Annotated in this window: 45 protein-coding genes, 1 rRNA gene and 7 pseudogenes (1 of these 53 running past the window's edge); 22 read left to right on the top strand and 31 right to left on the bottom strand. The window is 31.1% G+C overall.

The window, feature by feature from the left end; all coding sequences use genetic code 11:
* The 27 genes and pseudogenes from ANHYDRO_RS08655 to rpmH all read right to left on the bottom strand — a co-directional run.
* On the bottom strand, nucleotides 1-2,321 hold the 5' portion of the coding sequence (locus ANHYDRO_RS08655) for an FMN-binding protein (protein ID WP_004815807.1). 2,620 nt of this gene lie to the left of the window's left edge; only the first 2,321 of its 4,941 coding nucleotides appear in the window; the start codon lies at nucleotides 2,319-2,321; its stop codon lies off the left edge, out of view.
* Between the two features lie 599 nt (nucleotides 2,322-2,920).
* On the bottom strand, nucleotides 2,921-3,979 hold the full coding sequence (locus tag ANHYDRO_RS08650) for a ribonucleotide-diphosphate reductase subunit beta (RefSeq protein ID WP_004815803.1): 1,059 nt from the start codon (nucleotides 3,977-3,979) through the stop codon (nucleotides 2,921-2,923).
* 356 nt (nucleotides 3,980-4,335) lie between these two features.
* Nucleotides 4,336-6,852, bottom strand: a pseudogene (locus ANHYDRO_RS08645) (ribonucleoside-diphosphate reductase subunit alpha); the annotation flags it as partial.
* A gap of 417 nt (nucleotides 6,853-7,269) precedes the next feature.
* Nucleotides 7,270-7,764: an RDD family protein gene (locus ANHYDRO_RS08640; protein ID WP_004815800.1), complete on the bottom strand. Its 495-nt coding sequence runs from the start codon at nucleotides 7,762-7,764 to the stop codon at nucleotides 7,270-7,272.
* 8 nt (nucleotides 7,765-7,772) lie between these two features.
* Entirely contained in the window at nucleotides 7,773-8,774 is a 1,002-nt protein-coding gene (gene sppA, locus ANHYDRO_RS08635; protein WP_004815799.1) for a signal peptide peptidase SppA, read from the bottom strand.
* Between the two features lie 264 nt (nucleotides 8,775-9,038).
* The gene (ftsH, locus tag ANHYDRO_RS08630) at nucleotides 9,039-11,072 is read right to left on the bottom strand and encodes an ATP-dependent zinc metalloprotease FtsH (RefSeq protein WP_004815796.1); all 2,034 of its coding nucleotides are present in this window, start codon (nucleotides 11,070-11,072) and stop codon (nucleotides 9,039-9,041) included.
* Nucleotides 11,073-11,540, bottom strand: a complete 468-nt coding sequence (locus ANHYDRO_RS08625; protein ID WP_004816362.1) for a MarR family winged helix-turn-helix transcriptional regulator — start codon at nucleotides 11,538-11,540, stop codon at nucleotides 11,073-11,075.
* Between the two features lie 173 nt (nucleotides 11,541-11,713).
* Entirely contained in the window at nucleotides 11,714-12,553 is an 840-nt protein-coding gene (locus tag ANHYDRO_RS08620) for an NAD(P)/FAD-dependent oxidoreductase (RefSeq protein ID WP_004815790.1), read from the bottom strand.
* The gene (locus ANHYDRO_RS08615; RefSeq protein ID WP_004816358.1) at nucleotides 12,553-12,855 is read right to left on the bottom strand and encodes a thioredoxin family protein; all 303 of its coding nucleotides are present in this window, start codon (nucleotides 12,853-12,855) and stop codon (nucleotides 12,553-12,555) included. Before ANHYDRO_RS08615 ends, ANHYDRO_RS08620 begins: the two co-directional genes overlap by 1 nt.
* A 31-nt stretch (nucleotides 12,856-12,886) precedes the next feature.
* Complete coding sequence (locus ANHYDRO_RS08610) at nucleotides 12,887-13,483, bottom strand: P-II family nitrogen regulator (RefSeq protein ID WP_004815786.1); 597 nt, start codon at nucleotides 13,481-13,483, stop codon at nucleotides 12,887-12,889.
* Nucleotides 13,483-14,004, bottom strand: coding sequence for a DUF1538 domain-containing protein (locus tag ANHYDRO_RS10945; protein WP_004815784.1), 522 nt, complete (start codon nucleotides 14,002-14,004; stop codon nucleotides 13,483-13,485). The genes ANHYDRO_RS08610 and ANHYDRO_RS10945 overlap by 1 nt, the downstream gene beginning before the upstream one ends.
* Nucleotides 14,005-14,033: 29 nt before the next feature.
* Nucleotides 14,034-14,210, bottom strand: a complete 177-nt coding sequence (locus ANHYDRO_RS10940; protein WP_004815781.1) for a hypothetical protein — start codon at nucleotides 14,208-14,210, stop codon at nucleotides 14,034-14,036.
* A gap of 72 nt (nucleotides 14,211-14,282) precedes the next feature.
* A pseudogene (locus ANHYDRO_RS10935) lies at nucleotides 14,283-14,828 on the bottom strand (DUF1538 family protein).
* A gap of 142 nt (nucleotides 14,829-14,970) precedes the next feature.
* The gene (gene pta / locus ANHYDRO_RS08600; RefSeq protein WP_004815775.1) at nucleotides 14,971-15,957 is read right to left on the bottom strand and encodes a phosphate acetyltransferase; all 987 of its coding nucleotides are present in this window, start codon (nucleotides 15,955-15,957) and stop codon (nucleotides 14,971-14,973) included.
* 65 nt (nucleotides 15,958-16,022) lie between these two features.
* Entirely contained in the window at nucleotides 16,023-16,493 is a 471-nt protein-coding gene (locus ANHYDRO_RS08595; protein WP_004815773.1) for a DUF4446 family protein, read from the bottom strand.
* Nucleotides 16,478-17,087, bottom strand: a pseudogene (locus ANHYDRO_RS08590) (cyclodeaminase/cyclohydrolase family protein). Before ANHYDRO_RS08590 ends, ANHYDRO_RS08595 begins: the two are co-directional and overlap by 16 nt.
* Nucleotides 17,074-17,910: a ParB/RepB/Spo0J family partition protein gene (locus ANHYDRO_RS08585; RefSeq protein ID WP_004815767.1), complete on the bottom strand. Its 837-nt coding sequence runs from the start codon at nucleotides 17,908-17,910 to the stop codon at nucleotides 17,074-17,076. Before ANHYDRO_RS08585 ends, ANHYDRO_RS08590 begins: the two are co-directional and overlap by 14 nt.
* A 2-nt stretch (nucleotides 17,911-17,912) precedes the next feature.
* On the bottom strand, nucleotides 17,913-18,938 hold the full coding sequence (locus ANHYDRO_RS08580; RefSeq protein ID WP_004815765.1) for an AAA family ATPase: 1,026 nt from the start codon (nucleotides 18,936-18,938) through the stop codon (nucleotides 17,913-17,915).
* Nucleotides 18,916-20,123, bottom strand: a pseudogene (locus tag ANHYDRO_RS08575) (CinA family nicotinamide mononucleotide deamidase-related protein). The gene ANHYDRO_RS08580 and the pseudogene ANHYDRO_RS08575 overlap by 23 nt, the downstream one beginning before the upstream one ends.
* 51 nt (nucleotides 20,124-20,174) lie before the next feature.
* On the bottom strand, nucleotides 20,175-20,804 hold the full coding sequence (gene rsmG / locus ANHYDRO_RS08570) for a 16S rRNA (guanine(527)-N(7))-methyltransferase RsmG (RefSeq protein WP_004815759.1): 630 nt from the start codon (nucleotides 20,802-20,804) through the stop codon (nucleotides 20,175-20,177).
* The gene (gene mnmG, locus ANHYDRO_RS08565) at nucleotides 20,797-22,698 is read right to left on the bottom strand and encodes a tRNA uridine-5-carboxymethylaminomethyl(34) synthesis enzyme MnmG (protein ID WP_004815757.1); all 1,902 of its coding nucleotides are present in this window, start codon (nucleotides 22,696-22,698) and stop codon (nucleotides 20,797-20,799) included. Before mnmG ends, rsmG begins: the two co-directional genes overlap by 8 nt.
* Complete coding sequence (gene mnmE / locus ANHYDRO_RS08560) at nucleotides 22,685-24,049, bottom strand: tRNA uridine-5-carboxymethylaminomethyl(34) synthesis GTPase MnmE (protein ID WP_004815755.1); 1,365 nt, start codon at nucleotides 24,047-24,049, stop codon at nucleotides 22,685-22,687. The genes mnmG and mnmE overlap by 14 nt, the downstream gene beginning before the upstream one ends.
* A gap of 104 nt (nucleotides 24,050-24,153) precedes the next feature.
* Nucleotides 24,154-24,999: an RNA-binding cell elongation regulator Jag/EloR gene (gene jag / locus ANHYDRO_RS08555; RefSeq protein WP_004815752.1), complete on the bottom strand. Its 846-nt coding sequence runs from the start codon at nucleotides 24,997-24,999 to the stop codon at nucleotides 24,154-24,156.
* Nucleotides 24,965-25,723: a YidC/Oxa1 family membrane protein insertase gene (locus tag ANHYDRO_RS08550; protein ID WP_004815751.1), complete on the bottom strand. Its 759-nt coding sequence runs from the start codon at nucleotides 25,721-25,723 to the stop codon at nucleotides 24,965-24,967. Before ANHYDRO_RS08550 ends, jag begins: the two co-directional genes overlap by 35 nt.
* Before the next feature lie 43 nt (nucleotides 25,724-25,766).
* A complete protein-coding gene (yidD, locus tag ANHYDRO_RS08545) occupies nucleotides 25,767-25,979 on the bottom strand; it encodes a membrane protein insertion efficiency factor YidD (protein WP_004815749.1) in 213 nt (70 codons plus the stop codon).
* A complete protein-coding gene (rnpA, locus tag ANHYDRO_RS08540) occupies nucleotides 25,969-26,319 on the bottom strand; it encodes a ribonuclease P protein component (RefSeq protein ID WP_004815747.1) in 351 nt (116 codons plus the stop codon). The genes yidD and rnpA overlap by 11 nt, the downstream gene beginning before the upstream one ends.
* A gap of 51 nt (nucleotides 26,320-26,370) precedes the next feature.
* Nucleotides 26,371-26,505 (bottom strand): 50S ribosomal protein L34, encoded by a 135-nt coding sequence (rpmH, locus tag ANHYDRO_RS08535; RefSeq protein ID WP_004815746.1) that lies wholly within the window; start codon nucleotides 26,503-26,505, stop codon nucleotides 26,371-26,373.
* Between the two features lie 763 nt (nucleotides 26,506-27,268).
* Here rpmH and dnaA point away from each other — a divergent pair.
* From dnaA to ANHYDRO_RS08490, 9 genes are all read left to right on the top strand, one after another.
* Nucleotides 27,269-28,645 carry a chromosomal replication initiator protein DnaA gene (dnaA, locus tag ANHYDRO_RS08530; RefSeq protein ID WP_039914521.1) on the top strand — a complete coding sequence of 459 codons (1,377 nt, stop codon included), beginning with the start codon at nucleotides 27,269-27,271 and terminating at the stop codon, nucleotides 28,643-28,645.
* Between the two features lie 232 nt (nucleotides 28,646-28,877).
* Nucleotides 28,878-29,990, top strand: coding sequence for a DNA polymerase III subunit beta (gene dnaN, locus ANHYDRO_RS08525; RefSeq protein ID WP_039914514.1), 1,113 nt, complete (start codon nucleotides 28,878-28,880; stop codon nucleotides 29,988-29,990).
* 8 nt (nucleotides 29,991-29,998) lie between these two features.
* Nucleotides 29,999-30,208 carry an RNA-binding S4 domain-containing protein gene (locus tag ANHYDRO_RS08520; RefSeq protein ID WP_004815739.1) on the top strand — a complete coding sequence of 70 codons (210 nt, stop codon included), beginning with the start codon at nucleotides 29,999-30,001 and terminating at the stop codon, nucleotides 30,206-30,208.
* Nucleotides 30,208-31,281 (top strand): DNA replication/repair protein RecF, encoded by a 1,074-nt coding sequence (gene recF / locus ANHYDRO_RS08515; RefSeq protein ID WP_004815737.1) that lies wholly within the window; start codon nucleotides 30,208-30,210, stop codon nucleotides 31,279-31,281. Before ANHYDRO_RS08520 ends, recF begins: the two co-directional genes overlap by 1 nt.
* Nucleotides 31,282-31,295: 14 nt before the next feature.
* Nucleotides 31,296-33,200 (top strand): DNA topoisomerase (ATP-hydrolyzing) subunit B, encoded by a 1,905-nt coding sequence (gyrB, locus tag ANHYDRO_RS08510; RefSeq protein ID WP_004815734.1) that lies wholly within the window; start codon nucleotides 31,296-31,298, stop codon nucleotides 33,198-33,200.
* An 8-nt stretch (nucleotides 33,201-33,208) separates the two neighbouring features.
* Entirely contained in the window at nucleotides 33,209-35,650 is a 2,442-nt protein-coding gene (gene gyrA, locus ANHYDRO_RS08505) for a DNA gyrase subunit A (RefSeq protein WP_004815733.1), read from the top strand.
* A gap of 1 nt (nucleotide 35,651) precedes the next feature.
* Nucleotides 35,652-35,960, top strand: coding sequence for an STAS domain-containing protein (locus tag ANHYDRO_RS08500; RefSeq protein WP_039914510.1), 309 nt, complete (start codon nucleotides 35,652-35,654; stop codon nucleotides 35,958-35,960).
* The gene (locus ANHYDRO_RS08495; protein WP_004815729.1) at nucleotides 35,960-36,292 is read left to right on the top strand and encodes an ATP-binding protein; all 333 of its coding nucleotides are present in this window, start codon (nucleotides 35,960-35,962) and stop codon (nucleotides 36,290-36,292) included. Before ANHYDRO_RS08500 ends, ANHYDRO_RS08495 begins: the two co-directional genes overlap by 1 nt.
* A 2-nt stretch (nucleotides 36,293-36,294) precedes the next feature.
* Nucleotides 36,295-37,065, top strand: a complete 771-nt coding sequence (locus ANHYDRO_RS08490; protein ID WP_004815726.1) for a SigB/SigF/SigG family RNA polymerase sigma factor — start codon at nucleotides 36,295-36,297, stop codon at nucleotides 37,063-37,065.
* Nucleotides 37,066-37,609: 544 nt separating this feature from the next.
* Here the strand turns inward: ANHYDRO_RS08490 and ANHYDRO_RS08485 are convergent.
* Nucleotides 37,610-38,587 (bottom strand): hypothetical protein, encoded by a 978-nt coding sequence (locus ANHYDRO_RS08485; RefSeq protein ID WP_004815723.1) that lies wholly within the window; start codon nucleotides 38,585-38,587, stop codon nucleotides 37,610-37,612.
* Between the two features lie 365 nt (nucleotides 38,588-38,952).
* On the opposite strand from ANHYDRO_RS08485, the gene ANHYDRO_RS08480 reads away from it, so the two are divergent.
* The 8 genes and pseudogenes from ANHYDRO_RS08480 to ANHYDRO_RS08445 all read left to right on the top strand — a co-directional run bounded on the left by ANHYDRO_RS08480 (nucleotide 38,953) and on the right by ANHYDRO_RS08445 (nucleotide 48,899).
* Nucleotides 38,953-41,079, top strand: coding sequence for an ABC transporter substrate-binding protein (locus ANHYDRO_RS08480; protein WP_004815720.1), 2,127 nt, complete (start codon nucleotides 38,953-38,955; stop codon nucleotides 41,077-41,079).
* A 1,380-nt stretch (nucleotides 41,080-42,459) separates the two neighbouring features.
* Nucleotides 42,460-43,422: an ABC transporter permease gene (locus tag ANHYDRO_RS08475; RefSeq protein ID WP_039914508.1), complete on the top strand. Its 963-nt coding sequence runs from the start codon at nucleotides 42,460-42,462 to the stop codon at nucleotides 43,420-43,422.
* A gap of 1 nt (nucleotide 43,423) precedes the next feature.
* Complete coding sequence (locus tag ANHYDRO_RS08470) at nucleotides 43,424-45,370, top strand: ABC transporter permease subunit (protein WP_004815713.1); 1,947 nt, start codon at nucleotides 43,424-43,426, stop codon at nucleotides 45,368-45,370.
* Between the two features lie 8 nt (nucleotides 45,371-45,378).
* Entirely contained in the window at nucleotides 45,379-46,383 is a 1,005-nt protein-coding gene (locus ANHYDRO_RS08465; RefSeq protein WP_004815710.1) for an ABC transporter ATP-binding protein, read from the top strand.
* Nucleotides 46,370-47,985: pseudogene (locus ANHYDRO_RS08460) on the top strand (oligopeptide/dipeptide ABC transporter ATP-binding protein). The gene ANHYDRO_RS08465 and the pseudogene ANHYDRO_RS08460 overlap by 14 nt, the downstream one beginning before the upstream one ends.
* Nucleotides 47,982-48,170, top strand: coding sequence for a hypothetical protein (locus tag ANHYDRO_RS08455; protein ID WP_004815704.1), 189 nt, complete (start codon nucleotides 47,982-47,984; stop codon nucleotides 48,168-48,170). Before ANHYDRO_RS08460 ends, ANHYDRO_RS08455 begins: the two are co-directional and overlap by 4 nt.
* A 57-nt stretch (nucleotides 48,171-48,227) precedes the next feature.
* Nucleotides 48,228-48,473 (top strand): glutaredoxin family protein, encoded by a 246-nt coding sequence (locus tag ANHYDRO_RS08450; RefSeq protein ID WP_004815703.1) that lies wholly within the window; start codon nucleotides 48,228-48,230, stop codon nucleotides 48,471-48,473.
* 48 nt (nucleotides 48,474-48,521) lie between these two features.
* Nucleotides 48,522-48,899 carry a hypothetical protein gene (locus ANHYDRO_RS08445; RefSeq protein WP_004815700.1) on the top strand — a complete coding sequence of 126 codons (378 nt, stop codon included), beginning with the start codon at nucleotides 48,522-48,524 and terminating at the stop codon, nucleotides 48,897-48,899.
* 632 nt (nucleotides 48,900-49,531) lie between these two features.
* Here ANHYDRO_RS08445 and ANHYDRO_RS08440 read toward each other — a convergent pair.
* Nucleotides 49,532-50,056, bottom strand: a complete 525-nt coding sequence (locus ANHYDRO_RS08440; protein ID WP_004815699.1) for a TM2 domain-containing protein — start codon at nucleotides 50,054-50,056, stop codon at nucleotides 49,532-49,534.
* 136 nt (nucleotides 50,057-50,192) lie between these two features.
* Between ANHYDRO_RS08440 and ANHYDRO_RS08435 the strand changes: the two genes are divergently transcribed.
* Complete coding sequence (locus ANHYDRO_RS08435) at nucleotides 50,193-50,696, top strand: helix-turn-helix domain-containing protein (protein WP_039914505.1); 504 nt, start codon at nucleotides 50,193-50,195, stop codon at nucleotides 50,694-50,696.
* Between the two features lie 70 nt (nucleotides 50,697-50,766).
* On the opposite strand, the gene ahpF is transcribed toward ANHYDRO_RS08435, so the two are convergent.
* Nucleotides 50,767-52,293 (bottom strand): alkyl hydroperoxide reductase subunit F, encoded by a 1,527-nt coding sequence (gene ahpF / locus ANHYDRO_RS08430; protein ID WP_004815694.1) that lies wholly within the window; start codon nucleotides 52,291-52,293, stop codon nucleotides 50,767-50,769.
* Nucleotides 52,293-52,862, bottom strand: coding sequence for an alkyl hydroperoxide reductase subunit C (ahpC, locus tag ANHYDRO_RS08425; protein WP_004817227.1), 570 nt, complete (start codon nucleotides 52,860-52,862; stop codon nucleotides 52,293-52,295). The genes ahpF and ahpC overlap by 1 nt, the downstream gene beginning before the upstream one ends.
* Before the next feature lie 333 nt (nucleotides 52,863-53,195).
* Here ahpC and ANHYDRO_RS08420 point away from each other — a divergent pair.
* The 4 genes and pseudogenes from ANHYDRO_RS08420 to ANHYDRO_RS08405 all read left to right on the top strand — a co-directional run.
* Nucleotides 53,196-54,297: pseudogene (locus tag ANHYDRO_RS08420) on the top strand (glycerate kinase).
* A 24-nt stretch (nucleotides 54,298-54,321) separates the two neighbouring features.
* A complete protein-coding gene (locus ANHYDRO_RS08415; RefSeq protein ID WP_004815685.1) occupies nucleotides 54,322-54,987 on the top strand; it encodes a rhomboid family intramembrane serine protease in 666 nt (221 codons plus the stop codon).
* Between the two features lie 14 nt (nucleotides 54,988-55,001).
* A pseudogene (gene pepF, locus ANHYDRO_RS08410) lies at nucleotides 55,002-56,785 on the top strand (oligoendopeptidase F).
* Nucleotides 56,786-57,233: 448 nt separating this feature from the next.
* Nucleotides 57,234-57,671, top strand: a 16S ribosomal RNA gene (locus ANHYDRO_RS08405); the annotation flags it as partial.

Here is a 57,671-nt window from a genome sequence, read left to right as displayed (position 1 = left end):
TATTTCTTTAGGTCATTTCCGTTTTCAATTGTTTTTCCATCTGAATCTTTTATGCTAATTCCATTAGCTTGGAAATCTTTCCATCCTAATTCTTTTGAACTTCCATCTTTTTTTGTAATTTTTACTTTAAGCTCAGAAAAATCAACCCCTTCGCCCTTGTTTACTTCTATATTCTTATTTTTAGGTGAAATTATTGAAATTTCTTTTACATCAGTATTTGTTTTGTAATCATTTGAGGATTTTTCTGCCGCTTCTCTTGTTGCTGCTGAAATTCCACTTGCACTTACAGTTGCTCCTGAAATGCTATCAAATAAGTCTTTTGAACCATAACGATTTGACATGTATGCTTTTACAGTTCTTGAAAGTAAAGTTAGGTCTGATTCTGAATTATCACCTCTAAATCCTTTTAAATGATTTAGATATTCTTTTCCAAATAAGTCAGCTACTTTCTCCTTAGGATTTTTGCTATTTCTAATTATTTCAAAATATTCTCTGTAAAGTCCCATTTTTGCAATATTTAACCTAGCTTCTTTTCCTTTTAGGAAAGAAAGTATTTTTTCTGCTTTTTTTCTAAATGGTCCCATATCGTCGCCATATTCCGAATTTAATCCTACTTTTATCTCTGAAATTTCTCCATTTTCAACTCTTATATATGTTTTTGTCTTTTTAGTATTAATATAACCTATTCCCCATCCTGTATATTCTCCATCTTTGAGTGGTTGGTTGTTGTAATATTTTTTGAGTGCATCATCTATATTTTCTTCAGGTTTTTTACCTGGTTTTTCTTCTGGTTTTTTGCCAGGATTTTCACCCGGTTTTACATCTGGTTTTTTATCAGGGATTGATGGGATTGTTTCCCCTCCAGCTTTTGATACTGCATCGTTTACTGCATTTATTATTCCCCCACTTGAAAATGTTGCACCAGATACTGTATCTACACTCTTTCCTGGTTTTCCTAATATTTTTTCTATTACGGATTTTGCCTTGGCAAAGTATGTGTCATCTTCTTGGTGGGATAGGATTTCTACTCTTGTTATTGAAGCTTTTGATATGGTTACTCTAACTTTTATTGGACCATTGAAGCCTTCTGATATTCCTTCGTAGATACCATCTTTTAATTTCTTATTACTATTACCTATTCCTATAGACTTTCCTATCTTTTGATTTTTATTTGATTTTTTATTCTTTGAAGGACTAGGTTTTGTTTGTTTTACTTTTTGATTTTTTGATCCAGCTTTTGCTATTGCATTGTTTACTGCATCAATTATTCCCCTACTTGAGTAGGTTGCACCAGATACTGTATCTACGCTTTTTCCTGGTTTTCCTAATATTCTTGATAAAACACTTCTTGCACGATTAAAGTATGGGTTATCATCACTGTAAGATAGGATTTCTATATTTTTTATCAATCCATTTGATATGGTAACTCTTACATTTATAGGTCCATTGTATCCTTGGCCTGATCCTGTATATACTCCATCTTTAAGGTCCTCATTTCCTATTGTAACGCTTCCTGCAAGATTACCTCTCCTATTATTTGCATTTGATGAATTGTTTACTGCTTGCACCTTGGCTTGTTGTTTTGAACCAGCTTTTTGGATTGCATCAGCTACTGCCATTTTTAGTGCATTTGATGACACAGTCGCTCCTGAAACTGAATCTACATTTACACTTCCAGTACTTAAAATTTGATTTATAACTGCATAAGCTCTTCTAAAATATTGTGGAGTTTCATTTTGAGAAATAACATCTATTGCACTTATCTTTCCATTTTTTATAGTTACTTTTACAGTTAATATTCCACCATAACCATTTGCACTGCCAAGATATTCACCATCTTTTAATCCCTCAACTTTTTTTCTGTCTTTCTTTTTAGTTTTTACTTTTATTTTTTCCTTAGATCCAGCTTTTTGTAGGGCTTTTGCTACAGCATCTTTTATTGCATTTGATGATATTGTAGCTCCTGAAACCGAATCTACATTTACGCTTCCTTTTCTTAAAATCTCATCTATTACTGCTAGGGCTTTTTTAAAATATTCTTCTGTTTCATTGTGGGATATTATTTTAATATCAGTTAATTTCCCATTTTCAATGCTTATCCTAACAGTTAATAAGCCACCATAGCCTTCTGAACTTGCCTCATATTGTCCATCTTTTAAATCTTTTGAAATTCTAACCTTACTATGTAGAATCTTTTGTTCTTTAACTGCACTGAGCCTTTGATTTTTTTCAAAAGCAAATATTGACGACTTTATCATTACTACAGATGCCAAGCTTACGATAAATAAGGTCAAGGCTTTTTTTAAAAATGTATTTTTCATCTTTCCTCTTTATAAAGTATATTTAGGTTATAAAGTTACCTAGGCCTTTGATTTTTTAAGATAAAAAATCTTAAATATTATTTTGACTACAAAGTCTTATTTTAAAAATTCATCTAAAATATTCGATTTTTATGTCTGATATTGGTGAAAATAACCATAGCTTTTCTATATTTACTGCATTTTTACAAAATAAGAAAAGTCAACTTGATATTATGTTTGTTTTTCTTAAATTTTTTGTACTAGCAATGATTTATCAAATAAATACAATAATTCTCATATAAATCGATTTTATTAATTTAATGCTCTAGTTATTTTTTCCAAAATCAACTAATATTTTTTTCTATCCTCTCCCTTCTAAAATTATTACTTTTCATAAAGTACTTTACAAAAAAACGGGTATCTCGATATCGATTATCACTATCGCTTTTTATTATACAAAATTGTATAAAAAAAAACAATAAGTATCATCATGTTTTTGAAAGATGTAATTTTTTTTACAATTTATTTTTCTATAGGTATTTAAAATAAAAAAACTGACCCTTATAAGTTAGTTTTTAATCTAACTTATAAGGGTCAGTTCCTTTTTAAAATTTTATATTTTATAAATCATCCTCAATAACTGAAGATTTAGAATAAGCTGAAACTTTTCCTTCAAAGAAGTCTGTTTTTACTTGATTTGGATCTGAATATTCGCTTACCCATTTCATTGATTGAGGCTCTTCTTCATAACCTTCATAAATTTTTCCAAGTCCTAGTCCTTTTGCCCTTAGATTTCCCAAATATTTTATATAATCTTCAATCATTTGTGAATTTAAGCCTTGGATTTCATCTCCAATGGCATATTTTCCCCAGGCAATTTCTTGTTCTACTCCTTCTTTTAATAAGGATAGGTAAAATTCTTTTAATTCATCAGTAAATAAATCTGGTCTTTCTTCTTTTAAATCATTTATCATTGACCTAAATAACCACAAGTGGGTATTTTCATCCCTATTAATATATCTAATTTCTTGGACAGTTCCTGGCATTTTTCCATTTCTTCCAAGATTGTAGAAAAATGAAAATCCTGAATAGAAATAAATTCCTTCTAGGATATAATTTGCAATCAAAACTCTCATCAAATTAAATTCACTATCATCTTTTATAAATTCATTGTATTGGTCACCAATAAATTTATTTCTTTTTAAAAGATGTTCATCTTCCTTCCACAAATACAAAATTCTTGTTCTCTCATCAGGAGAGCAAATTGTATCTAGTATGTAGGAATAGGATTGGGAGTGAATTGCCTCTTGGTAGGTTTGGATTGCAAGGCAAAGATTTATCTCATTTGCTGTTATATAGGTTTGAAGATTTGGCAAATTTGCTGTTTGGATTGAATCAAGATAGGTTAAAAATGACAAAATCCTATCATAGGCCTTTTTTTCAGCCTTAGATAAATTTCTATAATCTTTAATATCTTGGTTTAAATTAATTTCTTCTGGAATCCAGAAATTGTTCATGGCTTGACGGTACCAATCATTTGTCCATGTGTATTTTACATTGTTAAAGTCATTAAGGTTGGTTGTATTTCCATTTATAATTCTTCTTTTAGAAAGGTCAATATCCCCTTCTTCATTAAAAATTCCTCTTTTAGAAACTTCTTCCTTATATTTTTTTTCCATGTTTTCTCCTTTATTAAAATAAGTCCTAATTCTTATTTACCCAATTTTTTCTATAAAATCCTAATACTAAATTGAAAGAAGCGAAGCTTCTTACAAAATTAGCCCGCGCAGCGGTCGGTTGCAGGGGGTTAATAAAGTAAGGGCTTGGGGATATAATTATTGAAATTGTGCCAGTGGTACAATTTCAATAATTATACCGTGGACTTTATTCGTAGTTTTAATTCTAAATTGAATTTTGATTTAAGATTTTTTTAATTTTAAAAAGTAAGTTAGCGTAGTAAAAGGGGAGAATCGAAACTCCCCCTTTCTTCCCCCAAATCCGAAGTAATTAATTTTATATTATTTAAAAAATAAATTTATGACGCACATGAATCACAATCTTCAACTTCTAGAGATTTTCCTCTTACATAATATAGGGATTTTACTCCAGCTTCCCATGCTGTTAGGTAGATATTTAAAATTTGTCTCATTGTGTATTCTGTTGTTATATAAACATTTACTGATTGGGCTTGGTCTATGTGTCTTTGTCTTACTCCACATGCTCTCATTGAAATATTTTGGTCAATATTGTAGGCATTTTCGTATAGCCAGAAAGTTTTTGTATTTAGTCCTGGGGCAACTCTTGGCACTATTGCTCCTTTTTTTTCTTCTAGGAAATATTTGTTCATTATTGGGTCAACTCCTGCAGATGTTCCTGAAATTATTGAGGTTGATCCTGTTGGAGCAATTGCCAATAAATATCCGTTTCTAAGTCCATTTTTGTGAACTTGGTCTTTTAATTTTTCCCATCTTTGACTTTCATATCCTCTTTGTTTGAAATAATTGCCATTATCCCAATCACTTCCTTCAAAACAAGAATATGATCCTTTTTCTTTGGCTATTTCATTTGATGCCTTGATGGCAAAATAATTTATATCTTCATAAACCCTATCTACAAATTCAAGATGGGCTTCTTCTTCTGACCATTTTATGTCATTTTTAACTAGCATATGATGATAACCACTTGTTCCAAGACCTATTGCCCTGTATTTTTTATTAGTTACTTTTGCATAAGGAGTTGGGTAGTAATTTAAGTCTATTACATTATCAAGAGCCCTTACTATTGTTGATACCACTTCTTCCAATTCTTCCTTGTCATTTACATCAATATTTCCAAGAGTTAGGCTTGCGAGATTACATTCTACAAAATCTCCAGGTTTGGTTGTATTTACAATTACTGTTTCCCCATCAACAGTTTTGATTTCTTCGCTTACTGTCTCTGATGGGCTCATGTTTTGGGCAATTTCTGTACAAAGATTTGAGGAATAGATAATTCCCTTGTGCTTGTTTGGATTTGCCCTGTTTACTGCATCTCTATTAAATACAAAAGGTGTTCCTGTTTCTGTCCATGATTTTATCAAAAGTCTAATCAAATCTTTGATTGCAATTACTCTTTTTGAAATTTCTTTGTCTTTTACAAGCTTATGGTAAAATTCTTCAAATTCTTCCCCATAGGTATCTTCTATTGATTTGCCATATTTTACCAAAACTTCGTGAGGATCAAACATGTACCAATCTCCACCAATATTATCCCTACATTCTTTCCAGAAAAGATCTGGAACACAAACTGCTGGGAAAATATCGTGGGCCTTCATCCTGTCATCACCGTTATTTGTTCTTAGGGATAAAAATTCTGGCATATCCTTGTGCCAAATATCCAAATAACAAGCCACAGCCCCTTGTCTAACCCCTAATTGGTCAACGGCAACTGCAGTGTCATTGGCAAGTTTTATCCACCTTATAACTCCACCTGCTACATTTTTTATTCCCCTAATATCAGAACCTTGGGCCCTAACTTTTCCAAAATAAAGTCCCATTCCACCTCCGTGTTTTGAAACTTGGGCAAAGTTTGTAATTGAACGGTAGATTCCTTTTAAGGTATCTGGAACTGTATCTATAAAACATGAAGAAAGTTGGTTGAAAGGCTTTCTGGCATTGGTCATGGTTGGAGTTGCCATGGTTGCCTTTAATTGGGATAAGATATCATATAATTTTTTTGCAAAAGATACCCTATCTTTTTCGCCAATGGCAAGGTGCATTGAAATTCCCATAAACATTTCTTGGACACTTTCAATGTATTCACCTTCAAAAGTTTTTATTAAATATCTTTTTGCAACTAAATCAAGACCTGAATAGGTAAAAAGCTTATTTCTTTCTTCTTTTAAATAAGCTCCCAACTCCTCTAAATCTTTGTTAGTATAAGATTCTAAAATATATGCTCCATAAAGACCAACTGAAGTTAGATATTGGATTTTTGACCTAAAATCAACAATTTCATATTTTTCTTCGCTAAGGCTAATTTTTAAATTTATAAGATGAATCATAAATCTTGCAGCAATAAATTCCCAATCTGGAGCTTCCTTACTTGTAAGCTCACTTGCAGCCTTGATAAGGGCGTTTAACAAGGCCTCCTTGGTCATATTTGCCTTGGTAAATGATTCAAATTTCAAATATAAGGATTCTATTGGGTATCTTTGATTATCATATTCTTCATTAATATCCTTAATTATTGAAAGGGTATAGTCATCATCAATATAGGATTCAAAATCTGTTAAGACCTTCCTATCCATATTGTGTTTTGCCCTATAAAGAATATAAGATTTTACTTCCTTGTAATAATTATTTTCAATTAATTCAAGCTCAACCAAGTCTTGAATTTCCTCAACTGTAACCACGTGGTCTTTGGGATATCTTTCCTTGATTGTATTTTCTATATTTAGAGAAATTTTATCCAAATTTTCTTCACTAATTACAGAATCTACTGACCTAAAAGATTTAAAGATTGCACGATTTATCTTTTCTCTTTCAAAGTCAACAACTTTTCCATCTCTTTTTTAACTTCCATGTTCACCCCTAAATATTGTTATTTTTATATCTAATACACTATATATTGTGTTTACTCCAAATTTTCTACCTAACAATCATACCACAAGATCTGACCTTTAAAAAGTATAAAATACTTATAATTTTTAAAAATATAATAAAATTTTAAAAACTTCCACAAAAAAAGATATATCTTGAAAAATCAAAATATATCTCAGGTATTGACAGTATGCAAATCCTCATGCTAAGAATATCATACGTAAAAAATTGTATTGATTTCAAATTTAAAAATTCGTTAAAAATCGCACTGTATGAGAGCTTTGCTCGAGTTTGCGATTTTAGAATTTTGAAATTTAGAAATCGACAATTTTGGGAGTTCGATATTCGTGCTTGAGGATTTATATAAACATAATATTCTTAATTCTTATTTAATTTTCAAAAAGATAATCTACTACATCATCTTTTATTACTACAGTATCCACCAGCATATCTGCCAAGGATTGTTTGTTTGGGCTAAATCCTACTATTAAATACAAGATTTTTATGAAATTTTGAATGTATCTTGCAAAAACTTCCCTAACTAAGCAATCAAAAAATGATAATTTTTCATCACTAAGGGATATGACCCTAATTCCTACAGCCATTTTTCCTAAAGTTTGGCCATTATTCAAATAAGTTAGGATGAAAAAGTACAACAGGCAAATTCCCGTTTCTATAAAAGGATTTAATTCTATATTCATAAAGGTTAAATCCGGGCTTATTTGAAAAATTTTCAAAATAATATTTGAAAAAGAATAGGCAACTATTGAATCTATAGTAAAGGCCACAAGTCTTAAGAAAAATCCTGCATAGGCAAATTTAGGTATGGATATTGTTTTTTGATTATTTAAAGTATTATTTTCAATTACTTCCATATTTTCCATTTTATCACCTATTTTCCATAATAATACATTGGTAGTGGGGAATCTTTTTCCATTAACTCTTTTATGATTGAAAGGTCTGATGAAGAATTTTTATTTAAAAGATTTTCTGCTTTAGAAAAAAATCTAGAAAATGAAGCCATATCATCATCATATTGGTAGACTTCTGGATTATTTAATTTGAAATCTTTTTTCATATCTTCTATAGCTAGGTCTAAATCACCAATCTTATCTACAAGACCATTGTTTTTGGCTTGAGCTCCATCATAAACCCTACCATCTGCAAGTTTTCTAACCTCATCTTCCTTCATAGACCTACCTTGGGATACAATTTTTACAAACCTATCAAAGGAAGAATTTATGAGGTCTTGGAAATATTTTTTTTGCTCATCTGTCATATCTTTGCCAACAGATCCTGCATCTTTCATCTTTCCAGTTGTAATATTTTGTTGTTTAATTCCATATTTTTCAAAAAGACCTTGGAAGGATGTTGATGACATAATTACACCAATTGATCCTGTAAGGGTTTCGTTTGAGGCGTAAATCCTATCAGTTGGGGCAGAAATATAGTATCCACCACTTGCTGCCATGGTTTTCATAACAGTAAATACCGGGATTTTTTTATCCTTTTGAATTTTTTTGATTTTATTGGCAATTTGCTCAGAATTATAAACAGCTCCACCTGGGGAATTTACTTGCATAATAAGTCCCTTAACAGAATCATCATCATATACATCGTCAAGTTGGTCCATAAAGTCATCATAAACTTGTCCGTCTCCAATTGCTCCCTCATAAGATAAAACAGCTATTTTGTTTTTGCTATCTCCCTTTTCAAGAGTCTTTTTATTTGCAGTTGCAGAAAAAGGATTGAATTGGTTAAAATATTGGTTTTTCAATTCCTCACTTTTTTTCTCAGCTTGCTTTTCACCCCTATTTGATACAATAGTAGATGCCACAAACAAAAGTAGGGCAATAGCAACAGCTATCCATCTTTTGCTCTTGTTTTTTTTCATATATACTCCTTTAAATTTTTTTCTTTCAATATTTATACTATATTATTCTAAATTTAAAGATTCAAGGAAAAGTTTTGATTTTTCCCAACAATTGAGTACAATGAAAAGGCAAGACAATTATCGTTAACACTAGAGAAATTGTTTTTGTATAGTCTCTTAATTGAGGCTATTTACATAGAGGATTTTTACCAAAAAGCTTAAATGTGCAGGTGAAAATCCATTTTTTTATTATAAAAAAAAAGCCCCGAGGGGCTTTTAATTTTACTAATCTTCTTTTTTATCTTTATCATCTTTCTCATCTGATCCTAGGGCTATTACATGGTCAGGTTCATTTTCCTTTAATGTATCTTCCAATTCTTTTTTCAAATCATCGGTTGAGTTTTCACTAGAATCTTGGTCTTTTTTATCATGATTTTCTTCTAATTTTTTATCAGAATTAACTTCTTCATTTTCTACAGGTTTTTTATTTAATATATTCATAAATTGCTCGCCTGTAATTGTTTCTTCTTTTAAAAGGAAGTCTGAAATTTCATGAAGTTTATCAAGATTATCTTTTAGAATTTCTATAGCTCTCATGTGAGCTTGAGCTATGATTTTTCCTACCTTTTGGTCAATCTTATCTCCAGTTCCATTTGAAACTATCATAGACCTTTGACCACCAAGGTATCTTCCTTGGATTTGTTCAAGTTGCATAAAGTCAAAGTCTTCATCCATACCATAAATTGTTACCATATTTCTTGCTATGGCTGTAGCCTTTTCTATATCGTTACTTGCTCCGGTTGTTTTTGCATTAAAGATTAACTCTTCAGCACTTCTTCCACCTGCCAAGGTTACAATTTCATCAAACAATTCTTGCTTGGTCATGATAAATTTCTCATCCTTATCGACAGTCATTGTATAACCCAAAGCTCCACCAGTTCTTGGTACTATAGTGATTTTTGTTACTGGAGTTTTTTGTGTTTGAATAGCTGCAACTAAAGCGTGTCCTACTTCGTGGTAGGCTATAATTTTCTTTTGATCATCTGAAATAACTGCATTTTTCTTTTGAGCTCCTGCTATAACTGTTTCTATAGATTCTTCAAGGTCAATTTGGGTTAGCCTATTACGTCCTTCCCTAACAGCTCTTAGAGCACCTTCGTTTACAATATTTGCAAGATCAGCTCCAGAGGTTCCTGCAGTTCTTTTTGCTATTTCTTCATAGTCAATGTCATTTTCACGCTTAATTTTTTTGGCATGAACTTTTAATATGTCTTCACGACCCTTTAAATCAGGTAGTTCTACTTGAACTCTTCTGTCAAATCTTCCTGGTCTTGTTAAAGCTGGGTCCAGGATTTCAGGTCTGTTGGTTGCAGATAATAAAACTACTCCTTCAGTCGCATCAAATCCGTCCATTTCATTTAACAATTGGTTTAGGGTTTGCTCACGTTCATCATTTCCAGAATATCCAGAAACATCACGTTTTTTACCAATGGCATCTATCTCATCTATAAATACTATACAAGGAGCCTTTTCCTTTGCTTGTTTGAAAAGATCACGAACCTTACTTGCTCCCATTCCTACAAACATTTCAACAAATTCAGAACCTGAAATTGAGAAAAATGGAACATTAGCCTCACCTGCAACTGCTTTTGCAAGTAAAGTTTTACCTGTTCCTGGAGGACCTACAAGTAAGACACCCTTTGGTAAAACAGCACCAATTTCCTTATATTTTTGAGGTCCATGAAGAAAATCTACAACCTCATTTAAACTATCTTTTGCCTCTTCTTGGCCTGCAACATCAGCAAAAGTTTTTCCAGTTTTGTTTTCCATATAAATTTTGGCATTTGACTTTCCAAAATTCATAAAGTCTCCACCACCACGGCCTCCCATGGTTTTTGATAGGGACCTGTTTGCCATATAAAAAATTAAAAGCAAAAATAAAAGTGGAAGTATACTTGTGACAAAAAGTGTAAGCCATGGGCTCATTTTTGTTTCAACTTCCTTAGTAAAGGTTAAATTTTTGTGTTTTTTACTAGCTTCTAATAATCTTTCAGTAAGGTCAGTATCTGGCCACAAGCCTGTAATAAATTTTTGCTTATCTCCATCAACTACAGCTGTGAAAGTATAGTTGTAATCATCTTTTGTAACTTCCCTAACTTGTCCATTATCAATCATGGAAACAAATTGAGAATATGTTATCTCTTTTGGTTTTCCTTCTGCCCTAATTGGTTGTAATATTTGTTGGATAACCAAAAAGGCGACTATGGCAATTATCCAATAGTAGACTAGAGGTCTCTTGCCCTTTTTTATTGATGGCATCTATAAACCACTCCTAACAATATATTCATCTAATAAATTATCTAATGAACCTAATTCATCTATTATAGTTTTCAAATTAGCATTTATATTTTTCTCATCAACTTCTGGTTTGATTTTATCAAAATATTTGCTAACCTTGCTTGCTGCATCTAATCCTTTATCTGTTAATTTTACATTAACAACTCTTTCATCTTCATCAGACCTGTTTCTATCAACAAAGCCTTGTTTTTCTAATTTTTTACAAATATTAGAAATATTTCCCCCATTTACACCTATGGATTTTCCAAGATTTCCAATAGAAACTGCATCCTTTGATGCTGAAAGGGTCATAATCATCTTAAGTTGAAGGGTTGTTACACCCAATTCTTGAGCTGTTTCTTGTAAAAGTAAATCTATCTTATGTGATATCTCTCTAATCATTGAAAATATAGAGTTATTGAATTCAAAAAAATCTATGTGTCTTGTCATTTAAGCCTCCTACAATTTATTCTACTTAAATATTATTCTACATATATTAGAACAAATTTCAAGTAAAAATAAAGAATATTTTTGATAATTAATTTTAATTATGTATTAATTGTGTTTTTCAAAAAATTAATGCCATACCCTAAAGTATGACATTTTATGTTTCACGTGAAACATTATTTATAACTTGCTGCATTTAAGCCAGCAATTTGTCCTTGGCCAACTGCCTTGTTGATTTGATAAGGTCTTCCAACTATATCACCACAAGCAAATAAGCCCTTTATATTTGTTTGCATATTTGAATCAACTTTTATATGGCCATTTTCAATTTTTACTGAAGGAGCTAGGCTTTGTGGTTTTGAAGAATTTTTTATAACAAAAAATCCATCAGCCTCAATTTTTTCCCCATCTTCTAAAATTAAAGAAGATGCCTTCATATCTCCAATAAATTCTTTAGGTTTTTTATTTATAATTTTAATACCTTGGTCAAGCTTTATATCTTTATTTTTTGGATTTATAAAGATAGTCTCTTTAGCAAGCTTATTTATAAAGTTTGCCTCATCTATTGCCTCATCATTTAAGCCTACTAGGACAACTTTCTTTCCTTTATATAGACTTGCATCACAGGTTGCGCAGTAAGAAATTCCCTTGGCAAAAAATTTATCCTCACCTTCTATGGATTTTCCCATATCAACTCCTGAAGCTAGGATACAAGTTTTTGATGTAAGCATTTTATCTCCAAGATCTACTGAAAAATAATCACCCAAGGCATAAACTGCCTTGATTTTTTTATCCATTATTTCTACTGGATACTCCTTTATATGGTCTATAAATCTTTGGTATAAATCCTTACCTTCCAAGTCCTTAAAGCCCAAATAATTTTTTATTGAGGGACTTTTTTCAATGGCCTTTGATTTTTTTCCTATTATTAAAACTTTTTTCTTTCTTATACTTGCATTAAGACCTGCAGCTATTCCTGCAGGTCCAAATCCAACAACTATTAAGTCGTAATCCATTATTTAAGCTTTTCTACTTCTTCAAGAATAACTTCTTTAGCTTGGAAACCCACTAGGGTATTTTTTAATACTCCACCCTTAAATAACATCAATGATGGGACTGCATTTACATTATATCTTCCTGCAAGTTCTGGACTTTGGTCAACATCTACAGAATATATTTCTAATTTATCTTCCATTTGTTCAAGAACTGGCTTTTGCATCTTACAAGGTCCACACCAAGTTGCTGAAAAATCTACCAAAACTATTCCATCATTTTCTAAAACATGTGTATCAAATTCGCTTGTATTTATCTCTTTCATAATATCCTCCATTTTTTATAATTATACCGTCTTAATTTTGCTCAACAAGTCCACGAACGTCTGAAACTGGCAAGGAGAAAAGTATTCCTTGAGAATTTTCTTCCAGATTCATAGCCTCATAAATGGAGCTTTTAACTTTTTCAGATATTTCTTTTTTGATTAACATTATGACAATATCTTTTTCAGGTTCAATTGTCATATTTAAAAATACTGATTTTTTTTGAATACCTGATCCTCTTCCATGGACAACAGTAGCTCCCCTTGCCCCTTCTTTTTGGGATATTTCTATAACCTTATCTGCATTTTCTTTGTTAACTATTACATACAAAGCTTCATATTCCATATTAACTTCTCCTTTTAAGTCTAGTGGTGTTGTAAACATTATAGATGTATTTTTCTTATCGAATTTTTCTTTTAACTTATCTAACAAGTCCTTTACCAATTCATCATTTACAAGGGCTGATACTATTTCTTTTTTTTCTTTGTTAATTCCCAAAGCTTCCAAAATATGATCATTGGCAGAGCCTTCTGCCAAAAGGCAAGAAATTGACTTAGCACCGTGTTTTTCTAATTTGTCCATAAACTTAGATCCTTTTGATCTTGATGTTATTATTCTTAAATATTTCATTATCCTTCTATGGCCTCCTTATAAAAAGATCCCATTATCATTATTGTTATTACTGGCATTAAAGCCACAAAGGCTATTACTCCAAATCCATCTGCTACATTTCCTGCAACACCTTGACAAAAGGCAAGGATAAAGGTTGCTGTCATTGGGCCTGATGCAACTCCTCCCGAATCAAAGGCAATTCCTACAAAAAGTTGGGGAACATTTCTTGATACGATTAGGGCAAGCAAAAATCCTGGTACTATTAGCATCCATAATTTAAACCCTTCAATTTTTATCCTAAACATAGCAAGCATTACTGCAAAGGCAACTCCAAGTGAAAGGGCCTTCATTATTGAAGACTTATGAATTGATCCTCCTGTAACTTCTTCTACCTGCTCTGATAATACAAAAACTGCAGGCTCTGCCAAAACAACCAAAAGTCCTAAGATAAATCCTATTAATGGAACAAGTTTAAAATCTGCATAATTTTCTCCCATTACTCTTGCAAGTTCCATGAATCCACCTTCAACGCTTGCCAAAAATATTATAAGGCCTAGGTAGGTGTAGATTAGACCAAGATGTATATTTTTTTTATTTTAATTTTAAAAACTAATTTATCCATTACAAAAAATACCAAGCTTATTGGAACTATTGCAAAGGTCGCTGATTTAAAGCCTGAATATATGGCTGACGTATGAGCCACTTCTTCTATCAAGACATTTGATGAATCTATTGAAAGGCTCATCAACAATCCTGCAAGGATTGGTCCTGCTGATGCAATGCCTACAAGGCCAAAGGAGTTTTCTTCCCCCTTACTTTATCCTTTTAACTTACTTACACCAAGGCCTAGAGCTATAATAAAGGGAGTGGTCATTGCCCCTGTTGTAGCCCCTGATGCATCAAAGGCTATAGCATGACCTAGATCATTTGTTATAAGCATGAGGATAAAAATTACCCCATAAACTACCATCATAAGGATTGAAAGTTTAATTTCTTTAAATATCCTGTAAAGACCAATTGATATCATTACTCCAACACCTGCAGATATTACTGCTACTATCAAAAATGATTTTAATCCAACTGCACTTCTTACTTGGTTTGCTAAAATTAAAAGGTCAGGTTCTGCAACTGAAATTATAAATCCAATAAATATTCCAAATATTACTACCTTTTAAATATTTTCAGATTTTGCTATAAAATCTCCCATAAAAGATCCTATTTTTGATATGGATAGGTCCACTCCTGTTAGGAAAATGGAAAGACCTAAGATTACTCCCAGGCATCCTAATAAAAAATTTCCTACTAATTTATTATCTACCGGCCTAAATAAGTTTAATATTAAAACTAAAATTGCTATAGGCACAACGGCCTTTGCATTTTGTTTTACTTCATCTTTAAATATAATTGCCACCTCTTTTTATTGTGTTTCATTGTCTATATGTTTTATAGTTAATTTTTTTGTATAACAAAAGAGGCAATCAAATGACTGTCTCTTTTATTTTTTCTTAATCTCTAACTTGGTTAGCTGTTAGAATTGTTAGTTTATATACATCCTCTTCGTTACATCCTCTTGAAAGGTCATTTACTGGTTTGTTTAACCCTTGAAGTATTGGTCCTAAAGCTTCGTAATTTCCAAGTCTTTGACCAATTTTATATCCAATGTTTGCAGCTTGTAGGTCTGGGAATATAAATACTTTTGCCCTTCCAGCAACATCTGAGTTTGGAATTTTCTTTCTTGCTACTTGTGGTGAAATAGCTGCATCAAATTGCATTTCTCCATCAATTCTTAAGTCTGGATCCATTTCTTTTGCAAGTTTTGTAGCTTCTTCTACCTTTCTTGCAAGTTCGTGTTTAGCTGATCCTTTTGTTGAAAATGATAGCATAGCAACTATTGGTTCTATACCAAATTCTTCAGCTGTTCTTGCAGCTTCTACTGCAACTTCTGCAAGTTCATTAGATTGAAGGGTAATATTAATTGCTGTATCTGCAAATAATAATTTTTCCCCGTTAGGTCCAAGCATAATCATAACACCAGAAACCCTATTTACACCTTTTCTTGTTTTGATAAGTTGTAGGGCTGGTCTTACTGTATCTCCAGTTGGATGAGCTGCACCTGAAACCATTCCGTCTGCTTTTCCTGTTTCAATAAGCATAGTTCCGAAATAGTTGTTGTCTTTCTTAAGAAGATATTCACCATCTTCTCTTGTATTTTTGCCTTTTCTAAGCTCAACGTATCTATCTACTAATTCATCAAGTAGTTCACTTTCTCTTGGGTTAATAATTTGGATATCTCCTAATTTTACCCCTTCTTGGTCTGCTACTTTTTGAATTTCATCTTTGTTACCAAGTAATATTGGAACTATAAGTCCATCTTCATTGTGTCTTATAGCTGCTCTTAATACTCTTGAATCATCGCCTTCTGGAAATACTATTGTACGGTTTTTACCCCTAATATTTTCAGTAGCGAGTTCCATAACTCCATCGTTTGCCATAATAACCTCCTAATCATAAATCGATTTTAGCATTACTATTATACCCTATTTGAAGAAATTTTCTTCTATAATTTTGCTTTTTCTAAACACTCCTTTTCCCTATCAGATAATTCTTGTAAACTTTCTCCATTTACTATTTCCTTAAGGTAGGTATTTGATCCATCTTGGGAATAAAGATTTGTTAAAACAATTCCATTATGGTAAGAATCTAGAAGGGTTAAGGAAAATGAATTTTTTCCTCTTTGGCTATCAAAAGCATCAAAATGTACAACAGCCATCTTACTTACAGCTCCCATTGATGAAGTTTTCGTATCAGAAGCCCTTTGGTCAAGAGACCTAATTTCTCTACTTGACTCTTCAATTTGGTCATTAAGTTGTAAAATTAATTCTTCCATATTAATATCAGGATTTTTTCCCCTTAATAGGTGGTCATACCTTCTTTTTTGTCTTCTTAATTTGTTGTTGTTTGATTTTATCATTGAATATTCAAAAATAACAAGAATAAATAAGATAATTATGGCTATTGTTTGTCCCATTTCTTTATCCTTTCATCGATGATTTTTTTATTATCCTTATACAACTTATCACAAAATTTTATGATAGATTTGTAATTTGTCTTTTCTATTTTTTCATCTGTTAGGTTTTCTTCATTCATAGTAAGATTTATAAAAGAAGAATGTATAGCTTCTTTAACAAGCCTTAGTCCAATCTCCCCATCACTTATTGCTTCGATTTTTCCATGTTTTAGAATAAAATCACAATCTTGTAGGATAATTATCATTAGTTCAATGGTTCTTTTTGGTGCCTTATTTGCCTCAATTATATAATCATCATAATTTGAGATATTTTCATCTTTATAGGCCCTTATTAAAAGATTAACCTTGTCTATATCTTCTTGCATCAATTCTTCTAATTCTGATGAATATTTTTTAAATTTCTTTTCTATTTTTTTGAGACTTTTTATTTAATTTTTCATCCCCATAATCTTTTTTTGCCATCATTAATATTAAATTTAAGCCAAGATTTCCAACCAAACTTGTTATAGCTCCACCACCAGGATTAGCAGTTTTTTTTCTAGTATTATTAATTAGATTTTTAACTGTAAAATCAATTATCTTATTTTTTTCCATTTTTTATACTCCAATATAAATTTTCTATATCATCTATAGAAAAACAATCTATACTTACCCTATATCCTTCCTTATTCTTTCTAATTTCTACTTTTGAATTTAAAAGATCTATAAATTTTTCCTCAAAATCTTCAAAGAGTATTTGGTCTAAATTTTGATCATCTTTAATAGACTTGTTTTTTCTAGATTTTTTTTCTACTTTTCTTATATTTGTTTTCTTATTCTTAAAATCATCTAGAGATTTTTTTCTATCATCTTCATCTTTTATAGAAAGAAGGGTCCTTGCCTGTGATGAAGAAATATTTCCTTCTTGTAGTTCTCTTTTTGAATTTTCATCAAGTTTTAAAAGCCTTAGGCTATTTGCTATATAAGACCTTGATTTACCAACAGTTTTTGCAACCTCATCTTGGGTCATATTATAGTTTTGACACAATTCATTATAGGCATTCGCCTCTTCAAGACCTGTCAAATCTTCTCTTTGCACGTTTTCAACTATAGAAAGAATATCTATATTCTTGTTATCAACATTTTTAATAATTGCATCAATTTCTTTATGCCCTAAAAGTTTACTTGCCCTAAACCTTCTTTCACCAGCAATAATTTCATATTTAATCCCGTTTTTTCTAAGAACAATTGGATTTAAAAGGCCATATTTTTCTATTGACTGGCTAAGACCTAAAAGAGCCTTATCATCAAAATTTTTTCTTGGTTGATCTTTTCTAGTATAAATTTTTTCCATAGGAATTCTTACTATGGTCTTATTTCTTTTATTATTTTCTGGAATCAGAGACCCAAGTCCCCTACCCAAAGATTTTTTTGTCATAGCTAATCCCTCTTCTCATTATTTAATAACTTGTTCTCGTTAAATGAAAACTTATTTTTATGAACTAATCCTTGATCAGCTTCTTCACTTTTTTCTATCTTATCCTTAACTTTTTTATCTTCTTTATTATCTTTTACTATCTCTTTATCTTCAGACTTATCTTTTTCTATTTCTTTATCCTCTGTCTTATCTTCTGGATTTTTTTCTAAAAGCTCTTCAGAATTTTCTTGTGAAACTTTTTTTGTTTTGGATTCCTTTGATTTGTCCTTTAAATTATTTTCAATAAGCTCTTTTGCAAGGTCCATATAGGCCCTAGCTCCCTTTGAATTTTCATCATAAACAATTGCACTTTTTCCAAAAGAAGGGGCCTCAGCGAGTTTTATATTTCTTGGAATCATTGTAGCAAAAACTTTATCCTTAAAATATGACTTAACTTCTTCTACAACCTCGTAAGACAGATTTGTTCTTTGGTCAAACATACAAAGTAAGATTCCTTCTATTTCTAAGTCTTCTTTTATGGAATTTTTTACTGTGTTATAAGTTTTTAATAATTCACTAACCCCTTCCAAGGCATAATATTCTGTTTGAATAGGAATTATTATTGAATCACTTGCAACAAGAGCATTTAAAGATAAAAGTCCCAAAGAAGGAGGACAGTCTATCAAGATAAGGTCAAAGTCTTTTTTTATTTCTTCTATTATTTGATATAGCATTTTTAATCTTTCTTCCTCATCCAAACTTACAAGCTCAACTTCTAAGCCTGACAAGGAATTTTCACTTGCTATCAAATAAGGACCGTCATCAGTTTTTACTATGTAATCCTTGTAATCTTCTACATAAAACATCTTATAAATAGATTTTTCGACCTGGTTTCTATCGAGACCAAGTCCTGTTGTGGTATTTGCTTGAGGGTCAAAATCAATTACCAAAACTTTTTTACCTAACTTTGAAAGGGCAACAGCAAGATTTACAACACTAGTTGTTTTGCCTACTCCCCCTTTTTGATTAAATATCGATATTGTCTTCATACTTTCCTCTCATCATTAATATGGCAAGATCCATAGCCCTATTTTTTGCAAATAGTCTCGCCTTATTCCTATCAGCTGAAAAATTAAATTCTTTAATAATTTTCTTATCCTTATATTTTAAGCCTAAAATTATTTCTCCCTTGTGGGCATAGCCTGTTGAAATAATACAAAGATCTGCCAATGTGTGCTCATACAAACCATCTAGCATTTCTATGGCACATTCACTGCTTACAGCTCCATACTTTTCTAATGTTTCATGTGAAACATTTAAGGTTTTTCTTTTATCCTATCTGAATAAGTTACAAAAGCTTCTTCTATTACTTCACTTGCACCGGCTATATCAATAATTGAAGAGGCAATAAATCCTCCTGTTACTGACTCAGCAGTTGAGACTTTTTCTTTTCTTTCTTTTAATAAATTTATTAATGTTTCTTCTTTTCTAAGGCTATCATCAGAAATTAAAAGATCTTTGAAAACATCCTTAACTTCCTTTTCTTTTTCCTCTAAAAGCCTATCTACTTCATTTTCACTTTTGGCCTTAGCAGTAATTCTCAAATATCCACCCTGATTGTTAAAGTAAGGAGAGATTGTAGGATTTTTAGAAGATAGGTCTATCCTACTAGCCATATCCCATTCACCCAACAAGGCGATTTTTAAATTTCTAGACTTAATAATAGAATCATGGCTTAGGTGGTTTTTAAGTTTATGTTCAAACATATACTCCATTTCTCTTGGTGGACCTGGTAGAAGAATTATTTTATTTTTTAAAATACAACCTGGGGCTGTTCCACGATCATTATCCAAAATTATAGCATCTTTGGGAAATTTTGCTTGCTTTAAATTTATTTTCATAGCCTTTTTCTTTTTTGCAAAATAAGACTCCAGCCTTTCTTTAGATCTTGGATCCACAATAACTTGGTCTTCTTGACCCAATACTTTAATAGCAATTTCCTTTGTTATATCATCTTCTGTTGGTCCAAGCCCTCCTGTTGTAAAAATATAATCAACATTCTCTACAGCTTCTTTAAAGGCCTTGTACAACCTATCAGGATTATCCCCAACAGTAGTCATTTTAAAAACATCTATTCCTAACTCAGTAAGTTTATTAGCTAGAAATTTGGAATTAGTATCAGTTATATTTCCTAGTAAAATTTCTGTGCCTACAGAAATTATTTGTGCTTTCATAAAACCTCTTTTCTATAATTCAATAAAAAAAATGTTTCACGTGAAACATTTTTATAATGGGTTTTTCTTTGGTAGGTTTTTACCTCTTGGGTATTTCTTTTTTGTTGACCTTACTTTTTTAATCAAGATATTTTTTCTTGTATTTCCATGAAGGTCCATACTATCTATATTTATAAGCTCCCCACCCAAGATTTTCAAGGCATTTTTAGCATCTTCATATTCTTCTTCAGCCTTAGGTCCTTTCATAGCTATAAAAATTCCTCCTACCTTTAAAAAAGGTAGGGCATACTCTGAAAGTGTGGATAAATTTGCCACAGCTCTTGATATAACCATGTCAAATTCTTCCCTATGTTCTTTTGCAAAGTCTTCTGCCCTAACATGGATAGCTCTTGTATTTTTAAGGTCCAACTCTTCTATGACTTGGTTCATAAAATTAACTTTTTTATTTACAGAATCAATCAGGGTTAGGTCAAAGTCTTTTTCTATCCTTAATGGGATTCCAGGAAATCCTGCCCCAGATCCTATATCTAAAACCTTCATGCCTTCATTAATATATGACTTTATAGTAAGGGAGTCTTCGAAATGTTTAATTTTTATTTGATCTGGTTCATCAATCGTTGTCAAATTAAATTTTTTATTAGTTTCTATTAGCATTTGCCCATATTTTTCAAACTTATCCATTTAAATCTCCTGCCTTTAATCTAATCAAAAGCACATTTATATCTGCTGGGGAAACACCAGATATTCTTGATGCTTGACCTATTGAATCAGGTTTTATTTTGTTTAATTTTTCTGCAGATTCTTTTTTAAGTCCCTTTATCTTTGTATAGTCTGTATCATGGTCAAGTTTTTTATTTTCAAGCTTTTTAAACTTTCCAATATCTGCCATTTGTTTTTTAATATAGCCTTGGTATTTGATTTCAGTTTGGACTTGTATTTGTTGGAATTTTGGAAGTGTTGGTCTATCTCGATCTAGGATTTCAAGCTTTTCGTAGGTTAATTCTGGTCTTTTTATTAGGTCAAATAGGCTATAACCAGTTTTTAAAGGGCTTGATCCAATTTCTTCCATTATTTTATTATTTTCTTGGCTTGGACCAACCATTATCTTTTGAAGTCTTTTTATTTCACCTTCAATATTTTTTCTTTTTTCAATCATTTTTTGGTAACGCTCATCTGTAACCAGACCAATTTCATGGGCCTTTTCAGTAAGTCTTAAGTCAGCGTTATCTTGTCTCATAGTAAGTCTATATTCACATCTTGATGTCATCATCCTGTAAGGCTCATTGGTTCCTTTTGTTACCAAATCATCAATTAAGACCCCAATATAGGCATCAGACCTATCTAAAATCAAAGGGTCATCCCCCCTTAATTTTAAGGCTGCATTTATTCCTGCAACCAGCCCTTGACCTGCTGCCTCTTCATATCCACTTGACCCATTTATTTGTCCTGCAAAAAATAAATTTTCAATTTCTTTTGACTCTAAACTCCTTTTTAAGTTTGTAGAATCCAAGCAATCATATTCTATTCCATATGCAGGTCTTATAATTTTACAATCTTCAAGACCTTCTATTGTTTTATAAAATTCTTTTTGAACTTCTTGGGGAAGGGTTGAAGAAACACCTTGAACATACATTTCATCAGTTGAAAGACTTTCAGGCTCAATAAATACTTGATGGATGTCCCTATCAGGAAATCTTACCATCTTATCTTCTATAGATGGACAATATCTAGGTCCAATTCCTTTTACAAGACCTCCATACATAGGAGACCTTTCTAAGTTTTCCATGATAATTTCTTTTGTTTTTTCAGTAGTATATGTCAAATAACAAGCTTCTTGCTTTTTGTCAGAAAAATCCTTCCCTTCATTTAAAAATGAAAAAGCAACAATATTTTCATCACCTTTTTGAATTTCAGTCTTTGTTAAATCCAAACTTTTCCTATCAACCCTAGCAGGAGTTCCCGTTTTAAAACGTCTTAGGGAAAAACCTAATTCCTCTAAGCTATCAGAAAGATGGGTTGCTGCTGAAAGACCATGGGGTCCTGATGTTTTTTGAAAATCTCCCATGAGGATTTTTCCATTTAAATAAGTTCCTGTACAAACTACACAGGCCTTGGTTGGAAAAATTGCCCCTTGAACTGTTTCAATACTTTTTACTTTTCCATCTTCCACATTAATCTTATCAACTTCTTGCTCGAATAAGTCCAAATTTTCTTGGTTTTCAAGAGTTTTTTTCATCTCTTGGTGGTATTTTATTTTGTCAGCTTGAACCCTTAGAGAATGAACTGCAGGTCCTTTAGATGTATTTAGCATCCTTGATTGGATAAAGGTCTTATCAATGTTTATTGCCATTTCTCCACCAAGGGCATCAATTTCTCTAACTATGTGGCCCTTTCCTGTTCCACCAATATTTGGATTACATGGCATATCAGCCACAGATTCCATACTTGTAGTTAAAACCAAAGTTTTAAAACCAAGTCTTGCACTACTCAAGGCTGCTTCACATCCTGCATGACCTGCTCCTATAACTACAATATCATAAGATTCATCTATATATTTTTTATTACTTTCCAACACAAAACTCCCTAAATACTTTATCCATTATTTCATCCGAAACAGTTTCACCTATAATTAGTCCCAAATCATCATAAGAAGATCTCAAATCTACCTCTACACAATCAATAGGAACAAAAGATTTAATATCCTTCAAAGATGACTGTAGTTTTTCTTTTGAAGAATTTAAGAGTCTCTCATGTCTTAAGTTTGTAATCATCAAAGACTCTTTATTTAATTCCTTAGAATCAAAAATATCAAAAATAGCTCCTTCAAGCTTATCAATTCCATCCCTTGAAACCATAGATGTTTCAATTATTGTAAAATTTTCATCAAAATCCTCTTTTGAAATTTTTGAATCTAGGTCAATTTTATTTAAAATAATAATAGCATTTTTTCCCTTCAATAGATCTAGAATAATCTTATCTTCCTCATCAATCTCTCTTGACCTATCAAAAATTGCTATAATCAAATCAGCACCTTGAGCCAATTCTTTTGACCTTTGTACCCCGATTTTTTCAACCTCATCGTGAGTTTCTCTAATACCTGCTGTATCATTTATCTTTAATGTTAAATTTCCAAGGTTAATATACTCTGTAATAGAATCCCTAGTTGTTCCAGGAATATCAGTTACTATAGCCCTATTTTCATTTAATAAGACATTTAAAAGAGAAGACTTTCCTACATTTGGTTTACCTATAATTGTAGTTTCTATCCCATCTTTTACCAATTTTCCCTTGTTAGCAGTTGATAATAGCTTTGTAATTTCATCATTTGCCCTATCCATATATTCAACTATATCATCAAGAGGAAGATCTTCCCCATCTTCGGTAAAATTGATTGAATATTCAATTCTTGATAAGGCTTCAAGCTCAATTTTTCTTATTTCTTCTATTTTTTCTCTCAACAAACCTGATAATTGTTTTAAGCCTTGCTTTTGTGAAATCTCGTTTGTGGAATTTATAATATCTAAAACTGCCTCAGCTTGAGATAGGTCTATTCTTCCGTTAAGAAATGCTCTTTTAGTAAATTCTCCCCTATCTGCAAGTTCACATCCTAAATCTAATAGTAGGTTTAAAATATCCCTAACAGAAATCATTGATCCGTGACAATTTATTTCACAAATATCTTCCCTAGTATAGGTATTTGGTCCTTTCATAAAGTTAACCATAACCTCATCATAAATACGGCCATCTTTTTCAATATGCCCGTATCTCATCATCCTATTATCTTTATCCCTATCCAAAGCCCTTTTATTAATTGGCTTGAAAATCTTTTTTATAATGTCAAAAGATTTATCGCCACTCATACGAACTATAGATATACCACCACTTCCTTGGGGTGTAGAAATTGCTGCTATTGTAGATTCACTCATAATTCATCCTTTCTTAAATGACTGTTTACCTTTGACATAAACATTCTTTAAATATTATACATTAATTTTACCAATAAAAAAAGATGTTTCACGTGAAACATCTCTTATTTATAATCAACCACAACAAATCTTTTTGGTTCAACTCCCTCTGAGTGGGAATCAAGCTTATCATATTTTGAAATTTGTTCGTGAGCAAGTCTTCTTTCATATGAATTCATATATTTTAAATTCCAACTTTTTCTGGTTTTCAAAACTTTTTTGCAAGCTTGGTCTGCAAGCATGATTATCTTTTCATCTCTTCTTTTTTTGTAGTTGTTTATATCAATATTAAGCTTAACCTTGTTTGACCTAGCCTTTATAATTTTTCTAATGACAGTTTCAATTGCATCAAGTGTCTTACCACCCTTGCCGATTACAATGCCTGTATCTCTTGGATCAATTTTAGCTTCAAGCTTAATAATATTATCTTCAAGATTTCCAATTACTTTTACATCTTCAAAGTGCATATCAATAAGGATTATTTCTAAAAGATCTTTGGCCTTATAATAAAGGCTAACTTCATCTTCTTTATCCTCTTCATTTTTAACCTCAAGATCTAAAGACTCTTTTTCATCTTCCAATTTAGGTTCCAAGAGCTTACTTTCTTCAATATCTTCTTTATTTTCTTCTTGAATTTCTTCTGATATTTTTTTTACATCAAATTCTTTTTCAAGATCTTTTTTAGTGTCTTCTTCGATTTCTTTGATCAAAGAATCAATTCCCTCATTAATATCTTCTTGGTAAGATACCTTAACAACAGCATCCTTTTGACCAATAAGACCCAAAAATCCTGTTGATTCTTCTTCTAAAACATCAATTTCAACTTCGTCTATTGATTTATTAATCTCTTTTAAAGCTTCTTTTATAGCTTCATCTTTAGTTTTTGCTGTTTTTACTATTGATCTTTTCATTTTCTTCCTCTTTATCTCTTTTGCTTAGACCAATTAAGTATTGACCACCAAGGATTATAAGTCTTGCAAGTGAACTTGTTGTCCAATAAAGTGGCAAACCTGCTGGTAGGTTTCTAAATACAAAATAATAAATAATTGGCATAATCATAAGCATATTGTTCATAGAACCCATGCCTGGAGTATTTTGAGCCTGGCTTTGTGGTGAAGTTTTCATAGTAAAAACTTGAACCGCTAACTGGCTTATACTTGTTAAAAGTGGTAGACCATAAAATAAAGGATCTGCTTTTGAAAGGGTTGGAACCCATAAAAAATTATCCTTAACTTGGTGCATTGATCCTTGGAAAATATATTTGTCAGGACTTTGTATTACCCTATATAAAGATAAAAGTATCAATAATTGAAAAATCATAACAAGACATGATGAAAGTCCTGGTCCTACTCCTTCTTCTTTATACAATTGTTGCATTTTTTGTTGCATAATTTGAGGGTCATAGGCATATTTTTTCTTAATCTCTTCAATTTTAGGTTGAATTTCCCCACTTTTTGCAGCTTGCTTTTGTTGATTCATAGTCATTGGTATTGTAATTAAAGAAACCAAGACTGTCATTAAAATAATTGAAATAGCATAAAAACTCATATTTGATGGTTCAGTAAAATTATTTACCAATGAATCATAAATAAGTTTCATTAAGCTACCCAATAATTGTGCTATAAAATTTAACATTATTTCTCCTAATCTTAAGTGTAAATATAAAAAAAATCAATTGTTAGGCCGGATCATATCCTCCTTTAGAAAAAGGATTGCACCTTAAAATTCTCCAACTAGCCTTAAAAAAGGCCTTAAAAAAATTATACTTTTTAAAACAGTCAATAGCATATTGGCTACAGGTAGGATAATATTTACATTTTCCAGAGCCTAAGAGTGGAGAAATAAACAATTGATAAAATCTAATAATTATTAGAAAAAGTTTATTTAACATATCTAATTTTCTTGTCCTTAAAGGCTTTACTAAGTACATGGCCTAAAGAAGATTTAAGTTTTTGGTAAGTAAAATCTGTAGTGTGTTTTTTTGGAATAATAATTATATCAACATTATTGATGTTCCTATAATTATCATAAACTATTGCCCTAAGTCTTCTTTTAAGTTTGTTTCTTTGGTTGGCCTTGCCTATTTTTTTAGAAATAGAAAAACCAAACCTTGGCCTATTAACACCGTTGTTTTTAATAAAAACGGTAAAATCTCTATTGTAGTAGTGCTTAGATTTTTTATAAACCCTTTCAAAGTCTACATTCTTTCTTAAACTAAATTGTTTTTCCATAAGAATAAAACCTAACCTTATCTACAATATAAAAAAGCCGCAGCTTTTTTATTATGCAGATAATTTCTTTCTTCCCTTTTGTCTTCTGGATTTTAAAACTCTTCTTCCAGCGGGAGTTGACATTCTTTTTCTAAAGCCATGGTCTTTTTTTCTTTTTCTTCTATTTGGTTGATAAGTTCTCTTCATGTTATCACCTCCTATTATTTTACGCTGTCTTTTATTATATTTAAATAATGGTAGAAAGTCAAGGTTTTATATATAAATTTATTAAAAATTTTTTTAATTTTTTTAAGCTTTGATATAGGCTCAAGAAAAAATATCTAAGTATTTCCGATTTTAAATTTTTAAGAATTATTTAATAAGAATGCATAGTAGTTTTTCTAAAATATACAAATATTCATTAATTCTAAATTTTTATGTAAGTGTGGATAAGTATTTTTATGTATATTTTATGCACAAGCCACTTGGATAAGTTTTTATATGTATATTTTTTAAATTTTTTGTAAGTATTTTTTGAAAATTTCCTTAAAATACAGATTTACCAAGTTAAATATAAGATATTTTTTATAAATTATCAACTTATCCACAAAATCCACATGGTTTTAATATTGCTAAATTTAAAAATTTTTACCTTATCCCAAAATTATCAACAATCTGTGGATAACTTTACAAGATGGCTATATTAGTGTATAATCTCTTGTGTAAAAGATGAAGATAAGTCGAATTTTTAATAAATTTTTGCTTATTGATGTGGATAATTTTTTTGATTACTGATATCTTCTTGTAAATTTAGAAAAATCTCCTGTATTTTTCAGTATTTAACCTATCCACATTAGACTTATCCACAACTTATCCAAAATTTGGGGATAAGTTTAAAAATATATTTAACATTTACTGATTTACTGATTTATTTTGTGTGGATAATATTTTATGAAAGAGAGCCAAAATGATGAATCTAGAATACATAACAAATGAATTAAAAGAAAAAATGAAAATGAATGTTCCAGATCTTCAACAGTATGAAACTTGGATTGGTATTTTAAAACCTTTAAATAAGTATGATAATACTATTTATTTAGAAATTCCAAAAAATGATACCAAGTTTATATTCGACCAAATTTGGGTTCCTCAATTGCAAGCTATTTTAAATGATATTAATAAGAGAGAAAGTACAAGCTATAAGGTTGAAATAGTTGCAAAAGATGGACCAAATTACGAAGATATTTTAACTCTTGGTAGAAATGTTGATGATAATGGTCAACTAAGACTTAATAATGTAAACAGGTATCCCAAACCACTTCTTGAAAAAAATAATATTTTTGAAAATTTTGTCCAAGGTAAATCCAACCAACTAGCCCTTGCAGCTAGCCAATCTGTTGCTGAGAATATGGCAAACTATAAGGTATCAAGAGTTTATAATCCTCTTTTTATTTATGGGTCTAGTGGACTTGGTAAAACTCACTTGATGCAAGCTATAGCCCATGAAATTCTTAAAAAAAGAGACGACTGCTATGTCATGTATCTTTCTAGTGAAAAATTTACTAATGAAATGATTTCTGCCGTTAGGAATAATACCAATGAAGAGTTTAGGAAAAAATATAGGTCTGTGGATATGCTTTTGATTGATGATATTCAATTTATTGCAAATAAAACAGGTACCCAGGAAGAATTTTTCCATACTTTCGAGGATTTATATAATCAGGGAAAACAAATAGTAATTTCTTCTGATAGGCCTCCAAAGGAAATTAAACACTTGGAAGAAAGACTTGTTTCTAGGTTTGGTTGGGGAATTATAGTTGATATTTCAAAGCCTGATTTTGAAACAAGAGTTGCAATTTTACAAAAAAAACAAGATGAGCTGGGAGCTGTTGTTGATTATAAGATTTTAGAATATATAGCAGAAAATATTGAAACAAATATAAGAGATTTAGAAGGAGCTCTTGCAACTTCTATTGCCTGTGCAAAATCAAATAATAGGTCTTATGTAAGCCTTGAAGATGCAAGACTTGGGGTTAGTTCAAGAGTCCACAAGGATAAAAAACAAATAAGTACAGAAGATATACAAAAAAAAGTTTCTGATAGGTATCATGTAAAATTGACAGACCTTAGGGGTAAATCTAGGAAAAAAGAAATAGTTATGCCAAGGCAAATTGCCATGTATCTTTGCAGGCACCTACTTTCTATATCTCTAGTAAGCCTTGCAAATGAATTTAATAGGGACCATACAACAATTATGCATGGTCATGATAAAATTGAAGCTATGATAGAAGAAGACCAAGATTTTAGGCAAGAAATCGAGGAATTAATAAAAGAAATAAAATCTTAGTTATCCACAAAATGTGTATAAGTTTGAGGATAAGCCTGTTTATAAGATTAACATTTAAAAATCTTTATTTTATCTTGTGGATTGTGTGGAAAAGTGGATGACTTATAAAAAATTATCCACAAGATATTATTTGATTTTTTCGTTCAAAAATAAATGCTAATAAGACTTATCCACATATACTCGTCCCCTATTACTAATACTACTAAGTTTATATAATATGTTAGGAGCCAACATGAAAATAGAAATTCAACAAAAAGACTTATCAAATAAAATCTCCATAGCCCTCAAAGCTGTGTCAAGAAAAACCAATATACAAATTCATGAATTAATATACTTTGAAGCCAAAAATGACAGCCTTACTCTAACATCATCTGATGGAGAAATATCTATTCTTACAAAAGTAGCTTGTAATGTAATAGAAGAAGGAGAAATGGCAATAAATGCCAATATCATTTCTAATATAGTAAGAAAATTACCAGATGAGCTAATAAAAATAGAAGTAGTTGATTCAAAAATAAAAATAAAATGTAACGGATCTAAATTTAATATCTTAGCCTTTGATTATTATGAAAAGAAAGACTTGAAGGTTCCAAATGTTGATTATTTGGAAATTCAAAATGATAAATTAAAAAGGTCTATCTCACAAACAGAATTTGCAACAAGTTTAGATGAAACAAAACTTGCCCTTACAGGAATCTTGTTTGAATTAATGGATGGATACTTAAACTTTGTTGCCCTTGATGGCTACAGGGTAGCCCTTAAAAAATTAAAATTATCTTATCCTTCATCAATGGATAAATCTAGGCTAATAATTCCTAGAAAATCTATATCAGAGTGGACTAGGATAATTGATGATGAAAAAATTACAAAAATTTATAAGGATGACAAGGATATAATTTTTGAATCTGGAGATACTACCATGTATTGCAAGGTAATAGATAAAAATTACATTGACTATACAAATATAATTTCAGATATTTCTACAACAAGCCTTGTAGTTGATAGGCAAGAGCTTATTAATTCCTTGGAAAGAGCTCAATTATTAAATAATACTCAAAGGGCAAATCTTATAAAAATAAATATAGAAGACGATAAGTGTCTAATAGAATCAAATTCTGAAATTGGAGATTTAAAAGAGATAATCCAAATTCAAAAAGAGGGTGAGGATGTAAAAATAGCCTTCAATGCTAGGTATTTGATAGAAGGTGTCAAGGCTTGTGATACAAAGTCTATAAAAATGAACTTAAAATCTTCCTTAAACCCTTGCCTAATTTATCCGAATGAGTCAAAATACGAGGACGAAGAATTTACCTATCTTGCCCTACCAGTTAGACTTGCAGAATAGGAGTTTTTATGGAAAAATTAGAATTTAAATCAGATATGATTCTTGCCAAGGACCTCTTAAAGGCGACAGACATAGCCCAAAGCGGAGGAGAAGCCAAACATCTTATAAAAGAATATGGAATTTTGGTAAATGGAGAAGAATATTTTCAAGCAGGAAAAAAACTTTATAAGGGCGATTTGGTAGAATTTAACAATCAATTTGAAATAAGACTTGTATAATGTGGATTCAAAGTTTAAGGCTAAGTAAATTTAGGAATTATCTTTCCCAAAATATAGAATTTAATGAAAATATAAATATTTTTTTGGGAGATAATGCCCAAGGAAAAACAAATTTACTTGAAAGTATATATTATTTGGCAAATGCAAAAAGTTTTAAGTCTTTTAGGGACAAGGACCTTATCATGTTTAATGAAAAGGAAATGGCCCTTGATGGTCTTATTAGAAAAAATGAATCCTTTAAAAATGTAAAAATAAGGGTCAATGAAAATAAGAAGGAAATTTTTGTAAATGATATAAAATACGACAAAAATAAGGATTTAAAATCCCTTTTCAAGCTTGTTTTATTTACCCCAGAAGACTTAACTATAATAAAAGATGGGCCAAATTTTAGAAGAAACTTAATTGATGATATAATAATTAGTGTTAACTTTAGTTATAAGGCTTTGAAAAAAGATTTTGACAAAGTCCTTAGCCAAAGAAATAAAGTACTAAAAAATCAAAGGTCAAAATATTTTAAGGAAGAACTTATGGCCTTTGACCAGCAAATTATTAGGCTAAATTATAAAATTTATAGGTATAGGGAAAAATATATTTCCCTTATAAATAACTATGCCAAGAAAAATCACTCAAATCTTACAGAAAATAAGGAAGACTTGTCTATAATATATAGGCCAGATATTGTGGCTAAAGATATAGAAGAATATAGGGAAAAATTTTCAAAAAATAAATCCTACGACCTAAAATATTATAGGACTACAGCAGGTATTCAAAGAGATGAAATTGATATAATAATAAATGGAAAAGATAGCAAAAAATTTGGGTCACAAGGCCAGCAAAGGTCTGCAATTTTAAATATTAAACTTGCCAATGTAAATTTAATAGAAAATACTAGCCAAGATAAGGCCATAATTTTATTTGACGATGTTTTTTCAGAACTTGATGAAAAAAGATCTAATTTTTTGTTGGAAAATTTAGGAAGGTTTCAAACCATAATTACTGCCACAAATACAAAAAGTTTGGATAGGGTAGATAAGTCCAAAATTAGAAAAATAAAAGATGGCCACATTAAATAATAGAAAGGAATCTTATGGATAATACACAATATAATGCTTCGAACATTAGGGTCCTAAAGGGACTTGAACCAGTAAGACTTAGACCTGGAATGTATATAGGATCAACAAGCGAAAGGGGACTTCACCATTTAGTTTATGAGGTTGTAGATAACTCAGTAGATGAGGCTCTTGCAGGTCGTTGTGACTACATAAAAATAAGTATAGATGAAAATAATATAGTAACAGTAGAAGATGATGGATCAGGAATTCCTATTGAAAAACATCCCCAAACTGGAAAATCAACCTTGGAAACAGTCCTTACAGTTTTACACGCTGGAGGAAAATTTGATGATAAGGCCTACAAGGTATCAGGAGGTCTTCACGGAGTAGGAGTTTCTGTTGTAAATGCCCTAAGTGAATATTTGATAGCAGAAGTTAAAAGAGAAGGTCATATCTATAGGATGACTTTTGAAAGGGGAAAATCCACAAGTGATCTTGAAATAATTGGAGATACAAAAGAAACAGGAACAAAAATTAGTTTTAAGGCAGATCCTGAAATTTTTGATGTAACAGTTTATAACAAAAATACCCTAGAAAATAGGTTTAGGGAAATGGCCTTTTTAAATAAGGGTGTAAGACTTATTTTTGAAGATAAAAGAGATGAATCTGAAGTTGAATTTAAATACGATGGTGGAATAAAAGAATTTGTAAAATATTTAAATAGAAACAAAACTCCAATCTTTAAAGAAATTCCGTACTTTGAAGGAAGGCAAGAATCTACAGAAGTTGAAATTTCTTTCCAATATACAGACGGATATAGCGAAAATATCCTAACCTTTGCAAATAATATTTACACAGTAGAAGGTGGAACCCACCTATCAGGATTTAGGTCAGCTTTGACAAGAAGTGTAAATGATTATGCAAGAAAATATAATCTTTTAAAGGAAAATGAAGATAACCTCCAAGGTGATGATGCCAGAGAGGGAATTACTGCAATTATTTCAGTAAAAATTTCAAATCCTCAATTTGAGGGGCAAACCAAGGGAAAACTTGGTAACAGTGAAGTAAGGGGAGCAGTAGATGCCTTTTTCTCAGAACATATGGGAAGCTTCTTAGAAGAAAATCCAAAAATTGCAAAGACCATTATCCAAAAGGCCCTTGCATCAAGAAGGGCAAGGGAGGCTGCAAGAAAGGCAAGAGATTTAACAAGAAAAAGATCAATTCTCGATTCAACAACCCTTCCTGGAAAACTAGCTGACTGCCAATCCCAAGATATAGGAGAAAATGAAATTTTTATAGTCGAGGGTAATTCAGCTGGTGGATCTGCAAAAGGTGGACGTGATAATAGGATTCAAGCAATTCTTCCCCTAAGAGGAAAAATAATGAATGTAGAAAAGGCAAATCTTGATAGGATTTTAAATTATGAAGAAATAAAATCAATGATTACAGCCTTTGGTACAGGAATTGGCCAAGAATTTGACCTAAGTAAACTTCGTTATGGAAAAATTATTATCATGACAGATGCCGATGTAGACGGAGCTCACATTAGAACCTTACTTTTAACATTTTTCTATAGGTATATGAAACCACTTGTGGATGAAGGCCATATTTATATAGCCCAACCACCACTTTATAAGGTTTCTAGTGGAAAAAAAGAAAGATATTGTTATACAGATAAGGAATTAGAAGAAATTGTAAAAGAATGGAAAACAGATAATTACAAAATTTCTAGATACAAGGGTCTTGGAGAAATGAACGCAGAACAATTGTGGGAAACAACCATGGATCCAGAAAATAGGGTCTTACTTCAAGTATATGAAAAAGAAGATTCACAAATGTCAACCGACGCAACATTTTCAATGCTAATGGGTGAGAAGGTAGAACCTAGAAGAGAATTTATTGAAGAAAATGCCCAATATGTTGAAAATTTAGATGTCTAGGAGGATAAATGACAGAAGAAAATTATCAAAACATCATAGAGGTAGAACTTGAAGAGCAAATGAGAAGTGCCTACTTGGAATACTCCATGTCAGTAATTGTTTCAAGAGCCCTACCAGATGTACGTGATGGATTAAAACCAGTTCATAGAAGAATTTTATACGGAATGGAAGGCCTTGGACTTGATCCAAATAAGCCTACCAGAAAATCAGCCAGAGTTGTCGGTGAGGTTATGGGTAAATTCCACCCTCATGGAGACTCTGCAATCTACGATGCCCTTGTAAGACTTGCCCAAGATTTTTCAACTAGATATCCTTTGGCAAACGGCCAAGGAAACTTTGGATCAATCGACGGTGATGACGCAGCTGCTATGCGTTATACAGAAGTTAAGATGAGTAAGATTGCCAAAGAAATGCTTAGAGATATCAACAAAGATACAGTTGACTTTATGCCAAACTTTGACGAGGAAGAAAAAGAACCAACAGTTCTTCCATCAAGATTTCCAAATCTTTTGGTAAATGGATCAAATGGTATAGCAGTAGGAATGGCAACAAATATGGCTCCCCATAATTTGGGAGATTCAATTGATGCTTGTATTGCTTACATGAATAATCCTGAAATTTCTGTAAAAGAACTAGCAGATATTATAAAGGGACCAGATTTTCCAACTGGAGCACAAATTCTAGGAAAAGCTGGAATCAAAAAAGCCTACAAAACTGGACGTGGAAAATTAAAACTTCGTGCAGTAGCAAGAATTGAACCTTTCAAAAAAAATAGGGAAAGAATAATTGTTACAGAAATACCTTACCAAGTAAATAAGGCAAATTTAATCAAAAAAATTGCTGAATATGTTAAAGATAAAAAACTTGAAGGAATTTCTGATATTAGGGATGAGTCCGATAGAAAGGGAATGAGAATTGTAATAGAGGTAAAAAGGGATTCAAATGCCAATATAGTCCTAAATAATCTCTACAAGCAAACTCAACTTGAAACAACCTTCGGAATTATAAACCTTGCCCTTGTTGATGGGGTTCCAAAAATTCTTGACTTAAAAGAATTAATAAAATACTATGTAAAACATCAAAAAGATGTAGTAAGAAGAAGGACAAAATTTGACCTTGATAAGGCACAAAAAAGAAAACACATAGTTGAAGGTTTGATTATTGCTATTGATAATATTGATGAAATTATCAAAATAATCAGATCATCTTATGATAACGACCAAATCAAAAAAATATTTAATGAAAAATTTGGCTTAACAGATCCACAATCTCAAGCTATTTTAGATATGCAACTAAAGAGACTATCAGGTCTTGAAATTGAAAAACTACAAGCTGAAGATAAGGAATTAGCTGAAAAAATTGAATATTTCACATCAATTTTAAATGATGAAGAAAAATTAATTAGCGTTATCGAAGAAGAAATTTTAGAAATAAAAGAAAAATATGCTGATGATAGAAGGACAAAAATTGTACCAGATGAGGGAGAATTTGATATTGAAGAATTAATCGAAAAAGAAGATGTATTAATCTCCCTAACTCATGATGGCTATATAAAAAGACTTCCAATAAACACCTACAAGGTACAAAATAGGGGCGGTAAGGGAATTTCTGCTGGAAATACAAAAGAAAATGACTTTATCCAAAAAATTCTTACAACAAATACCCACGAATCCCTACTTTGTTTCACAAACCTTGGAAGAGTTTATTCATTAAAATGCTATGAAATTCCAGAAGCAAGCAGGCAATCAAGGGGACAAGCTATAATCAATTTGATTTCTCTTTCAAGTGATGAAAAAATCACAGATATTATGGAATTATCAAACCTTAATGAAAAAAGCCAACTAGTATTTCAAACAGAAAATGGAAAAATCAAAAAAACTGATGCAGAATTATTTACAAATATCCAAAGAAATGGAATTATAGCAATCTCACTTGAAGATGGGGACAGACTTGTTTCAATTAGGCAAATAGATAAGCCTTGTGATATAATTGTAACAACCAAAAAGGGAATGGCAATTAAATTTGCCTCATCAGACATCAGGTCTATGGGAAGAAATGCCCGAGGAGTAAGGGCAATTAGACTTGGAGAAGATGACAAGGTTGTTTCAATGAATATTGTTGAGGATGAAGTTTATTTGGTAGTTGTAACTGCAAATGGTTTTGGTAAAAAAACATCCTTCAATAATTTCAATAACCAAAATAGGGGAGGAAAGGGAGTAAGGTGCCACAAGATTACAGAAAAAACAAAAGATGTGGTAGCTACCCTTCCTGCTAATTTGGATGATGATATAATGATGGTTTCTCTAAAGGGAGATATGATTAGAATATCAACAAGAGACATATCAACTACAGGTAGAAATACCCTAGGTGTTAAATTAAAAAATCTTGAAAATACTGAAGATTATATCGTTTCTGTAACCAAGTATTATGAAGAAACTAGTGAGGAATAAGATGTTTAAGGCAAATATAGAAGAAAAAAATGATCACTTATTGGTAAAACTGATTGGCGATTTAGATGTTTATTCAAAAGAAGATTTTGCTAAATTTTGCGATAAGTCACTAAAAGATAAAAATGAAAATTTATTAGTAGATCTTGAAAAACTTGATTATATAGATTCAACAGGACTTGGTATGTTTATAAATATATACAAGGACCAAAAAGAAAAAGGTAAGACTATAAAAATAATAAATGCTAAAGAAAATATCAAAAAATTATTCAAAATAACAGATATAAGTGATTTATTTGAAATGGAGGAATAATGGATACCATAAGTTTAACAATTCCACCAAAGACACTTTATTTAAAATCAATGAGACTTTTGGCAGCAAGCCTTGCAAGCGATATGGGTTTTGATATAGAAGAAGTTGAAGATATTAGAGTAGTCGTTTCAGAAGCAATAAATTATAAAATGAGCGATCAGGATATAAAAATAAATTTCTATATCAAAGAAAATCTAATGAAAGTAGAAGTAATAGGAAAAGATAGGGAAATTGAAGAGGAAAATCTAAAAATCAAACAAATTATCCTTGAGCAATTAGCAGATAGGGTAGAAGTTGTTGAAGATAAGATTATACTTACAAAAGAGAAATAATTATGGCAAAAACAAAAGCTTCTCTTGAAAGAAAAAAAGAGATCAAAGAAAAATTTGAACAATTTTATAAAACAAGGGACAAGGACCTAAGAAATGAGCTAATAGAAGATCATATGTATATAGTCGATATCCTTTCTAACAAATACGTTGGAAAGGGAATAGAAAAAGATGACCTTTATCAAGTGGCATCTCTTGGCCTTATCTATGCCATCGATAGGTATGATCCATCAAAAGGATACGAATTTTCATCCTTTGCTACCCCAACAATAATGGGAGAGCTCAAAAGATACTTCAGAGATAAGGGCTGGGTAATAAGGGTTCCAAGAAGAATTCAAAATCTCTACAAAAAAATAAATGTAGCCAAAAAAATTCTTCCCCAAGAACTCCAAAGAACCCCGACAATAAAAGATATTGCAGCCTATCTTGGAGAAGATGAAGAAACAATTCTAGAAACAATGGAAGCAAGCAAGGTCTATACTCCTCAAAGTTTGGATATGAAATACCAAGTTCAAAAGGGGGAAAACTCTGTGGACTTATCCGACATGATTGGAGAAGATGACAAAAATTTTGATTCCATAGAATTAAAAGATTTAATAGAAAAATCTACAGAAAGACTAAATGATTTGGAAAAACAAATCCTAGAATTAAGATACTACGAGGGCAGAACCCAAGTAGACATAGCCCAAAAACTATCCATCTCCCAAATGACAGTATCAAGAATAGAGAAAAAAATCCTACAAAAATTCACCATAGAAATGAAAAAAATGCAATAAATCACCTAATAAATAGGTGGTTTTTTTTGTGGGAAAAAAATATTAAAATTATTATTAATACAAGAAATAAAATGAATATTACTCCAAAATCAACAAAGAGATTTCTCGACAAGCTCGAAATGGGTTTTGTCTTTATAGTGATTCATTTCTTAGAATTTATTTAATATTAAAAATGAATTAAGAAATTTATCAATTAGCTATAAATGAAGACTTTTATATTTTTCTTCTAATTAATTTTATTTAAATCTTTATTTTTATTAAATTTATGCTTAATTTTTAAAACGAAATAAAAAAACAATAAACTTGCTACTTTAGCGTAAAAGTAAATACCCAAAATAATCCATCTCGAGCAGATAATTATGCCTTGATTTGGCATAATTGTCCCTAAAAATTAGTGTGAAAGCACGGAAAAGTTTTCGAAGAAACTGTTTTTAGTTGTCGAGAGATTTCTTTAATTTTTTTTATATTGAAATTAACTCCGTCCTATTAGAGAAATTAAGATAGTTTATTCCACAAAAAAAATCCCCATAATGGGGAAAATTTTCTAATTTTCATTTCCTGGGTACATTGATGATGAACCTGGATACATTTTTGCTATTTCATTTATTACAAGTCCTATATCGCCAAATCCTTCATCTTCTAATTTCTTTTGAGCTCTTAGGTAGGCTAGGTCTATGTCGTTATTTGTAATTTTTTCAACGGATTTTTTAGAAAATTTATATTGGTCTACCAATTCTTTTCTAAAGGCATCATAATCTTTTTTGTTTTCAGAGAATTTGTCCACTGGTCTATTTCCTTGATCTAAGCTTGTTTTAGCTTGTGAATTGTCCTTTTCTTCTTTTGTATCTTCTTTTTCAGAATTTTCTTTTCCTTCATATCCGTTTGGATATTTTTTCTTTAATTTTTGGCTAGCTTTTTCAATATTTTCATCATAAGTTGCATATTTGTTTTCGTCATAAACTTCATTAAAGATTTTTCTAAGCTCACCGTTTGGAACTTGGGATGCGTCAAAGCCGTTTTGTCCTATATAAACTCTGGCATTTGCGTAATGGTCAAGTCCTTCATCTGTTGAATAAACCCAATTATTTACCACATCTTCTATACTAGAATCTGGATAAAATCTACTGGTATTTGGATTTTCTTTGGCAATTTGGTTAAACATTAGGGTTAGTTTGTTCCAAAAACCTGTTTTTTTGCTAAGTTGATCTGCATCTTTTTGATAAGATTTAATTTCCTTATCGCTTAACTTATCAGTAAAGGCTTGGTCAAATCCACCCAAATCTACCATAGCTTTTTTAATATCCTTGATAGATAAAGTCTTTGAAGGTGATTCGATTTTTTCATTTGATTTTGATAAATTATTAGATTTGTTGTCCTTACTTTCACCTATTATCAAATTATTTTGAGTATTAGATTGGCTTTTAAGTTCGTTGCTATTTGATTTATCATTGTTTTTGCTTTTCAATGAACATGAGGTCAAAACAAGAGATAAACAAAGAGCAAGTGCTATTTTCTTTTTCATAAAACCTCCATATTTTTGTTATTACTTATATTTTACCCGTTTAAGGGGATTTTTAATAGATTTTTTTATTTTTTAATAATTTAAAACAAAATTTTCATAATTTATAACTTTATCCTATTAATATACAAAGAAGAAAAAGGTTATCATTTCAAGTGATAGCTTAAAAAATTATAGATTTTTTTAATTTATTTAGACAATAAATCTGCTAATTTTTGTATAAATATAAATAAGTAAAAAATATTTTTTTCAAAAAAATTGAAATTTTATTGAAATCATCAAGAATAAATAAGGTTTGACAAAAATATAAATATAAATTATAATGAATCCATATAAATCAAAAAATAAAAAGAAAAGAGGAGAGAAGGATGAATGTAAAAAAAGTTTTCTCACAAGCTTTTGCTCTTGGATTGGCTTTGACACTTACAGCTTGTGGCGGTAGTGGCGACAAAGACAATAACGGATCAAATGCCGGAGCAGACAATAAGGCTAGTAACGAACAAGCTAATGAAGAATTTAAAAAACAAACAGATGATAACACACTAGTAGTGGGTGTTGATTCACTTGGGGGAGAATTCATCCAAGGTTTTAATAACAGTGCTAATGATGTAAGAGCTAGAGAATTTATGGGAATTCAAGGTTCTGTTGGATATGCTACTTATGTAAAAGACAGAAGCGGAAAATATGTAATGAATAAAACCGTTCTTGATGGAGATCCTAAGTCAAAAGAAAATGAAGATGGATCAAAAACTTTTACTTTTAAAATTAAAAAAGATTTAAAATGGTCTGACGGTAAGCCTGTAACAGCTGATGATTATTTATTTACAGCTCTTTTACACTCACCACAAGATTATGCTCTAATAACAGGATCTACTGAAATTGGTGGAGATTCTCTAAAAGGCTACAATGACTTTAGGGAAGGAAAAACTGATGAATTTGCTGGACTTAAGAAAATTGATGACCAAACTTTTGAAATTACAGTTTCAAATGATTTCTTACCATACTTTGAAGAGGAATCTCTAAAAGCAATGAATCCTAGACCAATTCATTATATAGCTCCAAACTTAACAGTTGATGGATCTAAGTTTGCCCTTAAAGATGGCTACAAATTATCAGATGATGACAAAAAGGCCTTTGTTGCATCACTTGATAAGCAAATTGAAACAGAAAAATCTTCTTATGATGAAGCTGTAAAAGAAGCAGGCGAAGAAGATCCAGATGCTAAAAAAGAACACGAAGAAAAACTTAAAACTCTTGAAGATAAGAAAAAATCTGCAGAAAGCGGAAAAGATATAGACCCAACAGAAATGCTTGTAGAACAAGCTATGCTTTTTGATGCAAATGAATACAGAAAAGCACCAAAGGTTACTTGTGGACCTTATAAATTTGTTTCATTCAAAAACAATATGGTTAAAATGGAACTTAACGACAAATATGCTGGAGATTTTGAAGGACACAAAGCTACAATTAAAAATGTAATTATCCAAGCAATAAACCCAGAAATATCTGTAGACCTTGTTCAAAATGGGGATATAGATGTATTTGAAGGTGAAATGAATGGGTCAAGAATTTCTCAAATGAGAAAGGCAGCAAAAGAAAAGAAATTACAATATGTAGCTTATGACAGAAATGGTTATGGATGTTTGAAATTCTTAAATGACAGGGGAGCTACCCAATACAAAGAAGTTAAACAAGCTATAGCTTTCTTAATGAACAGGGATGATTTCGTACAAAACTTTGCAGGTGGATATGCAGTAGTAACAAACGGAATGTATGGTTCAAGCCAATGGATGTATAAGGAAAGAGGAGCTGACATAGAAGGAAAACTTACAAAGTATACCTTAAACGTAGAAGAAGCAAACAAGAGATTAGACCAATCTCCATACAAATTTGAAAAAGATGGAAAAACTCCTTGGGATGCAAAAAAAGCTGCTGACCAATATAAGAGCAATGCAGACAAATTTGATTATTACAGATACGATGAAAATGGTAAAAAATTACAAGTTAACCAATTTGGTTCAAAAGATTCAGAAATAACAACCCTTCTTTCAAACCAATTACCAGACAATGCTAAACAAGCAGGACTTGAATACAATGTTCAAGCAGGTGATTTTAACACACTTCTAAATTACATGATGAATCCTAAAGAAGGAGATAAGGCTGAATATACAGCATTTAACATGGGACTTGAATTTGGATCACCATTTGATCCTTTCTACCAATACAACAGCAAAGGAAACGACAATACTACAAAAACAAATGACCCACAAGCTGACAAAATAACAGAAGAATTAAGAAGAATAAAACCAGGTGAAAATAAAGCTTACCTAGATAAATGGGAAGAATTCCAAAAATGGTACAATGATTACCTACCAGAAATCCCACTTTATTCAAACCAAATTCACTCATCAGCATCAACAAGAGTAAAAGGATTTGAAGGCTTAACACCAGAATGGGCAACATCTTGCCAAATCAACCAAATGAGTCTTAAATAATTAAAAGAAGAGAAGTCACAAAAAGTGGCTTCTTTTTTATTGGAAAATTTTACCAAGCTTATTTGTGAAAGCAAAACTAATTACAATATGGACATAAAAAGAGATTTCTCGACAACTAAAACCAGTTTTCTTCGAAAACTTTTCCGTGCTTTCCCACTAATTTTTAGGGATAATTATGCCAAATCAAGGCATAATTATCTGCTTAAGATGGGAGTTGTTTTATTTGCTTTTATACTAAAGTAGTAAGTTTAGTTCCAATATAAAGAAAATAAATAGATCTCTCGACTTAGCTCTAGATGGGTGTAGTTTTTATTTACTTTTAGACTAAAGTAAGAAGTTTGTTATTTTTTAAAGATTTACATTTGAAATATATATTTAATAAGAATAAAAGTGAAGATTTAAATAAAATAATTAGAAAAATAAATATAAACTTACTATTTATAGGATGTTTAGCAATATATTAATTTATTTTGATATTAAATAAATCCGAAGGAATAAATCGAGTATAAAGAATTAACCCATTTCGAGCCTGCCGAGAAATCTCTTTATTAGCTTTAGAGTGAAATTTACTTTCTTCCTTGAATTAATAAATTCAATTTTCACTATCATCCTATTCCATTAGATCTCTCGACTAGGCTCGAGATGGGTGTAGTCTGTATTTACTTTTAGGCTAAAGTAGTAAGTTTATTGTTTTTTTATTATATTTTAAAAATTAAGCTTAAATTTAATAAAAGTGAAGATTTAAATAAAATTATTAGAATAAATAAAATATAAAAATATCAATTCTAGTTAATTTAAAAACTTCTTAATTCATTTTTAATATTAAATAAATCCGAAGAAATAAATCAAATATAAAGACAAACCCATTTCGAGCCTGTCGAGAAATCTCTTTATTAGCTTTAGGTGGAATTTACTTTATTCCTTGAATTAATAATAAATTATTCTTTTGCTTTTTTTTTATAACATGGTTTTCTTTATTTTTCATTTTTTATAAATTCCCCCTTTTTATTTTTATTTATTTTCAAAATTCACCTTTATATATGAAAAACATTAGAGTATTAATGCACTATAGGAATAATTTTTAATTAATATTCATTAATGTAATTTTATGCTCATAAATAATGAATCTTTAAAAATATATATCAATCTTTATAAATTTATGATAAATTTCACATTGACAAATCACTCATCTTATATTATTATTAGGACTATGATATTATAAGTTTACTCTATACTGAGATTTTTATATTTATTTATAAATTTTTATAGTTAATGTTTTCCTCTGTATAAATTTTTGTGAAAATAATTATTTATCTTTATCAAATTAAAGTTAAGAATAAGTAAATGGGTAAATTTAAAAACATTAAGGAAGGGATGAAGATGTTAAAATACATAATAAAGAGAATCATAAATTTGATTCCAGTAGCTATAATCATATCTATCTTGGTTTTTGTGCTTTCTAAATCCATGCCTGGTGATCCTATCTTGGCTATGATGCCAAAGGATGGAAGAATGACCAAGGCCCAACAAGAACAAATGTATAAAAATCTTGAAAAACGTTATGGTTATGATAAATCGTTGCCAGAACAATATTTTATGTGGATGGGAAGAAGTTTGAAGGGAGATTATGGTGAATCTACCCAAGTTAAAAGACCTGTTAAGGAATATCTTTCTGAACCACTTAAAAATACAATTTTACTTAATATTGGTTCAACCCTTGTTTCTTTTGTGCTTTCGGTTCTTATAGGAATAAGGTCAGCCGTTCACAAGGGAGGAGTTTTTGATAAATTCTTCCAGGTCTTTACCTTGGTTGGTATTTCCTTGCCTACATTTTTTATAGGTTTATTTTTGATATTCTTATTTGCCTTTAGGCTAGGATGGTTGCCAGCAAATGGTATGCCTAGAAATAATACTTTTGGTGAGTGGATAAGATATTTAATTTTACCTACTTTAACTTTAACTTTTGGATCTATGGCATCTATTTCTAGATATGTTAGAAATTCTATGCTAGATTCACTTAATGAAGATTATATTAGAACTGCGAGAGCAAAGGGGCTTAAGGAAAAGACTGTAATTTATTCTCACGCTTTTAGAAATGCCCTTATACCAGTTGTAACTGCTATGACTTGGGCAATTCTTTCTATGTTTTCAGGTTCTGCTATAACTGAAACTATTTTTGCTTACAGGGGAATTGGAAATATTCTTATTAAATCAGTTTTGGCTCAAGATTATAATGTTATCCTTGCACTAACAATGTTTTATGCAATTTTAACCCTTCTTGGAAACTTGATTATGGATATTGCCTATGCCCTTGTTGATCCTAGAGTAAAATTGGAGGCTTAGTATGAAAGATGAATTAAAAAAATCATTTAAATCTTTTGGAAAATTAGTTCTTTCCTTGTTTACTTTTGGTACAAATGCAAATGATGAGAGTGAAGAGGATAAGATTAAGGATAGGGCTCAAGATCTTCTTGATGAGCAAAGTGGAGAAAATTTAGAAGACCTTAGATTAAATGAAAATGAGTCTTTAAAGGAAGATGCCATTACTTCTCCTGGAAAAATGGCTGTTAAAAATTATTTTAGAAACCCTCTTGGACTTATTGGACTTGTCCTACTTCTTGGAATTATCCTTGTTGTTTTTATTGGGTCAGCAATAATTCCTTTTAATCCTTACCAAGCTGAGGGAAATCTTATTAATGTTTCCCCAGGTTCAGGCTATATGAAATACCCATCTCAAATGGAAAAAGAAGGGGTTGAGAAGATTTCTGTAGGAAATACTTTTGGTGTAGGTCTTACTAAGGAGAAAAATTACTATTTTTGGGGAAAAAATAACGAAGATGATGTTATGAAAATCCCTGATGATATTAAAGAAGAACTTGATGGCAAAAAAATAAAAGATGTTGCTGCAGGGGATAGGCATATTATTGTAGCTACAGAAGATAATGAGCTTTATGGTTGGGGAAATGATTCTTTCCAACAAGCTGAACTTCCACCAATGCAAGAAAGTAAAATTAAAGAAGAAGGTATTAAAAAACTTGGCGGTGGAGTTCAATATTCTGTCGTTTTGACTGAAAAAAATAATATTTATGTTTGGGGTTCAACAATGAACTCAAGACTTGACCTTATCCCAAAAGAAGTTCAAGGAAAAGTTGTAGATTTTGATACAAGTGGTTCAAATATTCTTGCTGTTTTAAAAGATGGGTCTACAAAACTTCTTGGTGTAAGGGGAGCTGAGGTTGATGTAGGAGCTCCTGATGAGATTAAAAATAATAAGGTTAAAATTACAAAGGTTGCCTTAACATCAAATTCTGCAGCAGCTCTTGATGAGACTGGCAAACTTTATGTATGGGGACCTTCTAGGGATAATTTATCTGGAAAAAATGTTCCTAAATTTGAGGGAAAAGTTAAGGACATAGTTGGTGGTACAAACCACTTCACAGCCCTTGATGAAAACGGCAAACTTTATTCTTGGGGAAATAATAATTACGGTGAGGCAACTTGTCCTAGTGGAAAATATGAACAAATATTTTCAGGATATTTTAATAACTATGCCGTAAGTAAAGATAATAAAATTGATACTTGGGGACTAAAAGGATTTAGGTTCGGATCAGATGACCAAGGACGTGATATTTTTACAAGACTCATTCACGGTGGAAAGATGACTATTGTAATTTCTTTTGTATCAGTTCTAATCCAAGTTGTTCTTGGTGTAATTATTGGTATGGTTTCAGGTTATGCTGGAGGACGTGTTGATAATGTTCTTATGAGAATTACTGAAATTGTTCAATCATTCCCATTTTATCCATTAATTATCACACTTTCTGCCCTCCTTCCTGTAAATACTAGTCAAAATACAAGACTTATGATGATCATGGTTTTACTTGGAGTTATTGGATGGACAGGAATAGCAAGGCTTGTTCGTGGACAAATTTTGGCTGAAAGAGAAAGAGATTATGTAATAGCAGCAAGGGCTTTGGGTGTTACAAATTCATCAATTCTTGTAAGGCATATACTTCCAAATATTCTTTCAATAATTATAGTAAATGCTACCCTTGGTTTTGCTGGAAACCTCCTTACAGAAGCAGGACTTTCTTTCTTAGGTTTTGGTGTCCAAGAACCTATGCCATCTTGGGGAAATATGATGACAAGTGCCCAATCATCAGATGTAATTAATATTTACTGGTGGAGATGGGTAATACCAGCACTTGCAGTATTTTTGGCAGCATTTTCAGTAAACTTAATTGGAGATGCCCTAAGAGATGCAATAGATCCAAGATCAAATGAGAGATAGGTGTAAAAATGAAAAATTTACTTGAAATAAATAAACTCCATACCTACTTTAAAACAAGACGTGGTCTTATAAAGGCTGTAAATGGAGTATCATGCACAATTGAAGAAGGAAAAACTTTGGGCCTTGTTGGAGAAAGTGGTTCTGGAAAAAGTCAAACTGCCATGAGTATCCTTCAACTTTTTGAGCCAAACCAAAAAATTTACGATGGAGAAATTATTTTTGATGGCAAAAAGATTTCTGACTACAAGAGATCTCAAATGGAAAAGATTAGGGGAAATGATATTTCTATGATTTTCCAAGAACCAATGAGCTCTTTAAATCCGGTTTTTACTGTTGAAAAACAAATTTCAGAAGTTTTGATCCTTCACAAAAAAATGAATAAGAAAGAGGCTGCAAAAAGAGTGGAAGAACTACTTGCCCAAGTAAAAATTCCTAATCCTCATGTTGTTGCCAAACAATATCCATTTGAGCTTTCTGGTGGTATGAACCAAAGGGTTATGATAGCCATGGCCCTTGCTTGTGAACCAAAATTACTTATAGCAGATGAGCCAACTACAGCTCTTGATGTTACAATTCAAGCTCAAATTCTAAAGTTGATGAACGAATTAAAGGAAAAGCAAAACACATCAATTTTATTTATAACCCATGATTTGGGAGTTATAAATCAAATGGCAGATGAGGTTGCTGTAATGTATTGTGGACAAATTGTTGAACAATCTCCAGTAGATTATATTTTTAAACACGATATAACAGATTACAACCACCCATATACAGTTGCTCTTTTAAATTCTATCCCTGCAATAACAAGCGATAGAAACGAAAGACTTGATATAATACCAGGATCAGTTCCACATCCACTTAACCTACCTGATGGGTGTAAATTTGCAGATAGGTGTAAGTATGCTAGTGACAAATGTAGGAAAGAAATGCCGGAGCTTGTGGCTGTAAATGAAAATCAAAAAATAAGGTGTCACTTCCCAAATAGAAAGGAGAGAGAAGATGGAGAAAAATAATAAAAAAGTCTTATTTAAAATAAGAAATCTTAAAAAATATTTTCCAATAAAGAAAAATCTATCTTTTCTAGGGGAGCAAATGAATATGTCCATGCTAACGAAAATATTTCAATAGATATATTTGAAGGTGAAACTTTTGGTTTGGTTGGAGAAAGTGGTTGTGGAAAATCCACCTTTGGTAGGACTATTCTTCAAATTTATGAACAAACTGAAGGAACAACCCTATATTATGGAACAACCCTTGACAAACTTGCCCCAGCTTATATGGGAAAGGATATAAAAGACATACCAAAAGTATTTCCTTCATACGATGCTGAGGTGGAAAAACTTCATAAAATTTATGATGATTTAGAAAAAACTGATGATGAAGAAAAAAAAGCTGAATTAAACGAAGCTGCTATGAATCAAAGAAGACTTCTCCAAGAAGAATATGAAAATATGATGAGAATAGCAGGAGGACTTCTTGCTAGTGATAATTTAGAAGAAATTACAAATATTTTAGATGATTATTACAAAAAAATAAAAGAAAGATCAAAAGTTTTACTTCAAATCAAAAAAATAAAAGAAAAAGATCAAGTAAGGATTAGGGATAAAAAAGAATTAAAAAATGCTATCCTAAATGATCCAAAATACAAGGAACTTTTAAGTAAAAAAGAAAAACTTGATAAGGAAGTTTTGGAAAAAGAGCAAAAAATAAAGTCTAAGAAAGATCAGTTAAAATCAAAAGACCTCTTTGAAAAATTTGAAAGTTTTGTAGATGATGGAATAGATTTATCAAGACTTACAAATGAGGAAATGAGAGAGCTTAGAAAAGATCTTCAAATAATTTTCCAAGACCCTTATGGTTCTTTGGATACAAAAATGACAGTTGGAAATATAATTGGAGAAGGTGTCTTGGGCCATGGACTTTTCAAATCAAGAAAAGAAGCTGGCTACAACGAATATATCCAAGATGTAATGAACCAATGTGGACTTGCCCCATATTTCATTCACAGGTACCCTCACCAATTTTCCGGTGGACAAAGGCAAAGAATAGGAATAGCCAGGGCCCTTGCCTTAAACCCAACTTTTATAGTTTGCGATGAGGCAGTATCAGCCCTTGACGTTTCAATTCAATCACAAATTATAAACTTATTGCAAGATTTAAAAACAGACTTAAACCTAACCTATCTTTTCATAACCCATGACCTTTCAGTTGTAAAATATATTTCTGATAGGATTGGGGTAATGTATTTGGGAGTTATGGTTGAGCTTTCTGATTCAGATAGGATTTTCAAAAATCCTCAACACCCTTACACAAAGGCGCTTTTACAAGCAATTCCAAGAACAGATGTTGATAAGGGGCAAGAATTACAAACAATTGATGGAGATATTCCATCAGCTGTAAGGCCACCAAAGGGGTGCCGTTTCCATACAAGATGTAAATATTGCATGGACATTTGCAAACAATTTGAACCAGAATTAAAAGAAGTAGAAGAAGGTCATTTTGTAGCTTGCCACTTGATGGATGTATCAGAAAAAACAAAACAAGAAGCCTTTGAAAAAAACGAAGAAAAGAGACTCAAAGAAGAACACGAATTAGCTAAGGAAGCTAATCTATGAAAAGACCAATAGATCCCTTCAAAAACAAAAGTAAAGAAGAAATCTATGAAAAAGAAGAACTTTTAGAAAAAGACAACTTGGAAAAAGACGATAGACTTGCCATGTTTTTGGCAGCCATGAAAGTTTTTATGCCACCAGTCTTACTAATACTTCTCTTATTTACCTCTTTAATATTTTTCTTTTAAGTTTATAAAATAAATTTAGGGGTAGAAAATAAAAAGAGAGTAAAGAAAGGAAGTATTATGAGTAAATTTGATTTATATTTTAAACCAGAATGTCCATACTGCTTAAAAGTTTTAAACTTCATGCACGAAAATAAAATTTTAGACTTCACATCTTACAATGTAAAAGATGGAAGAAGTGGAAAAGAAAACACCAAAGAATTAATAGAGCTTGGCGGAAAAGATCAAATCCCATTTATGGTATTTGGTGACAAAAAAATGTATGAATCTGATGATATAATCGAATATCTAAAAGAAAATTATTAAAAATATGCCAGTGGGATTATCCTGCTGGCTTTTTATTTGGAGAAAAAAATGAAAAAATTACAATACAAAGATGGAAAAATTTTTGAAAACGAAAGAATGACCTACAAATTAGAAGGTAAGTACAATGTATTACGTCCTAGTGGAAAATTAGTGGCAAGATTTAAAATAAAAAACCTATTTAGTCTAAGAGGAAAAAAACAAGCTGTAATAGGAAACTTAAAAATAGAAAAAATGAAAGACCAACCCATAAGCCAGGCTAAAATTATAAATAGGCAAGTAAGATTAATAGAAAACGGAGAAAACTTATCCCTAATAAAAGAAGACGAATTTCTAGCAAACTTTAACTTTGAAGAAAACACCCTAGAAATATATGAAGATGAGGGCCTAGCTGTGGCAATATTTTTTGCCTTAAAAAAATTAGGGTAAAAATAAGGCCTTAGAAAGAAAATTAATCCAAAAAATACCCCCATCTCGAGCGAATGAAATGAGTGGAGAGATCTCGTAGAAAATAAGTATATAAGAAAAATTAGAAGTAGATAATTCAAAGAAGATAGAAAATTAATTTTTAAAATTAAGAAAGAGATCTCTCGACAGGCTCGAGATGGGTTTTATTTCGTTTTTAAATTAGAATTTATTTATAAATCAAATATCATAAAAAATTTCACCTTATCCTTCTCAGACTTAATAAAAAATAATGAAACAAAAAAATGTAAAAAGACTTTAGCGATAAAATCAATCCAAAAATTCTCCATCTCGACCAGATGATTGTGCCTTGATTTGGCACAATAATCCCTAAAACTAGTGCGAAAGCACGGAAAAATTTGCAAAGCAAATGAGTTTTCATAAGCACGAGAAAATTTGCTTAGCAAACGGGTTTTAGTATGAGTGGAGAGATCTCATGGATTAAGTAAATATAGAGAAACAGTAAAGGAAAAGATTTCTAAACTTAGCTGTTTATTATTATAATTTAACTTTAAAATGAATATATTTTTCCTAACAATCCCGTATCTAAGTAAATTTTAGTTATTCTAAATAAAAAAGAACTCAAAATTGAGTCCTTATACATATATATTACCATTTTCATCAGAAGGCTTTGTAAGGGCTGTTAAAAATTCTACAAAAGAAATTAAGGTAGGAATAAAAGTCCAAGAAAAAAATAAATATAGTATTCCATTGCCGATTTTTCCGGAATAAAATTTGTGTCCACCAAAGCTACCCAAAAAAAATGCCAAAAGAAGATAAGAAAGCTTATTGACCTTCTTTTTATTTTGCATACTAGTATTTATATAGTAATTGTTGGTAACATTGTTCCTGTAATCAATTGTGTTTGTCTCAAAATTGTAATCAGAGGTTTTCTCTTTTTGAAAAAGATTTTCTTCTTTATGTAAGTTATTTTCTTTATTTTCAACAAGTTCGTCCTCTTTTATTTTTTTTACAAAATTTCCCTTTTCATCCTTAAATACCTTAACCCTGTCTCCAATTTGAGGAAGAAAATTTACATCAGATAAGTTAACCCTAACAACAGACCCATCGTCCATACCGACAACTATGCTGTCAATTTCTATTTTAATAATTTCACCCATAATTCCTCCTTATTTTTTATAATTATATCATTATTTGTAAGTGAAAATAAAAGAAATTAAGAAAAATTCCCCAAGTTGCCCTATAGTTGCTAGCTTTTTTAAAAAATTTCCTTACAATAATAAAAAAGGAGGATTTATGATTGGAGAAAAAATTAAAAATAAAAGAAAAGAATTAAACTTAACCCAAGAATATTTGGCAAAAGAATTAAATATTTCAAGACAAGCTGTCTCCAAGTGGGAGAAGGGACTTAGTGAACCTTCTATGGATAATCTTGTGAAATTATCAGAAATTTTTGGAGTTGATATAAAATATTTTAAAAACAAAGATGATAAAGAAAATGAATCTTTTATTTCTAAAATTTTTTGGGATTTTTTATATGCAGCTATAGGCCTTGTTTTTTATTTAATATATTATTTTGGCATAATGGAGGGGGCCTTAAATAAAAACCCCAAACAAATGCCCTTTTTAATACTAACAATTTTTCTAGCTTTTTCGGTAATAGCCTTTCCCCAAGCTATTAAAAATATGGGAGATAGATTAGAGAAAATAGATTATTTTACATTTTCAAAATTAGTCTTGCCAATAATTTTTATAATTTCACCCTTTATTGTTTTTTATTATATTTTTAAAAAAGAATGATGATAATTTTAGGATGTTTATGTAAATTTAAGCAAAAAAATGTGCAGATTTTTATTCTGCACATTACTTTTTATTTTCTTATTAAATAGTTAAAGGCTGATAGGGCTGCTGTTGCTCCTGAGCCTGCTGCTATTATTATTTGTTTATAAAGGGAATTTGTTGCATCGCCTGCTGCAAATATTCCCTCTATATTTGTTGAACCGTCTTTTTCTACTTCGATTTCGCCCCTATCTGTGAGTTTTATTTTTCCTTCCAGCCATTCTGTATTTGGAATTTGACCGATTTGGATGAAAACTCCGGCAAGATCTATTGTTTTTTCTTCTTTTGTATTTCTATCTATATATTCAAGACCTGATAGTTTTTTATCGCCAAGGAGTTTTGTTGTTTGGGCAGAAGTTATAACTTTTACGTTTTTTAAGGATTCTAATTTTTTTTGTAATATTTTATCTGCCTTTAATTCTGGTAAAAATTCGAGAACTGTAACGGTTTTTGCTATTGATGCAAGGTCTATTGCCGCTTCTATTCCTGAATTTCCTCCTCCTACAACTGCTACGTCTTTTCCTTTAAATAGGGGACCGTCGCAGTGGGTACAAAAAGCTACGCCTTTGTTTTTGAATTTTTCTTCTCCATCTATTCCAAGAAGTCTCCATCTTGTTCCTGTTGCAAGAATTATTGTTTTACTATTTATTTTTGCCCCATCTTCTAGGATTAAATTAAATTCATGGTCATTTTTTTCAAAATCGACAGCTTTTACTCCCTCTATTATGTCTACTCCAAGATTTTCCACTTGCTTTTTGACTGATAGCATATATTTAGGCCCCTCTGTTTTCGGTATTCCTGTTATATTTTCTATATCGAGGGTTTCGTTTACTTGTCCACCAAATTCATCTGCTACTATTGCAACTTTTAGTCCTTTTCTTGCTCCATAAATTGCAGCTGTAGCACTACTTGGTCCTGCTCCGACTATCAAGATATCATAATTTTTGAAATTGGATAAATCTTTTTGGACTTTTTCTGCCACAAGATCTAAAAGACTTGCCATAGTTTTTTTGCCCCCGTCAAGAAATTCTCCATTTTCAAAAATTGCTGGCACTGCCATAAGATCTCTTTGTTCACATATATCTTGGTTTATGGAACCTTCAATCATAGTGTGAGAGATATTTTTGTTCAAAACTGCCATAATATTGAAAGCTTGTACAACTTCTGGGCAGTTGTGGCAGGAAAGGGAAACTATTGTTTCAAAATTTCTTTTTTCCTTTATAGATTTTATTCTTTCTTTTTCTTCCTTGGATATTTTTGGTTCGATTCCACCAACTTGTAAAAGTGCAAGAACAAATGATTCAAATTCATGTCCCAAAGGTATTCCTGCAAAAACAATTTGTCCGTGTTCAAATTCTCCATTTAAGCTAAAAGCAGGTGTAAAATCTAATTTTTCTTCTTTTATTTTAATCTTATCAGATAAAGACTTAACATCTTCTATAAAAGATTTTAATTTTTTTGAATTTTCATCTTCATTTAGCGAAAGTCCAATTGTTACATTGGACTTTAGCATTTTAAGATAAGCCTTTAGCTGATCTTTTAATTTACTGTCTAACATTAGATTTTTCCAACAAGGTCAAGACCTGGTGTTAATGTATCATCATCTTCAGAATTCCATTTAGCAGGACATACTTGATCTGGATGTTTTCTTACATATTGACCAGCCTTAACTTTGTATATATTATTTTCTGCTTTTCTTCCTATTCCACCCGCATTTATTTCTAATGTTTGAATGATGTTATCAGGGTCTATTACAAAAGTTGCTCTGTCAGCTTTTCCATCTTCTGTTAAAATATCTAAAGCTTTTGTAAGTTCTTTGTTTGAATCGCCAATCATTTTGTATTGGATTTTTCCAATTGCATCACTTTCATCATGCCAAGCCTTGTGCACAAAATGTGTATCAACGCTTACAGAATAAACTTCAGCACCCATTTCTTTTAATTGCCCATATTTTTCTTGTAAATCCTCAAGCTCTGTAGGACATACGAAAGTAAAGTCTGCTGGATAAAACATTAAAACTTTCCATTCACCCTCAAGGTCCTTATCGCTTATCTTTACAAATTCATTTGTTTTTGGATCGTAAGCATCCAAATTAAATTCAGGTAATCTTTTTCCTATTAATGACATAATATCCTCCATAATTTAAATAATTACTTCATTTTAAATAAAAAAATAAAGTATATGATAATTATACTCATTATAATTTTTGAATCAATATCAATAATTTTTAAAAAATAAAAAAATGCCTTTCCAAATTTTTGGAAAGACATTTTAAAAAGCCACTTATAATTTTTTAAGTGGCTCTTTGATGGGCGAAATCTTTTTAAAGATTTCTATGAGTTAAACAGTAAAAGTTTATTTTCTAAACTTTCCATTTAATTATATCATTGAATTTACAATTGGTAAAGATATTTAATAATTCATCCACATAGTTTGGGTATAATTTAATTGAGGTGAATTATGAATATATTACTAGCTTTAGATTCGATTAAAGACTTTGAAAATTCTATTGAAATTGGAAATTATTTTAAAGAAGAGTTAGAAAAAGATAAAAATAATAAGGCTTCTATTCTTCCCTTTATTGATGGGGGAATGGGAACTGTTGAGATTATGAAAGAAGTAATCGGTGGAGATTTTTCTTATCTTAATGTACATAATCCTATAGGAGAGGCTGCCACTGCCAGATATATTATCAAAAAAAAATTCTTGCATTATGGAGATGGCTCAGGCTTGTGGGCTTAGGCTTATGTATAAGGATAAGCTTAATGTTATGGAATCATCTTCTATTGGTATGGGAGAGATGCTTGTTGATGGATTGAATAACGGCTGTGAGGATTTTTTTATAGGCATTGGAGATACGGCTGTTAATGATATGGGAATGGGCATGCTTTATGCCTTGGGAGTGAGGTTTTTTGATAAAAATCTTAATTCTTTAAACCCTGTTGCTAAAAATATGATCAAGGTTGATTCTATTGATGCCAGTGGACTTGATAAGAGAATTTTGGATACTCATATTGAAATCGCAACTAGCCTTCCCCTTACTCTTTTTCAAAAAAATTCTTTTTTAGATAAGAGGCCTATAAGAAAAGGAGCAAGCGAGGAGGAAATTTTAGAGCTTGAGAAAGCCTGCAAGCATTTTTCTAAAAAAGTGAGTGAGTTTTTAGGGGTTAGCGAAATTGATTTTCCATATCTTGGCGCAGGTGGTGGAGTTTCTTGGGCTATGTATATATTTTTTAAGGCGAAAATTTCTAATTCTATGGAACTTATCTTATCTCTTGTAGATTTTGAAAAGCAGGTTAAGGATAAGGATCTTTTGATTATTACTGAAAATGTTAATGAGTTTAATGGGGAAAATTCTATTAATCTTGCTAGATTTGCCAAAAGATATAAGGATCATATTAAAATAATTTTCTTACAAGATGAAGATTATCCCAAATTGAAGGATAATTCTTATATAGATGAGACCTATAATTTTAAATTAAATCCAATCCTTGAAAGAAGTGACTACGAAAAGGAAATAAGGTCTATGGCAAGGGACTTTATTAGAAAAAAACTTGCTTAAAAATATTTTAAAGAAAGAGGAGTTATGGCTAAGGGAAAAATGACAAGAATTTTGATGGCGATTAATGTCATAGTGTTTATTTTTATGACTGTAACGGGCGGCAGCGAAAATATTGAAAATCTTTTAAGATTTAATGCTATGAGCAAAATCCATGTATACCAAGGAGAGTGGTGGAGATTATTTTGCCCGATTTTTATCCACATTGGAGTTTTTCATCTTTTGATGAATATGTATTTTTTAAATAGTGTTGGAGATACTTTTGAATCCTTGTACGGATCTAAAAATTTCCTAATTATTTACTTACTAACAGGGGTAATGGGAAATTTGTTTACCTATGCCTTTGGAGAAATTACAAGTGTTTCAGCAGGAGCATCCACATCCCTTTATGGTTTGTTTGGCCTTGCTCTAGGAATTATGTTTAACTATAGGGACAATGAATTTCTAAGGCAATTTGGTTCAAGCTTTATAGGAATAGTTGCTATAAATATTATCTATTCCTTTATGGTTCCAGGAATTGGAATAACAGGACATATTGGCGGACTTTTGGGAGGCTTTATTCTTGCAGGATTTTTCCCAATAATGAACATGCCCCTACCAACAAGTACCAAAATTATAGCAATAATTGCCTTTGGCCTAATAGCTATGGGCTTTATATATATAGGAAATAGGTCAGTTGCACAAGTTTTATAAAAAAAGGAGAAAAAATGGACAGAAAAGATATAGACAAGTCCCTAAAATGGGACACAGAAAAAATTTACAAGACAGACGATGATTTCTACAGAGACGTAGAAGAAGTAAAAAATCTAATAGAAAAAACTAAGACATATAAAGGAAGGATTTTAGAATCAGCCGACAGTCTTTACGATTTTTTAAAGACAGATGAAAAATTAGAAAGAAAATTTTCAAAACTTGGCGTATATGCCTCATTAAAATCTGACGAAGATACAAGAGTTGCCAAATACCAAGAAATGACAAAAATTGCAGACAACTTATTTGCAAGCCTTGCCCAAGAACTTTCCTTTATAACACCAGAAATATTGTCAGAAGATTATAAAAAAGTACAAACATATATAGAAGAAAAAGATGAATTAAAAATTTATGAGCATTATTTCGAGGACTTATTTAGAAATAAAGACCACACCTTGGGAGAAAACGAAGAAAAAATTATAGCATCATTTTCAAAACTATCCCAAAATCCACAAAACACCTATATGATTTTTTCAAACGCCGACTTGAAATTTCCAAAGGTAAAAAAGGCGATGAAGAAATTCAAATAACAGACGCAAACTTCACAAACCTAGAACTAGATCCAAATCGTGAATTTAGAAAAGAAGTTTACGAAAAATATTACACAGTCTACAAGCAATTTGAAAATACAGCAGCCTCCCTCCTAGATGGAGAAATGACAGCAAACAACACCATAGCAAAACTCAAAAAATTTGATTCGGCAAGAAAGATGAGTCTATTTGCAAATAATATTGACGAGAAAGTTTATGACAATCTAATAGAAGTAATCCATGACAATATAGAAATTCACAGAGACTATACTAGCCTAAGAAAAAAAGTTTTGGGACTAGATGATTTAGGATTTGAAGATATTTACCTACCTTTAGTAGAAGACTATAACAAAACTTACACATTTGAAGAGGCAAAAGAATTAATCCTAAAAGCCCTAGCCCCACTTGGAGAAGACTATATTAAAAAAGCGAGAGAGGGCTTTGACGATAGGTGGTTTGATGTAATGGAAAATGATGGAAAAAGGTCAGGAGGATATTCATCCGGATCCTACGATACAGAACCATACATTCTATTAAACTACAACGACTCCCTAGACTCACTTTTTACAACAGCTCACGAATTGGGTCATTCTATGCATTCCTACTACACAAGAAAAACCCAACCATATATCTACGGAGATTATTCAATATTTTTGGCAGAAATAGCATCAACAACAAACGAACTTCTATTACTAAACTACATGATAGACCACGCCAAAGACGAAAAAGAAAAAGCCTATCTATTAAACCATTACGTAAACTCATTCAAATCAACAGTCTTTAGACAAACAATGTTTGCAGAATTTGAACTAGAGGCAAATAAGCTAGTAGAAAATTCATTACCAGTAACGGCAGAAAAATTAAACCAAATCTACCACGACCTAAACGTTGACTATTTTGGAGAAGATATAGAAGTAGACAAATATATATCAACAGAATGGGCAAGAATCCCACACTTTTATATGTTCTACTACGTCTTCCAATACGCAACAGGCTTTTCATCAGCAGTAAGCCTATCAGAAAAAATCTTAAAGGGTAATAAAGAAGACTTAGAAAAATATCTTAACTTCCTAAAAGCAGGAAAAAGCAAATACCCACTACAAGTATTAAAAGAGGCAGGAGTAGACATGAGTAAAAAAGACTCACTCCAAAAAGCAATGGATGTATGCAAAGAAAAACTAGAAGAATTAAAAAAATCATTAGAAAAATAAAAAATAAAATAAAAAATTACAAAAAAGAGCCCATCAAGCAAAAAAACAAAGAAGAAAAGCTTGAAATTAAGGGCTCTTCTAAATTTTTTAAAAAATTAAAAAAAATATTTGACAAAGATAAAAAATCCTAGTATTATATAAAGGCACTGTTAAAGAAGCAGTCAGGCGATAAAAAATTAAAAATAAAATTTTTAAAAAACTTGACAAGCTAAAAAATACAGTATATAATGTATATGATATCACTTCAGAGAAAACATCTCGAAAGTAAAGATTTAATAAAAAAATTAAAAAATACTTGACAAGATAAAATGAGCGTGGTATTATATAATAGTCGTTACGAGATAACGACATTGAACCTCAAAAAAATATATAGAAACTACAAGAAAAGTAAAGTGAATTACTTTGAGTAAACCAAAAACGAAAAATAGACAATAGTCAAGATCAAACTTTAATTGAGAGTTTGATCCTGGCTCAGGATAAACGCTGGCGGCGTGCATAACACATGCAAGTCGAACGATGAAACTTAGATGATTTCTTCGGAATGAACTTAAGTGGATTAGTGGCGAACGGGTGAGTAACACGTGAGTAACCTGCCTTACACAAGGGGATAGCCTCTGGAAACGGAGAATAATACCCTATAAAGTCTAATCAGCCCATGCTGGAAAGACCAAAGATTTATCGGTGTAAGATGGACTTGCGTCTGATTAGCTAGTTGGTGAGATAAAAGCTCACCAAGGCGACGATCAGTAGCCGGCTTGAGAGAGTGTACGGCCACATTGGGACTGAGACACGGCCCAAACTCCTACGGGAGGCAGCAGTGGGGAATTTTGCACAATGGGGGAAACCCTGATGCAGCGACGCCGCGTGATTTAGAAGGCCTTCGGGT

This window comes from Anaerococcus hydrogenalis DSM 7454, assembly GCF_000173355.1.
GTDB classification, from domain to species: Bacteria; Bacillota; Clostridia; order Tissierellales; family Peptoniphilaceae; genus Anaerococcus; species Anaerococcus hydrogenalis.
This window is presented reverse-complemented; position numbering and strand designations above follow the sequence as displayed.

Coding starts and splice junctions, on each gene's coding strand:
- ANHYDRO_RS08500 (WP_039914510.1), top strand. CDS start 35,652: ATGTTTAAGGCAAATATAGAAGAAAAAAATGATCACTTATTGGTAAAA.
- ANHYDRO_RS08435 (WP_039914505.1), top strand. CDS start 50,193: ATGATTGGAGAAAAAATTAAAAATAAAAGAAAAGAATTAAACTTAACC.
- ANHYDRO_RS08415 (WP_004815685.1), top strand. CDS start 54,322: ATGGCTAAGGGAAAAATGACAAGAATTTTGATGGCGATTAATGTCATA.
- jag (WP_004815752.1), bottom strand. CDS start 24,999: ATGAAAAGATCAATAGTAAAAACAGCAAAAACTAAAGATGAAGCTATA.
- ahpF (WP_004815694.1), bottom strand. CDS start 52,293: ATGTTAGACAGTAAATTAAAAGATCAGCTAAAGGCTTATCTTAAAATG.
- ANHYDRO_RS08495 (WP_004815729.1), top strand. CDS start 35,960: ATGGATACCATAAGTTTAACAATTCCACCAAAGACACTTTATTTAAAA.
- dnaN (WP_039914514.1), top strand. CDS start 28,878: ATGAAAATAGAAATTCAACAAAAAGACTTATCAAATAAAATCTCCATA.
- ANHYDRO_RS08465 (WP_004815710.1), top strand. CDS start 45,379: ATGAAAAATTTACTTGAAATAAATAAACTCCATACCTACTTTAAAACA.
- ANHYDRO_RS08625 (WP_004816362.1), bottom strand. CDS start 11,540: ATGACAAGACACATAGATTTTTTTGAATTCAATAACTCTATATTTTCA.
- gyrA (WP_004815733.1), top strand. CDS start 33,209: ATGACAGAAGAAAATTATCAAAACATCATAGAGGTAGAACTTGAAGAG.
- ANHYDRO_RS08650 (WP_004815803.1), bottom strand. CDS start 3,979: ATGGAAAAAAAATATAAGGAAGAAGTTTCTAAAAGAGGAATTTTTAAT.
- ANHYDRO_RS08440 (WP_004815699.1), bottom strand. CDS start 50,056: ATGGGTGAAATTATTAAAATAGAAATTGACAGCATAGTTGTCGGTATG.
- ANHYDRO_RS08450 (WP_004815703.1), top strand. CDS start 48,228: ATGAGTAAATTTGATTTATATTTTAAACCAGAATGTCCATACTGCTTA.
- ANHYDRO_RS08520 (WP_004815739.1), top strand. CDS start 29,999: ATGGAAAAATTAGAATTTAAATCAGATATGATTCTTGCCAAGGACCTC.
- ANHYDRO_RS08610 (WP_004815786.1), bottom strand. CDS start 13,483: ATGAAATATTTAAGAATAATAACATCAAGATCAAAAGGATCTAAGTTT.
- ANHYDRO_RS08490 (WP_004815726.1), top strand. CDS start 36,295: ATGGCAAAAACAAAAGCTTCTCTTGAAAGAAAAAAAGAGATCAAAGAA.
- ANHYDRO_RS08580 (WP_004815765.1), bottom strand. CDS start 18,938: ATGAAGACAATATCGATATTTAATCAAAAAGGGGGAGTAGGCAAAACA.
- ANHYDRO_RS08595 (WP_004815773.1), bottom strand. CDS start 16,493: ATGGGACAAACAATAGCCATAATTATCTTATTTATTCTTGTTATTTTT.
- ftsH (WP_004815796.1), bottom strand. CDS start 11,072: ATGCCATCAATAAAAAAGGGCAAGAGACCTCTAGTCTACTATTGGATA.
- ANHYDRO_RS08445 (WP_004815700.1), top strand. CDS start 48,522: ATGAAAAAATTACAATACAAAGATGGAAAAATTTTTGAAAACGAAAGA.
- ANHYDRO_RS08480 (WP_004815720.1), top strand. CDS start 38,953: ATGAATGTAAAAAAAGTTTTCTCACAAGCTTTTGCTCTTGGATTGGCT.
- ahpC (WP_004817227.1), bottom strand. CDS start 52,862: ATGTCATTAATAGGAAAAAGATTACCTGAATTTAATTTGGATGCTTAC.
- mnmE (WP_004815755.1), bottom strand. CDS start 24,049: ATGAGTGAATCTACAATAGCAGCAATTTCTACACCCCAAGGAAGTGGT.
- ANHYDRO_RS08475 (WP_039914508.1), top strand. CDS start 42,460: ATGTTAAAATACATAATAAAGAGAATCATAAATTTGATTCCAGTAGCT.
- gyrB (WP_004815734.1), top strand. CDS start 31,296: ATGGATAATACACAATATAATGCTTCGAACATTAGGGTCCTAAAGGGA.
- ANHYDRO_RS08620 (WP_004815790.1), bottom strand. CDS start 12,553: ATGGATTACGACTTAATAGTTGTTGGATTTGGACCTGCAGGAATAGCT.
- dnaA (WP_039914521.1), top strand. CDS start 27,269: ATGAATCTAGAATACATAACAAATGAATTAAAAGAAAAAATGAAAATG.
- ANHYDRO_RS10940 (WP_004815781.1), bottom strand. CDS start 14,210: ATGAGCCTTTCAATAGATTCATCAAATGTCTTGATAGAAGAAGTGGCT.
- rsmG (WP_004815759.1), bottom strand. CDS start 20,804: ATGGATAAGTTTGAAAAATATGGGCAAATGCTAATAGAAACTAATAAA.
- pta (WP_004815775.1), bottom strand. CDS start 15,957: ATGGCAAACGATGGAGTTATGGAACTCGCTACTGAAAATATTAGGGGT.
- rnpA (WP_004815747.1), bottom strand. CDS start 26,319: ATGGAAAAACAATTTAGTTTAAGAAAGAATGTAGACTTTGAAAGGGTT.
- yidD (WP_004815749.1), bottom strand. CDS start 25,979: ATGTTAAATAAACTTTTTCTAATAATTATTAGATTTTATCAATTGTTT.
- sppA (WP_004815799.1), bottom strand. CDS start 8,774: ATGAAAAAAAACAAGAGCAAAAGATGGATAGCTGTTGCTATTGCCCTA.
- ANHYDRO_RS08615 (WP_004816358.1), bottom strand. CDS start 12,855: ATGAAAGAGATAAATACAAGCGAATTTGATACACATGTTTTAGAAAAT.
- ANHYDRO_RS08485 (WP_004815723.1), bottom strand. CDS start 38,587: ATGAAAAAGAAAATAGCACTTGCTCTTTGTTTATCTCTTGTTTTGACC.
- ANHYDRO_RS08455 (WP_004815704.1), top strand. CDS start 47,982: ATGAAAAGACCAATAGATCCCTTCAAAAACAAAAGTAAAGAAGAAATC.
- ANHYDRO_RS08640 (WP_004815800.1), bottom strand. CDS start 7,764: ATGGAAAATATGGAAGTAATTGAAAATAATACTTTAAATAATCAAAAA.
- ANHYDRO_RS08470 (WP_004815713.1), top strand. CDS start 43,424: ATGAAAGATGAATTAAAAAAATCATTTAAATCTTTTGGAAAATTAGTT.
- ANHYDRO_RS08550 (WP_004815751.1), bottom strand. CDS start 25,723: ATGTTAAATTTTATAGCACAATTATTGGGTAGCTTAATGAAACTTATT.
- recF (WP_004815737.1), top strand. CDS start 30,208: ATGTGGATTCAAAGTTTAAGGCTAAGTAAATTTAGGAATTATCTTTCC.
- ANHYDRO_RS08585 (WP_004815767.1), bottom strand. CDS start 17,910: ATGACAAAAAAATCTTTGGGTAGGGGACTTGGGTCTCTGATTCCAGAA.
- rpmH (WP_004815746.1), bottom strand. CDS start 26,505: ATGAAGAGAACTTATCAACCAAATAGAAGAAAAAGAAAAAAAGACCAT.